Raw genomic sequence first — 45,856 nt, 5'->3', positions numbered from 1 at the left:
AGTCGAGCGACCCGATCAAGGTCATCACGGTGCGTGCGACGGGTTTCGATCCGGTGGCAGCCGAAGGCGGCAGCGCATCGGTCGAGAAGATCGAAGCGGCGGCAGACGCAGGCAAGTCGCAGTTCGTGAGCCGCGAAGTGACGAAGCTGGACCGTCCGGAGCTGACGTCGGCGAGCATCATCGTGTCGGGTGGCCGCGGCCTGGGCAGCGGCGAGAACTACACGAAGGTTCTCGAGCCGCTGGCCGACAAGCTGTCGGCGGCACTCGGCGCATCGCGCGCGGCAGTCGACGCCGGCTACGTGCCGAACGACTACCAGGTCGGCCAGACCGGCAAGATCGTCGCACCGCAGCTGTACATCGCGGTCGGCATCTCGGGTGCGATCCAGCATCTGGCCGGCATGAAGGATTCGAAGGTGATCGTCGCGATCAACAAGGAGCCGGAAGCACCGATCTTCAGCGTGGCCGACTACGGCCTCGTCGGCGATCTGTTCGCGCTCGTGCCGGAGCTCGTCGGCGAACTCGGCAGTAATGCGGCCTGACCCTGTGCATTCCGTGGAGAACCACAATGACTGACCTTTTTGAGAACCCAATGGGACTGATGGGATTCGAGTTTGTCGAATTCGCGTCCCCTCTTCCTGGCACCCTCGAACCCGTTTTCGAGAAACTCGGTTTCACGCTGGTTGCGCACCATCGTTCGAAAGACGTGTTGCTGTACCGACAAGGCGATATCAATTTCATCGTCAACCGGCAGCCACAAAGCCAGGCTGCGTACTTCGCTGCTGAGCACGGTCCGAGCGCCTGCGGGATGGCGTTCCGCGTCCGCGATGCCCACCGTGCCTACGATCGCGCCCTTGCAATGGGCGCCCAGCCCGTCGACATTCCGACTGGGCCGATGGAACTGCGGCTCCCCGCGATTCGCGGCATCGGCGGCGCACCGATCTACCTGATCGACCGGTTCGAAGATGGCCAGTCCATCTACGACATCGACTTTTCGTTCATCGAAGGCGTTGACCGACATCCGGTCGGGCACGGTTTGACGCGCATCGATCATCTGACGCACAACGTCTACCGCGGCCGAATGGCGCACTGGGCCGGATTCTACGAGAAGCTCTTCAACTTCCGCGAGATTCGCTACTTCGATATACAGGGCGAGTACACGGGCCTCGCTTCGCGGGCGATGACAGCGCCTGACGGCAAAATTCGCATCCCGCTCAACGAGGAATCGTCGCGCGGCAGCGGACAGATCGAGGAATTCTTGATGCAGTTCAACGGCGAAGGAATACAGCATATCGCCCTCGCTACGGATAACCTCGTGGACACGATCGACCGGTTGCAGTTCGCCGGTGTGCCGTTGATGACCGCGCCCAACGATTTCTACTACGACGCGCTGGAAGCGCGATTGCCGGGGCATGGCCAGCCGGTCGACCAACTGAAAACGCGCGGCATCCTGCTGGACGGCAGCACGGCAGATGAAAAGCCACGCCTGTTGCTGCAGATCTTCTCTCAAACGCTGCTCGGGCCCGTGTTTTTCGAGTTCATTCAGCGACAAGGCGACGACGGTTTCGGCGAAGGCAACTTCAAGGCTTTGTTCCAGTCACTCGAACGCGATCAAATCGCGCGGGGCACGCTGCAAACCGGACATTGACGACATCGAGCGCGGGCGGCGCCGAGCGTTTGTCTCGGGCTGCCCGGCCGGCGATACGCGACCGCCACGGAGTAATCAAAAGAATCGGGCGCTTGAGGCAGCGCAGCCGTCAGCCCGTCATCCTGGAGACGCATCAATGAAGCTCATCAAAGCGCTGCTCGTCGCCGCGCTATGGATTGCCGCGCAGTGTGCACACGCACGAAGCAGTTCCGACATGGCCGCCCACGTCGAGGTCCACCAGATTTCCTCACTCACCCTCACCGACAGTCAGATGCTGACCGGCAACAAGAATGGAAAGGCCGTGACGGTAGCCGGCATCCTGCGCCTCGCGAAGCACACGGGAAGACAGCCGGTAGTGGTGCTGATTCATGGTTCGAGCGGAATGGGTGCGAACATCGAAATGTGGGAGCGCACGTTCAACGAGAACGGTATCGGGACATTCGCAATCGATGGATTCACCGGCCGCGGGATCAGGTCCACCAGCCAGGATCAGTCGCAGCTTGGTCGGCTGAACCTCGTTCTCGACGCATATCGGGCGCTGGACCTGCTCTCGCACGATTCCCGCGTCGATCCGGACAAGATCATGCTGATGGGCTTTTCGAGAGGTGGACAGGCAACGCTCTACGCCGCCATGACGCGACTCAATCGCCTGTGGAATACGTCTGGTGTTCGCTTTCGTGCCTATATGCCCTTCTATCCCGACTGCATGACCCGTTATCGCGACGACACCGACGTCAACGGGCCAATCCGCGAATTCCATGGGGCAGACGACGATTACGACCCTGCGCCGGCCTGTGCCGCATACTTCGAGCGGCTGCAACAGGCCGGCAAAGACGCCACCATGACGGTTTTTCCGCACGCATCGCATGCGTTCGACATGCCGTACGCGATGCCCACTGTCGTCGTAAAGGGCGCGCAAACGGTACGGGCGTGCCGTATCGTCGAAAACGAAAGCGGCGAACTGATGAACGAGGCCACCGGTTCACCCTTTTCCTTTCACGACGATTGCGTTCAGACCGACCCCCACGTTGGAGGCAATGCGCAGGCGCGCGACGCGGCAATCGTCGACGTGATGGCGTATCTCAAGACAGTGCTGGGTAGCGGCGGCGACGCGCCGGGCAACTAGCCCGTCGTCGCGGCAATCAGGCTCGCCGCAGCGTCAATGGCGGCCACCTCGCATGCTTTGGGGGCGTCAGGCTTCTTACGTTCCGCCAGTTTGACAACTGGTCTGTCGGGCAAACGAATTTGTCATTCTGGCAAGCACGGAATTCACAACGCGCGGAAGACTGCCGGCCACTGAAGAATGTCAGTGCTGAGTGCGCAGTCGGTCAACCAGCAAGCGGAACGCTGCAGAATTGTTCTTTCTGGTTGGGTAATAGAGATGGTAGCCGGAAAAGGGTGAACACCAATCCTCGAGAAGACGGACGAGACGACCATCGCGAATCATCGGGGCAGCATGGTCTTCGACGAGGCAGGCAACACCCTGCCCGTCCACCGCAGCCGCCAGGATCATGTCCGGGTCATCGAAAGTCAAAGGTCCTTCAACGCGCACTTTCATTTCCTGTCGGCCTTTTTTGAATTGCCAGGCATAAAGCGCCCCTGAGCCGGGCAGGCGAAAATTGATGCAGGCGTGCTGGGCCAACTGATGGGGATGGGTAGGTATGCCGCGTTGGGCAACGTAGCCGGGCGTGGCCACGATCGCCAGGCGGAGGTCAGGTCCGATTTTTACCGCAACCATGTTTGGCGCCACCAGTTCCCCAAGCCTGATACCGGCATCGAATCGATCGTCCGCGAGGTCTCGGAAAGCCGCGTCAATGTTCACCTCGACTTGTATGTCCGGGTAGTCTCTGACGAATTTCTGCAGCACAGGCCATAACACGCTAACCGCGGCATGCCGCGGAGTAGTGATGCGGAGAGTGCCCCGGGGGCTTTCCCGTAGAGAGCCGACAGTACCAAGTGTCAGGTCAATGGCTTCGAAAGCCGGCTTCAGTCCCTGCAAGAAGGTTTCGCCTGCCGGAGTCAACGCGACGCTCCGTGTCGTGCGCGTCAGAAGACGAACACCGAGCCGCGTTTCAAGCCGCCGCAAAGTGTGGCTTAGAGCGGACTGCGACGTCAGCAGGCGCGCTGCGGCGCGCGTGAAACTCCTTTCCTCTGCAACAGCGACGAAGGCATTCAGGTCGATTAGGTCATCTCGGTTCATGTGTTTCCCGCCCCGGTTTCATGATTTGCCAATATAACTGTTTTACTTATTTATATCTGCAATTCAATGGTGTAAACCCGCAAAATGAGGGTGTTCAAGACATAACAGATGACGAGCGATATTCCCCGCACATCGTCTGGTCTCCAAACCACCACGGACGTAACAGCCATGACAAATCATTCGCGTCGAACTTTCCTCGCAGGAACCGCAGCAGCCGCAGTCGCGACGCTGGCGCCGGGGAAATACGCAACGGCTCGCGAGGCTTCATCGCCGGCCATGACCGCACCCATACCCGGAGTATTCCAGCGGACTGTCGGGAAGATCGAGATGCTCTCCGTCTCCGATGGCGCCAACAGCTTTCCGCGTCGAGAAAACTTCGTCTCGAATGTTCCGCCAGCGGACGTCGTCCGCGCACTGCAGGCGGCTCGTTTGCCGACAGACACCATTACGCTAACGTTCACCCCCGTCGTCCTCAAGACTAATGGGCGCGTGATCGTAATTGATACCGGGCTCGGGGAAGCGGCCTTCAGACAGAGCAACGGCGTCGGCGGACAGTTCCATACCAACCTTGAAGCGGCCGGCTACGATGCGGCCGCAGTCGACAGGGTATTGATCTCGCATTTCCATGCCGATCACATTGGTGGACTGGTGACAGCAGATGGCCGCGCGGCATTTCCGAATTCCGAAATCTGGGTACCTGCTGCCGAATACGCGTTTTGGCTGAACGACGCAAACATGGCTCGAGCGGAATCGGAAGCCACAATGGCGAATTTCCAGCGTGCACGCCGCATATTCGGAATTCTCGGCGACTCAGTCAGAACATTCGAGCCGGACACAGAGGTTGCACCGGGCGTCACGTCCATGGCCACACACGGTCACACGCCGGGACATACGTCCTTCGTCGTCGAATCTGGCGCCGATAAGGTGGTCATTCAAGGCGACGTGACCACACATCCAGCGCTATTCATCGGCCATCCGCACTGGCACGGAGCCACGGACATGGATCCTGAGATGGCACAGCAAGCACGAATCAAACTGTATGACCGGGCCGTAGCGGAAGGGATGCTCATTCAAGGATTCCACTTTCCATTTCCGGCTTTGGGCCACTTGGCGCGAGAACAGGACGGCTATCGATTGATTCCTATTGGCTAAGGTGCGCGCACGCGCGCGACGCAGCGGTCGCCGACGTAATGGCTTACTTGAGGACAGGGATGCGCAACGTCAGCGAGGCTCCAGTCGAATAGCGCCGCCATCGTTGCAGACACGACAGCCGCGGCGTCAATCGCCGCTGGCCTCGAGTGCGTGGGGACTGGGTAGACGCCTGACGTTCCGCCCATCTGACCAGCGCCTGTAGTCGGCTGGCGTCATGCCGGTGAGTTGGCTGAAGGCACGCCGAAACGACGTTTCCTCACTGTAGCCGCATTGCAGTGCTACCTGCTTAATGCTTGCTCCAGGCCGCTCGAGCAACACGCAAGCCATTTCGATCCGCACGCGGGTAATGAACCCTTTGGGTGACTCGTCGGTCAAGCGCTTCAGCCGCCGGTGCAGTGTCCGTTCACTGAGACTCAGCGCGCTCGCCAGCGCTTCAGCGGTCAATCCAGGGCTGGCATGGCGAACGATCTGCTCTGCTTGCAGAAGCAGCGGGTCGGTGGCGTTGACGAACCCACGTGGCGCATAAACCAGTTGCGGCAGCGGCAAGCTGTCGGCCACGGAGATATCTGCGGCGAGACGGGCCACATCGGGCCCTGCCTCGCGCCTGATCACGTGCAAGGCCAGATCCACCCAGGACAGCGGACCGCCTGTCGTCACGATCCGATCCTGCTCTTCCACTGCCGTGCCCCACACCGCGCGTGCCTTGGGAAACCGCTGCCTGAACGCATGGTGGAGCCACCACGTGGTCGTACAGCGCCTGCCGTTCAGCAAGCCGGCCTCTCCGAGCACGAAGGTACCTGCACACGCAGCGCCCACCAGCGCACCGGCCTGATGACGCTCTTGCAGCCACGTTGCCGCGTGGCCGATCGATGCGGATACAGGGGGTAGCCGGTCCGGCCCCAGTGCCATACCGGTGACAAGCGCCACGTCGCATTGCGTTAATTCCCGAAACGAGGCATCGATCGGAATCAGCCGGCCCTGCGGATCGCGCAGGCCCTTCCCATCCGCGCTTGCGATGACGGTCTCGAAGGTTGGGAGGGCTCGGCCGGGCAGGTCATATGACGCTTCGGCAGGCGGTGCGCGTAACGCCTGCTCCGTCATCCAGAACAGATCGGCAAGGCCGCTAATGGCGGAGAGCAGGCTGCCTTCGACTGCAACGATTCCTATGCGCACGGCGCGCTCCGTGTCTCAGGGGGGTGGCGAATTTTGCATGAATGTTGGCGAGTTTGCCACCTGCAACGGTTCACTGAAGCCGGATAAATTTGGCACGTCCCCTCAACGATTCGCTTTCACATGAAATTCCCATTCCTTCACGACTGTCCGGTCTCGCTCTTTCAGAGACGCGCGCGCCGTCGGTCCGCATGGTTCAGCCGACTGGTTGCTGCCGTAGCCTTCACGGCGACGCTGACGACGGCTCATGCGGCAGCGACTGCGGCGCCGGCTGTGCGCAACATTGTCCTCGTGCATGGCGCCTTTGCGGACGGATCAAGTTGGAGCCACGTGATCGTCAGGCTACAGCGCATGGGTTACCGCGTCACTGCTGTGCAAAACCCTCTCACTTCGCTCGCAGACGACGTTGCCGCCACCGAAAGCGTCCTGCATCGGCAAACCGGCGACGTACTGCTGGTGGGCCACTCCTGGGCCGGCGCGGTCGTCACGCAGGCCGGCAACGCTGCCAATGTGAAAGGCCTGGTCTATCTGTCCGCGCTGGTACCGGACGACGGCGAGTCCGTCGCCGACCTTCTGCAACGCCTCCACGCGCCGATGACCGGCCTCGCACCGGACGCCCACGGGCTGATCTGGCTCGACGATGCGCGAGCGTTTCAGCACGTCATGGCGGCGGACATTCCGCTCGAACAGGCTCGCGTCCTGGCATCGGTTCAACAGCCTGTCGCGGCGGCCTGCTTCACCGGGAAGATCCAGCACGCGGCCTGGCACGACAAGCCTGTCTGGTATCTGCGAACCACCAACGACAATGCGCTGAAGCCCGCCGTGCAGCAAGCCATTGCGCAGCACATCGGGGCAACGGTCAGGTCGATTCGCTCCAGCCACATGTCGATGCTATCTCACCCGGACGAGGTCGCGAGGCTGATCGATCTGGCCGCCCGGAAGGCATCGCAATGAATTCCAGCGCGTTTCGACGCGCTTCACTCCTCCCCTGACAGGCAGGCTTCAATGAATATCCTTCATCTCGATTCGAGCATGCTCGGCAACAGTTCCATCACGCGAGAGCTGTCCGCGGCCGTGGCAGCTGTTCTCCGGGCGCAGCATCCATCGGCGCATGTGACGTATCGTGATCTCGTCCGTGACGAAATCCGGCATCTCAGCGGCCCAATCGCAGCAGGATTTCGCCAGATCGACGTCGGTGCTCTCGACGACGCCACCGCGCACGAACATGAGCTGTCCGAAGCACTCGTCAAGGAGTTTCTAGCGAGCGACGTCATTGTCGTCGGTGCGCCGATGTACAACTTTTCGGTACCGAGTCAGTTGAAAGCATGGCTTGATCGTGTGGCCCAGGCCGGGCGCACGTTCCGGTATACCGAAAACGGCCCGGTCGGCCTGGCGGGCGGCAAGCAGGTGATCGTAGCCTCGGCGCGCGGTGGGTTTTACGTGGAAGCGCCGCTCGCACACATGGATTTCCAGGAAAGCTACCTGCAGGCGTTCTTCGGTTTCCTGGGCATCACCGACGTCCGGTTCGTACGAGCAGAGGGGGCGTCGAAAGGTCAAGCTGCCCGGGACGAGGGCATCGCACTCGCCATGGCGTCCCTGACCGAGGTACTCGTCAACGTGCGCACGTCCGGTGAGCAAACCATCCAGTAACAGGGGTCGCTTATGCTGTTCGCCATCAAGCTCGGCTACGTCCGTCCCATCGAAGAAATCCAGGCGCATCTCGATGCTCACAAGGCATGGCTCGTCAGATACGCACAGGCGGGAAATATCCTTGCCGCGGGCCCGCTGCATGAAGAAAACGGCGGATTCGTGCTCGCGTATGCGGGCCAACCACGGGATATCGAGAAAATGATTGCCGAAGACCCATTCCATATTCACGGGCTGGCCACGTTCGATGCTCACTGCTGCGAACCTGCCATATGTGCGGCGGGTTTTCCTGCAAACTGGGCAGCAGGCGCCTGGTCGATATGATTGGCTCCGTTTTCGGCGCGTGTTCGCGCAGGCATCCAGATCAGCGCCGTAGGATCATATCCTGACGCTGACCAACGCATCGCCACAGCGCCATCTGCCAGATCATGCGCACGAGCCATGCCGACCTCGCCGCATCTAGGCTGTCAGGGCATCTCGATCCACCTAAGCGCTGATCAAACTAACCAGTCTGTGGAGCCTGCCAGGACCAAAACAGTATCGATGACTCAGATTCATGAACCGGCGTACCCGAGACTCCCTGACGGGCTGGAAGGGGCAGAACTGGAACAGTCTACACGCCCAGCGCGGCAGAGATTCGGCTCGTCTTCAGCTAGCGCGCCCGGGCCGCACCCGGCGGCGGCCGGCCATCGCCTGCTATAATTTCCGGCTACGTTTACCTTCCTGCGGCGCGCTCGATGCAGCGCGCCCCGCCCTGACCCATGCTCGTTCTCGGCATCGAAAGCTCCTGCGACGAAACCGGCCTCGCGCTCTACGACACGCAGCGCGGCCTGCTCGCGCACGCGCTCCATTCGCAGATCGCGATGCACCGCGAATACGGCGGCGTCGTGCCCGAGCTCGCGTCGCGCGACCACATCCGCCGCGCGCTGCCGCTACTCGAGGAAGTCATGGCGCAAAGCGGCACGCGCCGCGACGACATCGACGCGATCGCATTCACGCAAGGCCCCGGCCTCGCCGGCGCGCTGCTGGTCGGCGCGAGCATCGCGAACGCGCTCGCGCTCGCATGGAACAAGCCGACCGTCGGCATCCATCACCTCGAAGGCCACCTGCTGTCGCCGCTGCTCGTCGACGAACCGCCGCCGTTCCCGTTCATTGCGCTGCTGGTGTCGGGCGGCCACACGCAACTGATGCGCGTGACCGACGTCGGCGTGTACGAGACGCTCGGCGAGACGCTCGACGACGCGGCCGGCGAAGCGTTCGACAAGACGGCGAAGCTGATCGGCCTCGGCTATCCGGGCGGCCCGGAAGTGTCGAAGCTCGCGGAAACGGGTACGCCGGGCGCGGTCGTGCTGCCGCGCCCGATGCTGCATTCGGGCGATCTCGACTTCAGCTTCAGCGGCCTGAAGACGGCCGTGCTCACGCAGATGAAGAAGTTCGAAGCGGCGAAGCTGGAGGGCGTTGCGCTCGAGCGCGCGAAGGCCGATCTCGCGCGCGGCTTCGTCGACGCAGCCGTCGACGTGCTCGTCGCGAAATCGCTCGCCGCGCTCAAGAAGACGAAGCTCAAGCGCCTCGTGGTCGCGGGCGGCGTCGGTGCGAACCGCCAGTTGCGCGCGGCGCTGTCGGCCGCCGCGGCCAAGCGCGGCTTCGACGTGCACTACCCCGATCTCGCGCTCTGCACCGACAACGGCGCAATGATCGCGCTCGCCGGCGCACTGCGGCTCGGCCGCTGGCCCGAGCAGGCGAATGCGGACTACGCGTTCACGGTGAAGCCACGCTGGGATCTCGCGTCGCTCGCACGCTGAGTCGCGCGGCGCTGCGCAACGTCGCTCGCACACCCGCACGCGCCGGACGGAAAACGAGAAGGCCGCTCGATTCGAGCGGCCTTCTTCATTGCAGCGGCAAGTCGACGCAGCGCCGCAGCGCCCCGACGTTACGCAGCGTGTCGCTTGTCGCGCTCGATCAGCGCATACGCGCTGTGATTGTGGATCGATTCGAAGTTCTCGGCTTCGAGCACGTAGGCGATCACGCGCTCGTCCGCGTCGAGACGCTGCGCGACGTCGCGCACCAGATCCTCGACGAACTTCGGGTTTTCGTATGCGCGCTCCGTCACGAACTTCTCGTCCGGACGCTTCAGCAAGCCCCACAGCTCGCACGACGCCTCTTCTTCCGCGATGCGGATCAGCGCCTCGACCGGCAGGTCGGCTGCGAGTTCGGCATCGATCGTCACGTGCGAGCGCTGGTTGTGCGCGCCGTACTGCGAAATCTTCTTCGAACACGGGCACAGGCTCGTCACCGGCACGAGCACCTTCAGGAACAGGCGCGTTTCGCCGTTGCGGCATTCGCCCGCGAGCGTCACTTCGTAGTCGAGCAGGCTCTGCACGCCCGACACCGGCGCCGTCTTGTTCACGAAGTACGGGAACGTGACCTCGATGCGGCCGGCCTCGGCTTCCAGCTTCTCGAGCATCGACGCGAGCATCGCGCGGAAGCGCTCGACCGTCAGCGGCGCACGGTTCTCTTCGAGCAGCGCGACGAAGCGCGACATGTGCGTGCCCTTCTGATCGGCAGGCAGGCGCACGTCGAGATTCCAGACGCCGACGCTCGGCTGCACGTCGCCGCTCTCGGTGCACACCGTCAACGGATGCCGGACCGCCTTCACGCCCACGCGCTGAATCGGAATCTGGCGGGTATCCACCGTGCTCTGCACGTCGGGCATCACGAAGGCGGGATTCATCTGGTTCATCTTGTTCAATCCTTGTAAGCCGCGCGTTCGACGACGCGCACGCCGCGTCACGCGGCAGCCGGAAAAGCAACATGGGCCCGCAGGCCCATGTTTTCCGCATCAATGTAGACCGGTTGCGCCAGTCGCACCGACGCCGCCCGCAGGCGGCGCCAGCTTATGCGACGCGCTTCGCCTGATCGGCGACATCGGCCGCCGGGCTCAGGAAGCGTTCGCGAATCGATTTCGCGATGCCCGCGCCGTCGAGGCCGCATTGCGACAGCAGCTTCGCGGGATCACCGTGATCGATGAACTGGTCAGGGAGGCCCAATTGTATTACGGGTCGGATAACCCCACTCTCCATCAGGGCTTCGACGCAGGCCGAGCCCGCACCGCCCATCACGCAGCCTTCCTCGACCGTGACGAGGTAGTCGTGCGTCTCGGCGAGTTCACGCACGAGCGCCGCATCGACCGGCTTCACGAAACGCATGTTCGCGACCGTGGCGTCGAGCTCCTCGCCCGCCGCGAGCGACGGCGCGACCATCGTGCCGAACGCGAGGATCGCGACGCGCTTGCCTTCCGGCTGCGACGTACGGCGACGCACTTCACCCTTGCCGAGCGGGATCTCGGTGAATTCCTTGACCGTCGGCACGCCGGTGCCCGCGCCGCGCGGATAGCGCACCGCGGTCGGGTTCGGCTGCTGCAGCGCCGTGTGCAGCATCTGGCGACACTCGTCCTCGTCGGACGCGGCCATGATCGTCATGTTCGGGATGCAGCGCATGAACGCGAGATCGTATGCGCCCGCGTGCGTCGCGCCGTCGGCGCCGACGAGGCCCGCGCGGTCGATCGCGAACACGACCGGCAGGTTCTGCAGCGCGACGTCGTGGATCAGCTGGTCGTACGCACGTTGCAGGAACGTCGAGTAGATCGCGACGACGGGCTTCAGCCCTTCGGTCGCGAGACCGCCCGCGAACGTCACCGCGTGCTGCTCGGCGATGCCGACGTCGTAGTAGCGATCCTTGAAACGCTTCTCGAACTCGACCATGCCCGAGCCTTCGCGCATCGCGGGCGTGATGCCGACGACGCGCGTATCGCGCTCGGCTTCATCGCACAGCCATTCGCCGAATACTTGCGTATAAGTCTTTTTCGCGGGCGTGGCCGACGGCTTGATGCCTTCCGCCGGGTTGAACTTGCCGGGGCCGTGATAGAGCACGGGATCCGCTTCGGCGAGCTTGTAGCCCTGGCCTTTCTTCGTCACCACGTGCAGGAATTGCGGGCCGCGCAGTTCGCGGATGTTCTGCAGCGTCGGGATCAGCGAATCGAGATCGTGACCGTCGATCGGGCCGATGTAGTTGAAGCCGAACTCCTCGAACAGCGTGGCCGGCACGACCATGCCCTTCGCGTGCTCCTCGAGCTTGCGCGCGAGTTCGAGCACCGGCGGCGCCACGCTCAGCACGCGCTCGACGCCCGCACGCGCGGCCGCGTAGAAGCGGCCCGACATCAGGCGCGCGAGATGGCGGTTCAGCGCGCCGACCGGCGGCGAAATCGACATGTCGTTGTCGTTGAGGATCACGAGCAGCTTCGCATCCTCCGACACGCCCGCGTTGTTCATCGCCTCGAACGCCATGCCGGCCGTCATTGCGCCGTCGCCGATCACCGCGATCGAGAAGCGGTCGTCGCCGTTCAGCTGGCTGCCGATCGCCATCCCGAGCGCCGCCGAGATCGACGTGCTCGAGTGCGCGGTGCCGAACGTGTCGTATTCCGACTCGCTGCGACGCGGGAAGCCCGAGATGCCGTCGTACTGGCGCAGCGAATGCATCTGGTCGCGGCGGCCCGTCAGGATCTTGTGCGGGTAGGTCTGGTGACCCACGTCCCAGACGATCCGGTCGTTCGGCGTGTTGAACACGTAGTGCAACGCGATCGTCAGCTCGACCGTCCCGAGGTTGGACGACAGATGGCCGCCCGTCTTCGACACGCTGTCGAGCACGAACGCGCGCAGTTCATCCGCGAGCGGTTGGAGTTGGCGACGATCGAGGCGGCGCAGATCCGCCGGGTCGTCGATGGTTTTCAGCAAGTCGTACATCGTCGTTCCATTGTAGGAAATCAAACGCGCCCGCATTCTATTGCACGCACCGTAGCGTGTGCGCAGCGGCGGGCTTCGCGTCAGCTGACCCGGTTCACCACCAGGTCGGCAAGTTCGGCGAGACGCTGTGCGCGTGCGCCGAACGGTTTCAGCGCATCATGCGCTTCGGCGCGCAGCTGGGTTGCGAGCTCACGCGACGCGTCGAGGCCGAGGATCGATACGTAGGTCGGCTTGTCGTTCGCCGCATCCTTGCCGGCCGTCTTGCCGAGCGTCGCCGAATCGGTCGTGACGTCGAGAATGTCGTCGACGACCTGGAAGGCCAGACCCACGGCCCCCGCGTAGACGTCGAGCGCGGCCATCGCCTCCGCCGACGGCGTGTCGCCCGCCAGCGCGCCCATCCGCACGGCCGCGCGCAACAGCGCGCCCGTCTTCATCCGGTGCATCGTCTCGAGCTGCTCGCGCGTCAGCTTGAGGCCGACGCTCGCCAGGTCGATCGCCTGCCCGCCGGCCATGCCGATCGAGCCGCTCGCCAGCGCCAGCTCGCGCACGAGCGCGGCCTGCTGCACCGGCGACAGCGCGGCGGCGTCGGTCAGCGCGACGAAAGCCTGCGACTGCAGCGCATCGCCGACCAGCAGCGCCGTCGGCTCGTCGTACTGCACGTGCACGGTCGGCTTGCCGCGTCGCAGCGCGTCGTCGTCCATGCACGGCATGTCGTCGTGCACGAGCGAGTAAACGTGGATCATCTCCAGCGCCGCCGCTGCCGCGTTGCGCGCCGCTTCGGTCGCGCCGGTCAGTTCGCCTGCTGCATGGCACAGCAGCGGGCGAACGCGTTTGCCGCCGCCGAGGACCGCGTAGCGCATCGCTTCGTGGAGTTGCGTGGGCACCACGTTGTCAGCCGGCAAATAGTGGCCGAGTGCGTCCTCGACACGGTCGAGCACGGACCGCATCCATTGTTCGAATGTCATAGATCGTCGTCTTCGCCGTCCGTGGCGGCCGTTCCGGACGAAAGCGGCTTCAGCGTCGCGCCGTCGAGCACGCGAACCTGCTGTTCCACTTTCTCGAGCTGCTGTTGGCAAAACGCAACGAGAGTCGCACCGCGGCGATACGCAGCGAGCGAATCCTCGAGGCTCAACGTGCCGCCTTCCATCCGGGCAACCAGCGTCTCGAGTTCCGCGAGCGCCGTTTCATAGTTGTCCGGCAACGGTTCGGTGCCATTGCCGGGCGGGGTGGCGCCTTGGGATGCGGTTTTCGCCATGGACGAGGGTGTCAAATTTCAAAACAAGTCGGACATTCTACGGCAAAAGAGAATTTTCCGACCTGCCGACTTGGCACCCGGGCACGCATTCGGGCCCCTTCTTCGACACACATTGTGCGCCACCCGATCGCCGCCGGACAAAAAATTGACACAAATCAGGCACTTAATCCTAGCCTTGCGAGGCGAACCGGGTATAATTCCGCGTTTCCCTAAATCGATTTTTCGATGGTTGGGTTGTTCACTGCTTTCACGCTAACACCGGGAGTGGGAATGTCCAATCTGAGCGATGCGCTTCAGTTGAAGTCGGCTCACAGCCAGCTTCCAGTCACTGCATACTTCGATGAGGCGCTGCTCGAGCGCGAGATCGAAACCCTCTTCAAGAAAGGACCTCGTTACGTCGGGCACGAGTTGATGGTGCCCGAGGCGGGGGATTATTTTGCGCTGCCGTCCGAGAAGGAAGGCCGCGTGCTGGTCCGCAACCCGGCGAACCAGATCGAACTGCTGTCGAACGTGTGCCGCCACCGGCAGGCGATCATGCTGAACGGGCGCGGCCACACGCAGAACATCGTGTGTCCGCTGCACCGCTGGACGTACGATCTGGAAGGCCAGTTGCTCGGCGCGCCGCACTTCCCCGACAAGCCGTGCCTGAACCTCGGCAAGAGCCCGCTGCAGAACTGGCAGGGGCTGCTGTTCGAGGCCGAAGGCCGCAACGTGGCGCGCGATCTCGCGAACCTCGGCACGAAGCATCACTTCGACTTCTCCGAGTATCACTTCGATCACGTCGAAGTGCACGAGTGCGATTACAACTGGAAGACGTTCATCGAGGTCTACCTCGAGGATTACCACGTCGTCCCGTTCCACCCGGGCCTCGGCAGCTTCGTGTCGTGCGACGATCTCAAATGGGAGTTCGGCGACTGGTACAGCGTGCAGACGGTCGGCGTGCACAACGCGCTCGCGAAACCGGGCAGCGCGACCTACAAGACTTGGCACGAGCAGGTGCTCAAGTTCCGCAACGGCGTGCCGCCGGAGTTCGGCGCGATCTGGATGGTCTACTACCCGGGCCTGATGATCGAGTGGTATCCGCACGTGCTCGTCGTGTCGTGGCTGATTCCGCGCGGCCCGCAGAAGACGACCAACATCGTCGAGTTCTACTACCCCGAGGAAATCGCGCTGTTCGAGCGCGAGTTCGTCGAGGCCGAGCGCGCCGCCTATATGGAAACGGCCATCGAGGACGACGAAATCGCGATGCGGATGGACGCAGGCCGCCGTGCACTGATGGCGCGCGGCGAATCGCAGGTCGGCCCGTACCAGAGCCCGATGGAAGACGGCATGCAGCACTTCCACGAGTTCCTGCGCCGCCATCTCGGCGATCTCTGACCTGCGCGCGGTGCTTGCGCGCCGCACGGCATTCGGCATATGAAAAGACGGGTTCCGGCCCGTCTTTTTTTGTTTAGACTTGGAGTATCAGGCCGTTTGCACTCCAGGGAGCCGTCATGCCACATACCCACTACACCACGCTCATCTCAGCAACCAATCTCGCCGAGCGCCTGGCCGCGGCGCCGGGCAGCGTTGCCGTGTTCGACTGCCGCTTCGATCTCGCCGATCCGGGCGCAGGCGAAGCCGCCTACGCAGCCGGCCATATCGCGGGCGCACAGTATCTCCATCTCGACCGCGACCTGTCCGGCCGCAAGACCGGCACGAACGGCCGCCATCCGCTGCCGACCCGCGACGCGCTCGCCACGCTGCTCGCCAGCCGCGGTGTCAAGCAGGGCCAGCAGGTCGTCGCCTATGACGCACACGGCGGCGCCTATGCGGCGCGCCTGTGGTGGCTGCTGCGCTGGCTCGGGCACGATTCCGTCGCGGTGCTCGACGGCGGCCTGCAGGCATGGGAAGCAGCCGGCCAGCCGCTGACCGCCGACGTGCCGCACCCGGCCGCCGGCGACTTCCGCGCGGCAGCCCCGCTCGAATCGACGGTCGACGCGGCGGCCGTGCTCGCGAACGTGACGTCGGCCCAGCGCGTCGTGATCGATGCGCGCGCGCCGGATCGCTATCGCGGCGAAAACGAAACGATCGATCGTGTCGGCGGCCATATTCCCGGCGCACGCAACCGGTTCTTCAAGGACAACCTGGCTGCCGACGGCCGCTTCAAGACCGGCCACGAACTGCGCGAGACGTTCACCGCGCTGCTGGCCGGCACCGAACCGAACAACGCGATCCTGCAATGCGGATCCGGCGTGACCGCGTGCCACAACGCACTCGCGCTCGAGATCGCCGGGCTTCACGGTGCGTCGCTGTATCCGGGCTCGTGGAGCGAATGGAGCGCCGATCCGTCGCGGCCGATCGCGACCGGCCCGAACCCGTAAGCACCGGCGCGACACGTCGACGAGGCGACGGCATCTGCCGCCTCGTCGCTTACATCACGCCGTACTTGTGGAACCACTCGATCGCGCGCTTCCAGCCGTCCTCGGCATCGCCCTTCACGTAACTCGGCCGGTAATCGGCGAAGAACGCATGACCGGCATCCGGATAGACGACGATCTCCGATTGGCGCGCGAGCTTCGAATCGCTCGCCTGGATCGCCTTGCGCATGTTCGCGAGCGCCGCCTGCGTGATGTTCGTATCCTTCTCGCCGTACAGCCCGAGCACCGGCACCTTCAGCAACGACGCATGATCGACCGGATTGAACGGTGTCATCTCGTCGGTCTTGCCTTCGACGAACCCGTACCACGCGACGGCCGCCAGCACGTGCGGATTGTGCTCCGCATACAGCCACGCCTGGCGGCCGCCCCAGCAGAACCCCGTCACGCCGAGACGCGACAGGTCGCCGCCGTTCTTGCCGGCCCACGCGACGGTCGCATCGAGATCCTCGGTGACCTGACGGTCCGGCACCTTGTTGACGATGTTGTCGACGAGCGCCTGGATGGTCGGATACTTCGACGCGTCGCCCTGGCGCGCGAACAGGTCGGGCGCGATCGCGAGATAGCCGAGCTTCGCGAAGCGACGGCAGACGTCGGCGATATGCGCATGCACGCCGAAGACCTCGTGGATCACGATGACGACCGGCAGGTTCGTCTTGCCGACCGGCTGCGCGCGATACGCGGGGATGCTCGCGTCGCCCGAGCGGATCTCGATGGTGTCGACGTCCAGCCCGGCGCTGTCGGTCGTGATCGTCTGCGCCGACACGGGCAGCACGGCCGCCGCGAAGGTGCCGCCCAGCGCGGCCTGCATGAATTTGCGGCGCGAGAACGGAACACGGGGAACCAGGCTGTCGACTTCGGGTTTCAACATGAATGCACTCCTCGATTGGGCGCCGCCGTCACGGTCATGGCTTGGACCTGACGGGGCATCGCGCCGGCGGACGGCGCGGATGTCGCGGCGGTTGACACTCCGCCGCAAGCGGAAACCCGCACAAGATGCCCAATAATCCGTTGTCACGTCAACTGTCAGATGTGTAAGACTCGATTACGAAGGCGCAATCCGGCGGCGTCCGTAACGGTATCGACAACCGCGATCCGGCCCGGCAAGTTCATCCGCGGCGCACATGCGGCAAACGCCTTCATGCGCTCGAATGCTTGCGGGTCGGCACGAAACGACGCGCAATAGAGATGCGCAATAAACAGGCCCGGCACGCGAACGCACGACCACCCTGCACTTGAAACGACAACGGGCAGGAAATGCGCGCGATGCGCATTTCCTGCCCGCCCGGCGCACGAACGTGCGGCCGCGTCAGTGCAGCTTGACGCGCGGCAGCGTCGTGCGGCGCAGCCAATGCGCGACCGTATCGAGCATCATGCGCGGATAGCCGTGCAGCGCCGCGATGTGCAGCCGGTACAGCGACATGTACATGAAGCGCGCGAACAACCCTTCGATCAGCATGTTGCCGCCGATCAGCCCGCCCATCAGGTTGCCGACCGCGCTGAAATGACCGAGCGACACGAGCGATCCGAAATCGCGATACGTGAATTCCGGCAGCGAACGCCCGTCGAGCCGGCAACCGATCGCCTTCAGCAGGAAGCTCGCCTGCTGGTGCGCCGCCTGCGCGCGCGGCGGCACGTTGCGCTCGTTGCCGGGCCATACGCAGGCCGCGCAATCGCCGAGCGCGAATACGTTGTCGTCGGTGAAGGTCTGCAGCGTGCGGCGCACGTCGAGCTGGCCGAGCTTGTTGACCTGCAGGCCGTCGAGATTCGACAGCACGGACGGCGCCTTGATGCCGGCCGCCCAGACCGTGAGATCCGCACGCACCGTCTTGCCGCTCGCGGTGTGCACGAAACCCGGCGCGACTTCGGTCACGCGCTCGGCGAGCATCAAGCGCACGCCGAGCTTTTCGAGCAGCTCGGCCGTTGCCGTCGATACGCGCTCCTGCAGCGCGGGCAGAATCCGCGGCCCCGATTCGATCAGCACGATGCCGACGTCGTGCTGCGGGTCGAGCTTGTGCAGCCCGTAGACGGACAGCACCTGCGCGGTATTGCGCAGCTCGGCGGACAACTCGACGCCCGTCGCGCCGCCACCGACGATCACGACCTGGATGCGCGGTTCGGCCGCCGCCCCGGGCGCGGGCTGCGCCGGCGCCTGATGCTCGGCGCGCATGCACGCGGCGATCAGGCGCTTGCGGAAGCGCTCGGCCTCGCCGACCGTATCGAGCGCGATCGCGTTTTCGGCCGCGCCCTGCACGCCGAAGAAGTGCGTCGTGCTGCCGATCGCGATCACGAGCGTGTCGTATTCCAGGTTGCGCGCCGGCAGCAGCTCCGCGCCGTCGCTGTCGTTGACGGGCGACAGCGTGATGCGCTTCGCCGTGCGGTCGAGCGCGGTCAGTTCGCCCTGCTGAAACTCGAAGCCATGCCAGCGCGCCTGCGCCGCGTATTCGAGCTCCTGCGTGAACGGGTCCATGCTGCCGGCCGCGACCTCGTGCAGCAACGGCTTCCAGATGTGGGTCGGATTGCGGTCGACGAGCGTGACGAGCGCACGTGCGGGACGATTGCCGCGCGCGCCGTAACGGTCGCCGAGCCGCGTCGCCAGTTCCAGGCCGCCTGCGCCGCCGCCTACGATGATGATCCGATGCATCTGATTCCCCCTTTGCGATTCGAAACTGCTGCCGCCGCACGAGGCAGACGCGATGCGTTCGCGCCGCCCGTTGGATTAACCGGTTCGGACATCATCGATGTGCAGTTCGAAACACTTCGATGCGTCCGATGCCGGAACACGGGGCGCGCTGCCCCCGCGACAATGACCTGACTGACTTGCATTGTCCGGGAGCTTGCGCGTTGACCACAAGCAAACCATCTCGATATTCAGCATCCCTGCAACAATATGCCGCGGGAAACGGGAATCGCACGGGGGTGCGTCAGTGTGCCTCTTCCCAGTTCGCGCCGGCGCCCACTTCGGCGACCAGCGGCACCTTCAGCTTCGCCACGCCGCACATCATTTCCGGCAGCTTCTCGCGCACGAGCGACAGTTCTGCGTCGGGCACCTCGAGCACCAGTTCGTCGTGCACCTGCATGATCATCCGTGACGCGAGCCGGTCGCGCGTGAGCCAGTCGTCCACCGCGATCATCGACAGCTTGATCAGGTCGGCCGCCGTGCCCTGCATCGGTGCGTTGATGGCGGCGCGCTCGGCGGCCTGACGGCGCGGGCCGTTGCCGCCGTTGATCTCCGGCAGCCACAGGCGGCGGCCGAAAACGGTTTCGACGTAGCCCTTCTCCTTCGCCACCGTGCGCGTGTTTTCCATGTACTGCGCGACGCCCGGGTAGCGCGCGAAATAGCGGTCGATGTAGAGCTTCGCCGCATCGCGCGTGATGCCGAGGTTCGACGCGAGGCCGAACGCGCTCATCCCGTAGATGAGCCCGAAGTTGATCACCTTCGCGATCCGGCGCTGGTCGGAATTGACCTCCAGCGGCGTCACGCCGAACACTTCGGCGGCGGTTGCGCGGTGGATGTCCTCGCCCTGCGAGAACGCGCGCAGCAGCGACGCGTCGCCGGAAATGTGCGCCATGATCCGCAGCTCGATCTGCGAATAGTCGGCCGACACGATGCGGTGCCCCGGCGATGCGATGAACGCCTCGCGGATCCGCCGGCCTTCGGCCGTGCGCACCGGAATGTTCTGAAGATTGGGATCGTTCGACGCGAGACGGCCCGTGACCGCGACCGCCTGCGCATAGTTCGTGTGCACGCGGCCCGTTGCGGGATTCACCATGCGCGGCAGCTTGTCGGTGTAGGTCGACTTCAGCTTCGACAGCCCGCGATGCTCGAGCAGCAGCTTCGGCAGCGGGTAATCCTCGGCGAGCTTCTGCAGCACTTCCTCGTCGGTCGACGGTGCGCCGCTCGGCGTCTTCTTCACGACCGGCAACTGCAGCTTCTCGAAGAAGATCTGCCCGATCTGCTTCGGCGAGCCGAGATTGAACTCGCCGCCCGCCAGTTCGTACGCCTGGCCCTCGAGCTCGATGAGCCGCGTCGCGATCTCGCTGCTTTGCGCCTGCAGGCGTGCGTCGTCGATCAGCACGCCGGTGCGCTCCATCTTGCGCAGCACGAGCGACACCGGCATCTCGATCTCGCGATACACGCGCTCGAGGCCCGCCTCGCGCGCGACCTGCGGATACAGCGCCTGATGCAGCTGCAGCGTGATGTCCGCATCCTCGGCCGCATACGCCGCGGCCTGCTCGAGCGCCACTTCGTCGAAGCCGATCTGCTTCGCGCCCTTGCCGGCCACGTCTTCATACTTGATCGTCTTGACGCCCAGATGACGCAGCGCGAGGCTGTCCATGTCGTGCGTGCGGTGCGATTCGAGCACGTACGATTCGAGCAGCGTGTCGTGCTCGATGCCGTTCAGCGCGATGTCGTAGTTCGCGAGCACCTGCGCGTCGTACTTCAGGTGCTGGCCGACCTTCTTGCGGTCGGCCGATTCGAGCCACGGCTTCAGGCGCGCGAGCACGTCGTCGATCGGCAGCTGCTCGGGCAGGTCGGGACCGCGATGCGCGACCGGAAGATATGCGGCCTTGCCCGGCTCGACCGAGAACGACAGGCCGACGAGCCGCGCGGTCATCGGGTCGAGCGACGTGGTTTCGGTGTCGAACGCGGTCAGCGCGGCCGCGTCGATCTTCGCGAACCATGCGTCGAACTGCTCCCAGGTCTGGATCGTGTCGTACTCGCGGACGATGTCTGCGGCCACCACCGGGGCGGGGTCACCTTCCGGCGCATCGGCGCCGCCGCCTTCGGCGGGCGCGCTGTCGACTTCGCGCAGCCACGTCTTGAAGCCGTAGCGCGCGAAGATGTCGCGCAGCAGGTCGCGTGCTTCGCCGTCGCTCTTCAGCGACGCTTCGATCGATTCGAGATGCGGCGCGAGATCGCAGGCCGTGTCGACGGTCACGAGCTTGCGGCCGAGCGGCAGGAAGTCGAGCGCGCGGCGCAGGTTGTCGCCGACCACCCCCTTGATCTCGCCTGCGTGTTCGATCACGCCGTCGAGGCTGTCGTATTGCGACAGCCACTTCACGGCCGTCTTCGGCCCGCACTTCTCGACGCCGGGCACGTTGTCGACGGTGTCGCCGATCAGCGCGAGGTAGTCGATGATCCGCTCGGGCGGCACGCCGAACTTCGCGACCACGCCGTCGCGATCGAGCGTCTCGTTGGTCATCGTGTTGACGAGCGTGACGTGATCGGTGACAAGTTGCGCGAGGTCCTTGTCGCCGGTCGACACGATCACGTTCATCCCGTGCCGTTCGGCTTCGCGCGCGAGCGTGCCGATCACGTCGTCGGCCTCGACGCCCTCGACCATCAGCAGCGGCCAGCCGAGCGCGCGCACGGCGCCGTGAATCGGTTCGACCTGCAATGCAAGATCGGGCGGCATCGACGGACGGTTTGCCTTATAGTCGGCATAAAGGTCGTCGCGGAACGTCTTGCCCTTTGCATCGAACACGCAAGCGCTATACTCTGCACTGACTTCCTTGCGCATACGACGCAGCATGTTGATGATTCCGTAGAGCGCTCCGGTCGGCTCCCCGCCAGGGCCACGCAAATCAGGCATCGCATGGTAAGCCCGATACAGATAGCTCGAACCGTCAACCAATAGCAGGGTCTTACCTTCCAGATTTCGTTCTTCAGGCATTATGAACAAGAGAAAAGTGATTCCGAGTCTGCGTTCGCTCGCAGATCAAGAACGCGCGACGGCCAAGAAGGCGCGCGCATCGTGGCAGATGTTCACGATTATGGCAGAGTTTATCGAGGCGACCGAGTACCTGTCGGAGATCCGCCCGGCCGTCAGCATCTACGGTTCTGCCCGTCTGAAGCCCGATACGCCGCACTACAAGTTGGCCGTGCAGATCGCGCGCAAGCTGTCCGACGCCGGCTTCGCGGTGATCTCCGGCGGCGGCCCCGGCATCATGGAAGCCGCGAACAAGGGCGCGCACGCCGGCAAGGCGCCGTCGGTCGGCCTGAACATCGAGCTGCCGCACGAACAGGCCGGCAACCACTACCAGGACATCTCGCTGCGCTTCCGCCACTTCTTCACGCGCAAGGTCACGTTCGTGAAGAACTCCGACGCGGTGATCGTGATGCCGGGCGGCTTCGGCACGCTCGACGAACTGTCCGAAGTGCTCACGCTGATCCAGACGAAGAAGTCGCGCCTCGTGCCGATCATTCTCGTCGGCAGCACGTTCTGGCAGGGGCTGCTGCAATGGTTCCGCGACCAGTTGATCCCGAACGGCCTCATCAATCCGGAAGACATGGACCTGATGCAGGTGATCGACGATCCCGACCAGGTGCTCGACGCCGTGCTCGCGTTCTACGAGGACAGCGGCGAGGAAGAAGGCGCGGACGGCGACGATCATCCGCCGCGGCCCGAAGAAGACCGCATGTTCTATCTGTAATTCGATCGGCTCGATGGCCGGCCGTCGCGGCCGGCATCCCGCTTCCCGCGCGGCAGGCATGGCGATTCCGCCACCTGCCGCGCGTCATTTTGTAACGCCGCGTTAATCCCGCAACGCGGCGACGCACCGTCGAATGTCAAATTCGGGCGGCCGGCGCCGCACAACGCCTTCGACGCGTGCCACGCCCGGGACCGACCATTGTCAAATCACGCTGCCGTCCATCGGTCCAGCCGGCCGGCCTGACGTCAATCTGCCGTAACAAATGCCGCTCGCCTTTTCCGTGCGGCGCCCGCACACTGCCTCTTGTCGGCGTGGCGTCCCCCCGGTGGATCGATCCCCCCTCGCGTCCATCGCGTCGCGCCGGCCTTTTGACAACGACATCACGGAAAACAACATGAAACGTTCGCTGATCGCCCTCGCCTTCGCCGGCCTCGGTGTTTCGCTGTCCGGCCTCGCCCACGCCGTCAACGTCGACGTCAACATCGGCACGCCCGCGCCGGTCGTCGTCGCGCCCGCGCCTGTCGTGGTCGCACCGGCTCCCGCGGTCATCGTCGGCTGGCACGGCGATCGTTACTGGGACGGCCGCCGCTACTGGGAACGCCGCGAGTGGGAAGATCACGAGCGCCATCATGGTCACGGCGGCTACCACTGCCCGCCGGGACACGCGAAGAAGGGTGAGTGCTGAGCATCCGAGTGCGGGTTCGATCGGGCTCGCGCACTGCAGGACAAAGAACAAGGCCGCACGTGAACGAAAGTTCGCGTGCGGCCTTTGTCGTTACGCCCGCGGCTTGCGCGGCGTTCACATCACTGAAACGCCACTTCCGCGAAGCTCCTCAGCTTCCGGCTATGCAGCTTGTCGAGCCCGTTCGTGCGCAGGATCTCCATCGCCTTCACGCCGATCTGCAGATGCTGGTCGACCTGCCCGCGATAGAACGTGTCGGCCATGCCCGGCAGCTTCAGCTCGCCGTGCAGCGGCTTGTCGGACACGCACAGCAGCGTGCCGTACGGCACGCGGAACCGGAACCCGTTCGCGGCGATCGTCGCGCTTTCCATGTCGAGCGCGATCGCGCGGCTCTGCGACAGCCGCTGCACGGGTTCACGGTGATCGCGCAGCTCCCAGTTGCGGTTGTCGACGCTCGCGACCGTGCCCGTGCGCATCACGCGCTTCAGTTCGGCGCCTTCGAGACGGGTGACCTCGGCCACGCCGCGCTCGAGCGCGAGCTGCACTTCGGCGAGCGCCGGGATCGGCACCCACAGCGGCAGGTCCGCATCCAGCACGTGATCCTCGCGCACGTAACCGTGCGCGAGCACGTAGTCGCCGAGGCGCTGCGTGTTGCGCAGGCCCGCGCAGTGGCCGAGCATCACCCACGCGTGCGGACGCAGCACCGCGATGTGATCGGTGATCGTCTTCGCGTTCGACGGGCCGACACCGATGTTGACCATCGTGATCCCGCTGCCGTCCGCGCGCTTCAGGTGATACGCGGGCATCTGCGGCAGCCGCGGCGGCGCGGCGCCCTCGGCCGGCTCGCTGCCGAGGTTCGCGTTGTACGTGATGACGTCGCCCGGCTCGACGAACGCGCTGTACTGGCTGCGGTACGCGCGCACCTCGGGATCGTCGCTCTCCGTCATCATCGTGCGGCCGAGCTTCACGAATTCGTCGATGTAGAACTGGTAGTTCGTGTAGAGCACGTAGTTCTGGAAATGCGTGGGCGACGTCGCCGTGTAGTGACGCAGCCGGTGCAGCGAGAAGTCGACGCGCGCGGCGGTGAACAGCGCGAGCGGATGCGGCTCGCCGGGCGCCGGCTCGAACGTGCCGTTGACGATGCGGTCGTCGAGGTACGACAGGTCGGGCGTGTCGAAGATGTCGCGCATCGCGAGCAGGCGGTCGCGGTCGAGCTCGCCTTCGAGGTGGATGCCTTCGGGAAACGCGAAGTGAACCGGAATCGGCTGCGACGACACGCCGATCTCGATCTTCACATGGTGATTCTTCGACAGCAGGCGCAGTTGCTCGCGATAGTAGTTCGCGAACAGGTCGGGGCGCGTGACGGTCGTCTCGAACACGCCGGGACCCGCGACGAAACCGTACGAACGGCGCGAATCGACGTGCGTGTTGACGTCGGTACGAATCCGCACGAACGGATAGCACGCACGCACGTGCTCGGTGATCGGTTCGTGGCGGCGATAACGCGCGAAGGCATCGCGCAGGAAGCCCGTGTTGGTGTCGTAGATGGCCGACAGCCGCGCGACGGCGGCGACGGAATCGTCGAATGCTTCGACGGGCGGACTCTCGGGCGTCAGCACCCGATGCCGGCGGCTCAAATCGTTCTTCATTTTCATCACCTCGTCTGATCGAACGACATTACCACGGAACCCGGTCATGCTCATGGCCACTCGCTTGCACGCCGCTTGCACGCGAGGGCCGGGCCGCGCGCAGTATTTGCTAAAATCGGAAGGTTCACTGGAGACTCATCATGAAGCCGCTCATTCTCGTCGCCGCTGCCGCCGTGTTCGCGGGCACGTTTGCCGCTGCCGGCGCCGCTTACGCCGCCGGCGGCACGCCCGACGCCGACGCGCAGGCCCGGGCCGAGGCCAACGAGGCCGCCGGCCTGCCCGATCTCCGCAAGATCAACCGGCCGGGCGCCGAAGTCACGTCGAAGGTCGACTTCGCCGACATCCGCCGCACGCCGAGCTTCCACGCAAAGAGCAAGAGCGGCACCGAGGTCACCGAGTATCGCGATCGCGGCAAGCCGGTCGAAATCGACGTGAAGTCGAACTTCGGCACGCGCTACCAGATGAGCTCGACGCTCGACACGTCGCCGAAGCCGCACGACGCGGGCGTCCCGATCACGCGCCTGCCGTCGGTCAACCTGCGCTACTGATTTCCTGCCGCGCCGCGTCGGTCCCGACGCGGCGCGCCGGCATTCCCTTCACCTCCTGTCGCGCCGCACGCCGCGCGCGTGCCGACAACTGACCAGACGCATCTCGCATGGCCGTTTTCACCGCTGTTTCCGACTCCGATCTCGCGCAATGGATGCGCCACTACGAACTGGGCGACGTGCTGGCGTTCCGCGGCATTCCGTCCGGCATCGAAAACAGCAACTTCTTCCTGACGACGACGCGCGGCGAGTACGTCCTGACGATCTTCGAAAAGCTGACGGCGGAACAGCTGCCGTTCTACCTCGACCTGATGCGCCATCTGGCGAGCCACGGCGTGCCGGTGCCGGATCCGGTCCCGCGCGACGACGGCGCACTCTTCGGCGAGCTGCACGGCAAGCCGGCGGCGATCGTCACGAAGCTCGACGGCGCCGCCGAACTCGCGCCGGGGGTCGAACACTGCATCGAGGTCGGGCAGATGCTCGCGCGCCTGCACCTCGCGGGGCGCGACTATGCGCGTCACCAGCCGAACCTGCGCAGCCTGCCGTGGTGGCAGGAGAACGTGCCGGCGATCGTCCCGTTCGTTTCCGACGCGCAGCGCATGCTGCTCGAGGACGAACTCGCGCACCAGGCCGCGTTCTTCGCGTCGGATGACTACGCGGCGCTGCCGGGCGGCCCGTGCCACTGCGACCTGTTCCGCGACAACGTGCTGTTCGCGCACGCGGCGCCCGGCACCGGTCATGAGGTACGGCTCGGCGGCTTCTTCGATTTCTATTTCGCGGGCTGCGACAAATGGCTGTTCGACGTCGCGGTCACCGTCAACGACTGGTGCGTCGACCTCGCGACGGGCGTGCTCGACGTCGCGCGCGCCGATGCGCTGGTGCGCGCCTACCAGACGGTCCGGCCGTTCACGGCCGAGGAGCGCCGCCACTGGAGCGACATGCTGCGCGCGGGCGCGTACCGCTTCTGGGTGTCGCGCCTGTACGACTTCTACCTGCCGCGCGCGGCCGAAATGCTCAAACCGCACGATCCCGGTCATTTCGAACGCATCCTGCGTGAGCGTATCGTCCACACGCCCGCGCTTCCCGAGACCCATACCGCATGCAACTGATCGAAGTGCCCGCGAAAGCGGGCTATGTCTGGTTCCGACAAGGCATCTGGCTGTTCCGCCGGAACCCGCTCGCGTTCATCACGCTGTTTTTCACGTACCTGCTGGCGATCACGCTGGTGTCGATGGTGCCGGTGATCGGCGCGGCGCTGCCGCTGCTGTTCATCCCCGGCATCGCGGTCGGCTTCATGGCGGCATGCCGCGACACGGTGGCCGGCAAGCCGGTGATGCCGACGATCCTCATCGACGGCTTCCGCTCGTACGGCACCGCGACGACGCAGCGGCTGCTCGTGCTCGGCGTGGTCTATGTCGCGCTGATGGTGCTGGTGTTCGCCGCGTCGTCCCTCGTGGACGGCGGCGGGCTGCTCCAGATGATGCTCGGCGCCACGAACGACGCGAGTCCGACGCCGGAAACGCTCGCCGCGCAAGGCACGCTCGGCGCGCTGCTGCTGGCGACGCTGCTCTACGCGCCGGTCGCGATGCTGTTCTGGTTCGCGCCGGTGCTCACCGCGTGGCACGACATTCCGCCCGCCAAGGCGCTGTTCTTCAGCATCGTCAGCTGCTGGCGCAATCGCGGCGCATTCGTCGTGTACGGGCTGCTGTGGTTCGGCGTCGCGCTCGGCACGTCGTTCGGCCTGTCGCTGCTGCTGCAGGCGCTCGGCGCCGGCGCCTATGTGCTGACGATCATGATGCCGGTGACGATCCTCATCGTCACGATGATGTACTGCTCGTTCTACGCGACCTATCGCGGCTGCTTCGGCGTGCAGGAACCGGGCGCCGCGACGCCCACCACCGGCCGCTGACGCCGTTCGGCCGGCGCCCGCCGCCGGCCGTCCATCCCTCCTCCCGGCCGGCCCGGCGCGGATCCCCGGCGCCACGCCCCACCCCTGTTCAACCGAATCTTTTGCGCGCAAAATAATTTGCGTACAAATCGTTAGCGCGTCCGCCGCGCCGCCCGAATCATGGACCGCCTGCCCCCGCTGCCCCAGACGCTCGACGAGCAACTGTGCTTCGCGCTCTACTCGACATCGCATGCGATGACGAAGGCGTACAAGCCGCTGCTCGACAAGCTGTCGCTGACCTATCCCCAATATCTGGCGATGCTCGTGCTGTGGGAGCGCGACGACATCGCCGTAAAGGACATCGCCGCCCGGCTCGACCTCGATCCGGCCACCGTCACGCCGCTGCTGAAGCGGCTCGAGGCGCTCGGCTACGTCGAACGCGTGCGCAGCGTCACCGACGAGCGCATCGTCAACGTGCGCTTGACGACGGAAGGCCGCGCGCTGAAGGACAAGGCGCGCTCGGTGCCCGCCGATCTCTTTTGCGCGATGCAGCAAACGCCCGAGTTCCTGGTCAGGCTGCGCGCGGATCTCCAGCAGTTGCGCCACGCGCTGTCGGCCGCCAACGAAGGCTGACGAACCCGCGGTCGCAAACGGCTCGGCACTGCCGGGCCTTTTCTTCAAAATTTCATTTGCACACAAATCATTTGTGTTCTATATTTTCCTCGTGGCCGGCGACACCCGTCCGACCGGACCGCTTCCTCCCATTCTTCCGACAGGAGCTGCACCATGAACATTCTGTACAAGACCAGCGCCACGAGCACGGGCGGCCGCGACGGCCGCGCGGTATCCGCCGACAACAGGCTGGAAGTGAAGCTGGCCGCGCCGCGCGAACTCGGCGGCACGGGCGCGGAGGGCACGAACCCGGAACAGTTGTTTGCCGCAGGTTACTCGGCCTGTTTCCTCAGCGCGATGAAATTCGTCGCGGGCCAGAACAAGCAGACGCTGCCGGCCGACACGCAAGTGACCGCGGAAGTGGGCATCGGCCCGAACGACGCAGGCGGCTTCGGGCTCGACATCGAACTGCGCGTGTCGCTGCCGGGGCTCGACAAGGCCGATGCGCAGGCGCTGGTCGACAAGGCGCACCACGTGTGCCCGTACTCGAACGCGACCCGCAACAACGTGCCGGTGCGCCTGACGGTCGTCTGACGCGACGCACGACGGCAAATGCAAAAAGGGCGTGTGCGGCTGCTTGCCGCACACGCCCTTTTGCGTGATTCGCCGGACCGGCTGACATGCCGGCCCGCGCTGCGCTGCTTAACGCGAGCCGAACGAGAACGGACGGTTCATCGCCGCTTCGCGATCGATCTTGCGCATGCGGAATTCGAGATCGTAGATGTCGGTTGCTTCGGAAAGGTACGCGTCGGCGCGCTCTTTCGCGGCCTTTTCAGCGTTCTTGGTCAGCATCAGGAAGAGGTGGCTCAGCAGGTACATGGTCGATCTCGCAATCCAAAGGTTCTTTGACTAGGGTTTTCCCGAATTATAGGGAAAACCCTAGCCTTTGGCCAGCGTCGATCGGAAGGTGCGTCGTCAGGTCGCCACAGTGCGGCGATTCTCTTCGAAAAAGGTCCAGATCATTGCGCTCGCATCGGGGCCTACCGCCGCGTGGAACGGCACCGCCTCGTCGCCGCCCGACCATGCATGATCGAGCCCTTTCACGTGACAGAGCCGCACGATCGACTCACCGTCGCGACGCACGTCGGTGATCTGCGCGCCGGCCTCGCGCGTCTCCACCCGCTCGCCGCCGCGCAGTGCGCCGCGGCTGTCCGCGAGCCCGTTCAGGCGCATGAACTGCACCGTCAGCTGGTCCGCATTCTTCGGTGCGACGACATGGTCGCCGTCGCCCTGCACGATCAGCACCGGCATGCCCGGATAGGCCCCGGTGTCGACCAGCGTGTCGACCACCGCAGCCGGGTTCTGCCGCAGGCCGCGCCGCATCACGTCCATCGCGCTGATCCCGGAATTCGCCTCGCCGAGCGCGGGGCCCGAATGCAGCGCGACCGCCGCGAAGCGGTCCGGGTGATGCAGCGCGAGCAGCGCCGCCAGGCCCGCGCCGGCAGACAGCCCGGCGACGTAGACGCGCGATGCATCGAAGCCGTGCTCGTCGACGAGCGCATCGACGAGCGACGCGACCGCATCCGCCTCGCCGCGGCCCGCGCGGTCGGTGTCTTCATACCAGTGCCAGCAGCCGTGCGCATGCGCACGCAGCGACTGCTCCGGATACAACACCGCGAAACCGTACTTGTCGGCCAGCAGGTTCATCCGGGTGCCCTGCGCGAACTCGTCGACCGATTGCTGGCAGCCGTGCAGCATCACGACCAGCGGTATCGCGCCGCGCCGGCGGCCAGGCGGGACGTACAGGCCATAGGCGAGCTGCTGGACCAGGCGGCCCAGCGCGGGCGCCATCGGATGCTCGCCGCGCGTCCACTCGCCGGCCGCCCAGGCGGCCGCGCGCGGACGCACGCGCGACTCACGTGGCGGGGACAGGTCGGTTGCGGCGGGCGATGCGGCGGCCTCGAGCGTATCGCGCGCGATCCGCTGGGCCTCGCGCGCCGCGCGTTTGGCGGCCGGAGACAGCATTCGTTTCATGCCGCCTAGCCATACCTTCGTCAGACTTTTGGTCATCAATCGGGCTCGCAGTCAGGAAAAATAGGGATACGACACGGGGTGCATCATTCGACTTTGTGCAATGCACCATAACATTGTTTCTGGGATTTTTCCTGCGCGCGGAGAGTTCCCCTCGGCGCAAAAAACGGGCCTCGAACACACGCGGCGCTATACTGGGGTTTGGCCGCTTGTATCCGTTGTAGTCGTTCTTCCCGGCTCGCGCGTTGATTTAAGCATTCGTTCCGCCCCTGCTCGTTCCCCTCCCGATGTTCGACCTGCCCTCTCACCTGTGGATCACGATCACCGCGTTCGGTGGCGCCGGCCTGACCTTGCCGCTCGCGATCACGATCGCCGTATGGCTCGCGCTCGGCTACTCGTGGCGGCGCGCGGCCGCGTGGCTCGGCGTGCTCGCGGCCGCGATCGGGGTCGTCGCGCTCACGAAGATCGCCTTCCTCGGCTGGGGAATCGGCATCCGCGCGTGGGATTTCACGGGATTCAGCGGCCACGCGATGCTGTCGACGTCGGTCTATCCCGTCGCGATCTTCCTCGCGCTGATCCGCACGCGCACGCCGGTGCGGATCGCCGGCATCGCGCTCGGGCTCGCGGCCGGCATCGCGGTCGGCGTGTCGCGCGTCGCGCTCGACGCGCATTCGCCGTCCGAATCGATCACCGGCTGCATCGTCGGCGCGATCGCCGCGCTGGCGTTCATCGCCGGCTCGTGGCACGCGGTACCGCACCGCTGGTCGGTGGCGGCGGTCGTCGCGAGCCTCGCGCTCGTCACCGTCGCGCTGCACGGCATCACGGTGCCGTCGCACCGCTGGGTCACCAAGGTCGCGCTGGAGCTGTCGGGGCACGAGCGGCCGTTCGTCCGCGCCCGCTGGAAAGCGAATCCGAACTACCGGCCGGCATCGCAGCCGTCGTCGCTGCAGCGCACCGATTCGTCGCAGCCGCTGCTGCACGCGTGACGGGCCGCACGCACGTCATCCGGTCGCCGTTCAAGTCTGAAGATCCTCATGCGCGCCATCGCATGAACGGTATGTCGAGCGTTATAACCCACCCTATATTACGATTACGGTTTCCAACCATTCAAACGCCCCGACCATGCGCTCGACCGTTCGCCCGCTTCGCCGCACCCTGCTCCGCCTGCTGCCGCTCGCCGCGCTTGCCGCGGGCATCGCGTTCAGCGCGCCGGCTTGCGCTGCCGACGAACTGGTCGTGTCGGCGGCCGCGAGCCTGACGAACGCGTTCAAGGCCGTCGGCGATGCGTTCCAGAAGCAACATCCGGACACCAAGGTGCTGTTCAACTTCGGCGCGTCGGACGTGTTGATGCAGCAGATCGCCAAGGGTGCACCGGCCGACGTGTTCGCCTCGGCGGACCAGAAGGCGATGGATCGCGCGGTCAGCGAAAAGGTCATCGTGCCGGGCACGCGCCGCGATTTCGCGGCGAACTCGCTCGTGCTGATCGTGCCGGCGGACAGCCGTGCGGCCGCGCCGACGTCGCTGAACGACCTGGCAGCGCCCGGCGTGAAGCGCATCGCGTACGGCGACCCGGCGTCGGTGCCGGTCGGCCGCTACACCGAAGGCGCGCTGCGCGCGGCAGGCGTGTGGGACGCCGTCAGCGCGAAGGGCGTACTGGCCGCCAACGTGCGCCAGAGCCTCGATTACGTCGCGCGCGGCGAAGTCGACGCGGGCTTCGTGTTCGGCACCGACGCGGCGATCATGCCGGGCCGCGTGAAGGTCGCGCTGACCGTGCCGACGCAGACGGCCATCACCTATCCGATCGCGGTGGTCAAGGACAGCCGCCATGCCGCGCAGGCGCAGTCGTTCATCGACTTCGTCGCGTCGCCGCAGGGCCAGGCCGTGCTGGCGACCTTCGGTTTCAAGCCCGCGGGCAAGTGAGCGCAGCATGATGCAGGACGCCTGGGTACCGCTGCTGTTGTCGCTGAAGGTCGCCGGCTGGGCGACCGCGCTCGACATCGTGCTCGGCGTCGCCGCCGCCTTCGTGCTCGCGCGCTGGCGCTCGCCGCTGCGCGACGTGGTCGATTCGCTGCTGACGCTGCCGCTCGTGTTGCCGCCGACGGTGCTCGGCTATTACCTGCTCGTGCTGCTCGGCCGGCACGGCGTGTTCGGCGCGTGGCTCGACACGCTCGGCATCGAACTCGTCTTCACGTGGCAGGGCGCGGTCATCGCGTCGATGGTCGTCGCGTTTCCGCTGATCCTGAAATCGGCGCGCACCGCGTTCGAAAGCGTCGATCCGCATCTCGAGCGCGCGGCACGCACGCTCGGGCTCGGCGAAGCCGCGGTGTTCTTCCGCGTGACGCTGCCGCTCGCCACGCGCGGCATCCTGGCCGGCGCGCTGCTTGCCTTCGCGCGCGCGCTCGGCGAATTCGGCGCGACGCTGATGATCGCGGGCAACCTGCCCGGTCGCACGCAGACGCTGTCGGTCGCGATCTATGCGGCGGTGCAGGCCGGCGACGACAGCACGGCCAACTTCCTCGTGCTGGTGACGTCGATCACCTGCGTGCTCGTGCTGCTCGCGACCGGCTGGCTCGTGCCGTCGCGTGCCGGACGGAGCCAGCCGACATGACGCGCCGGCCGCATCCGCACCGCTGCGCGGCACCGGTCGCGGCAACACGCCGTCCCGTCGGGCGGCCGGTTTCGCGCACGCACGGCGCGGCACGACGGAGGCCCGCATGAGCGTCGCCGTCGATATCCGCAAGACCTACGCGAACGCCGAGCGCCGCTTCACGCTCGATGTGTCGTTTACGGCCGGCACGCAGCGCGTCGTGCTGTTCGGGCCGTCCGGCGCCGGCAAGAGCATGACGCTGCAGGCGATCGCCGGCTTGCTGTCACCCGACGAAGGCACGATCACGCTGAACGGCGAAACGCTGTTCGATTCCGCGCGCGGCATCGACGTGCCGACCCGTGCACGCCGCGTCGCGTATCTGTTCCAGGACTATGCGCTGTTTCCGCACCTGAACGTGCGCCAGAACATCGCGTTCGGGCTCACGCCGGGCCTGCGCAACCCGCGTGCGAAGGCGGTGCCGCCCGAAGTCGCGTACTGGCTGCAGGCGTTCGAGCTCGACACGCTCGCCGGGCAATTCCCGTCGCAGTTGTCGGGCGGGCAGAAACAGCGCGTCGCGCTTGCCCGCGCGCTGGTCGCGCAGCCGCACATCCTGCTGCTCGACGAGCCGTTCGCGGCGCTCGACGGCGCGCTGCGCCAGCGCATGCGCCACGAGCTCGCCGAACTGCAGGCGCGGCTCGATATCCCGATGGTGCTCATCTCGCACGATCCCGACGACGTCGCCGCGTTCGGCGACCAGGTCGTGCAATTGAGCGAAGGACGCGTGCAGGCCGCAACGCCGCACGCCGAGTGGCCGACGCGCGTCACGTGATCGCGCGAAGGCGGTGGCCCACGCGGCCACGTTTGAGCCTGAGAGAAGCCGCACGGGCGGCAGAAGCTGGAACGAGCTGAAAACGGGATCGAAGCCGGCGCCTCGTGCATATCGGGCGGCGCCGGTTTCGCCGCGTCCGCCCACGGTCATCGACAGGGACGGCGCGCGCCGCCGTCGTGCGATCAGCCCGTCACCGCGAGAATCACGCTCGATGCCTTGAACAGCGCGATCGCCCGCCGGCCGGCGTCGAGTTGCAACGCGCCGACACTGTCGTTCGTGACCACGGCCGCGAGCGTCCCGCCACCGTCGAGCGCCAGCGTCACCTCGCTGTTCACCGCGCCCGCCGTGACCGTTTCGACCGTCCCGTGCAACTGGTTGCGTGCGGACACCTTCAAGGTCGCGTCGGCTCCGCCGTCGTCGTCGACCGCCAGCACGACCCACGACGCCTTCACGAGCGCGCACGCATCCGCGCCCGGCTGCAGGCCGAGCGCGTCGGCGCTTTCGTGCGTCAGCACCGCGACGATCGCCTGCCCGCCCGGCAGCACGAGCGTCACCTCGTCGTTCACCGTGCCGCGCACGATCGACTCGACCTTGCCGAACCACTGGTTGCGCGCGCTCGTCTTCATCCCGATCCGGCCGATCAGCGCCCAGTCGACGTCGAAGCCGGACACCGCCGCGCTCGCGGCGTCGATGAAGCGGCGATGCTCGCGCTCGATCGTGCGGAACGCGGCGATCAGCGACGTCGCGCGCGGCGTCAGCGTCGTGCCGCCGCCGCCCTTGCCGCCCGTCGAGCGCGTCACGAGCGGCTCGCCGGCCAGGTTGTTCATCGTATCGATCGCCTCCCACGCGGCCTTGTAGCTGAGCCCGACGGCCTTTGCCGCGCGCGTGATCGACCCGGTGTCGCCGATCGCCGCGAGCAGCGCGATGCGGGTGGCGCCGCCGAGCGTCTGCTCGCCCGCGCGCAGCCACAGTTCGCCGCCCAGTTCGAGCGGCCCGGCGGAAGAGGAAGGAGGCGATGCGTCGCTCATCGGTCTGTCGGAAGAAAACGGGTGGCCATTATAGTGAGCGCGCGCCGCTCAACGCGGCTTGCCGTCGAGCTTCGGCGGGCGCAGGCTCGCGAGCAGCGCCTCGGCGTCGCGCGCGGCGCGTTGCTCGAGCGCCGCACCGTAGCCGCGCACGAAACCGAGCTGGTACGCGGGCGCCGCCAGTTGCTCGAGATGATGCAGCGCGACGATCGTGTCGTTCGCCTCGCCGAGCACGCTCTGCACGCGCGCGAGCGTCTTGACCGTTTCGTTGCGCGTGCGGCGCGAGGCCAGCGACGCGAAGAACTCGAGCGCGTAGCGCAGCCGCTTCGCGTCGATCCGCACCTGGTGCCGCGCGGCCGTGTCGAGCGACGTGAGCGACGGCGATGCATACAGGTGACCGAACAGCCGCCGCACGCGCTTGGTCGCGTGGCGCCGCAGCGACGGCGTGTCGTCGTCGCCGGCGGCCGGCGGCAGCGCGAGCGCGCTCAGCCATTCGAGCCAGCCGAGCGTCAGGCGCGCATAGCGCGCCGAATGCAACGCCTGGCGCAATTCGACGCGCGCCGCCGTCGCCTGGACGCGCGCGGCGTCGAGCGTGCCGTCCCAGTCGGCGCTGCCGCCGTCGGCCGCGATCAGCGCGGGCAGGCTTTCGGTCGAGAACACGTCCCAGTCGCGCACCGTGCCGAGCAGCGACGCGACCCAGCGCAAGTCGGCGCCGAACGTGTTCTTCCATTGCTCGTCCGCGAAGCGTGGAAAGAAGCGCATCAGCGTGCGCAGCCGGCGCAGCGCGACGCGCATCTGGTGCACGAACTCGGGATCGTCGCGATCGAGCACACCGCCCTCGTTGCCGAGCCATTGCGTGGCAATGTCGCCGGACAGCGCGAACAGCGCGGCCCGCTGCGTGCGGATGCCGGTCAGGTCGACGAGTTGCGCCTTGACCGGCCCGGCGACGGCGGGCTCGCCCGCGCACGCGCGATCGATCACGCTGGTGAGCTGCACGAACGCGGGCCATGCGCCGCTGAGCTCGCGCGCGGCGGCGAACAGCGCGCGCAGCGCGGCCGTGCGCGCGGCGACGGTTTCCCAGTCGGGCGCCGCGAGGCGCAGCTCGACCTGGCGGCGCGGTGGTTCGGTGCCACGGTGCAGAATGATGTCGTCGAGCGTCATCTCGACCACCACGCCGCTGTCGTCCGCCCAGCGCCCGCGCCGCCGCTCGCTGACGAGCCGCAACGGCGCCGGCCCGGACGATGCGGTGAGCGCCGCTTCGGCAACGGCGTCGGGCGTCACGCGGTCGCCCTCGCCGGTCGCCTGCGGGGCATCCGCATCCGCATCGGCGATCGGCGCCGATGCGGGCGTGGCCACCGCGATGCCCGCGTGTTCGGCATCGAACAGTTCGCGCTCCACGACGCCGGGCGCGAATGCCTTCGTGCGCGACGCGACGACCCGCCGCCCGTGCGCGTTCGACTCGATCCACGTCCACCAGCACTCGCCGGGGCTCGGCTCGGCTTCCTCGACCTGGCATGGCTCGATCGTCACGCGTTCCTGGCCGCGCCGCATCCGCACCTGCGGACAGATCCGCCACGCACGGACGAGTTCGGCGCCGAAGTCGCGCTGCTCACCACGGGCCCGGCTTCCCGCCCTGACCGGCCAACCTTCCAGCGACAGGCACAACACGATTTCCAGCACACGCGACATGGAGGCTCCTGCACATGAAGAATCGCCGGCACGTCCTCCGTGCCGGCGTCGTCCGTGAAGCAGCTTCCATAGTACACGCGGCCAACATGCGCTGGCGACGATCTGGCCCTGTCGCCCGTGTCACGCATCAAACGACGTATCAGACGGCGTATTGCGCGATGCCGTTGCCGAACGACCAGTCCTCCTTCAGCACTTCGACGAGACTGATGAAGACGTCCTGCGGCCGCACGCCGGGCTGCCGCGCGAGATTCTCGGCGATGGTCCGGTACAGCGCCTGTTTCTGCTCGAGCGTACGCGTGTTGTTCGCCGTGATCTGGACCATCACCAGATCGTCGCTGCGTTCGATGTCGAGGTAGTGGCGGCCGAAGAAGAAGTTCTCGGCCGAATGCTCGGTCACGACCATGAAGATGTCGTCTTCGGGCACGTTGAACGTGTGCATCAGCGCACGGTGCACGCCGTCGACGAGCGCCGCACGGTAGGCGGCCGGTTTGCCTTCGCGCACTGCGATACGGGTGAATGGCATGGTCCTGCTCCTTTCGGTGACGTTGAGAATCGGAAACGCAACGTCAGGTTAGGCGCGCAGAACTATAATGAACAGTCATCATCCGATATTTCATTCATTTACATTTGCAATGAAAGTCCTCGACCTCGATGCAGTGCGCGCATTCGTGCTGGTCGCCGATCTCGCGAGTTTCACGCGCGCCGCCGACGCGCTCGGCACCACGCAATCGGCCGTCAGCCTGAAGCTGAAGCGGCTCGAAGCGCACCTCGGCAAGCCGCTGCTCGCACGCACGCCGCGCGTCGTCAAGCTGGCGGCGGACGGCGAGAACTTCCTGCCGGCCGCCCGCGCGCTGCTCGACGCGCACGACCAGGCGCTCGGCGCGATTTCGGCCGGCACGCACCGCCTGTCGCTCGGTGTCAGCGAGCACGTCGCGGTGCCCGACCTGCCGGCCGTACTGACGAGCCTGCACCGGCAGGATCCCGGGCTGTCGCTGGAGATGCACCTGGGCATGTCGGCGAGCCTGCTCGCGCAATACGACGAACGGCGGCTCGACGCGGCGATCGTGCGACACGAACCGGGCGAGGATCCGCCGCGCGACGACGGCACGCTGCTGTTCACCGAACCGCTCGCATGGCTCGCCGCGCCCGACTGGGCGCCGCGCGCGGGCGAGCCGCTGCCGCTCGCGGTGCTGGCCGGGCCGTGCGGCGTGCGGGCCGCCGCGCTGCGTGCGCTCGAGCATGCGGGGCGGCCGTGGCGCGAGCGCTTTACGGGCGGCGGTGTCGCGGCGGTCACGGCCGCCGCCGCGGCCGGGCTCGCGGTCTGCCCGCTGGCCCGGCGGGTCGCGCCGCGCACGCTGGTCGACGTTGGCACGAAATTCGGCCTGCCGCCGCTGCCGCATTCGCAGGTCGTGCTGTATTCACGCGTGCGCGACGCCCGCGCGGCGGCCGCACTTCGCAGGTTTTCCGACAGCCTTGCAATCTCGGCGTAAACTACGCGGTTCCGCTGCCCGCAATCCCCTGACGAATTCCGATGAAACCCGACGCCCGCAAGCACCTCCGTGCCAACCTGCTGATGCTCGCCGCCGCCGCGATCTGGGGCTCGGCGTTCGTCGCGCAACGACTGAGCCTCGACGTGATCGGGCCGTTCCTGTTCACGGGGCTGCGCTTCCTGCTCGGCGCGCTGGTGCTGCTCCCGCTGCTGATGGTCAACGCGGGCTCGCGCGCGCAGTTCGCGGCGATTCGCCGCGAGCCGGCCCTGCTCTCGCCGGGCCTCGCGCTCGGCGTGCTGCTCGCCGTATCGATCTCGCTGCAGCAGGTCGGCCTGCAGTACACGCGGGTCGCGAACGCGGGCTTCATCAGCTCGCTGTACGTCGTGATCGTGCCGCTGATGGGCGTGTTCGTCCGCCACCGGATCGGCGCCGGCACGTGGTTCGGCGCGCTGCTCGCGGCGATCGGCCTGTACTTCCTCAGCATCGACGAGCATTTCTCGGTGCTCTACGGCGACTGGTTCCAGCTCGCGGGCGCCGTGGTCATCGCCGCGCACGTGATGACCGTCGGCCATTTCGCGAAGCGGCACGATCCGCTCGTGCTCGCGTTCCTGCAATTCGTCGCGTGCGGCGTGCTGTGCCTCGCGGCCGGCCTCGCGATCGAACCGGTCAACCTCGCGATGCTGAAGCGCGCGCTGCCGACGCTGCTGTACGGCGGGCTGCTGTCGGTCGGCGTCGGCTATACGCTGCAGGTCGTCGCGCAGCGCGATGCGGCGCCGGCGCACGCGGCCGTGATCTTCAGCATGGAGGGAGTGTTCGCGGCCATCGCCGGCTGGGCCGCGCTCGGCGAGACGCTGACGCTGCGCGCGCTGGTCGGCTGCGCGCTGATGCTCGCCGGCCTGCTCGCCTGCCAGTTGCTGCCGAACGGCGACGCACGGAAAAAGGACGAGGACGCGCTGCCGGCGTGACACGCACGATCCCTATAATGGCGGTTCGCGTGCTTTTCATGCCAACCGCTTCCGACAGGCCAGCCCCGTGACGTCCAATCCCGTCGATCCCGCCGCCGACCTGCTGCGCGAACGCGCAGCGCACTATGCCGCCGAGGCCGCGCTGTTCCAGCGCGACCAGGCGCTGTCCATCGCTTCGCACGACCTGCGCAGCCCGCTGAACGCGATGCACAGCTGGGCGTACGTGCTCGAGCGCCAACTCGCCAGCGCCGACCCGAACCTGCAACGCGCGCTCGCGGGCATCCGCGCGGGGATCGACCAGCAGGTCGCGCTGATCGACGACGTGCTCGACGCACCGCGCGCGGCCACGCGCACCCTGGCGATCGCCGCACAGCCGTTCGCGCTGCGCCCGCTGCTCGACGACACGCTCGCACTGGTGCGCTGCGCACTCGCCGACGCACGACAGGTGAGCGTCGACGCGACGCTGCCCGACGGCGAGCCGTCGCTGACCGCCGACCGCGAGCGCATCGCGCAGGCGCTCTGGACGATGCTGACGACGGCCGTCGAAGCCAGCGCCGCCGGCAGCCGCGTGACGTTCACGTGCGCGCGTGACGGCGCGCAGTACGTCGCGCACGTCGCCTGCGACGTGAACGCCGCCGCCCTCGCCGATCCGGCGCTGCCGCATGCATTCGAACCGTTCGCGCGCCGCGAGATGCTGCACCCGCGCGACGCGAAGCGCGTCGCAGCGGCGCTCGCGCTGTGCCAGCGTGTCGCGCTCGCGCACGGCGGCTCCTTCACCCACGCCCCGTTCGCCGACGGCGCCGCCGTCACCCTGTCGCTCACCGTCCCCTGCGAGGCGCCGGTGTAAGCCATCGGCCGCCCGACACATTACATTTCCCTTTCCGGCCCTATACTGTTGGGCCTGTCATGACTGGAGCGATTCTTTGTTACAGATCTTCGCGCTCATCGGCGCGTTGTTCCTGGTGGCCCTCAACGGGTTTTTCGTCGCAGCCGAATTCGGCCTCGTCAAACTGCGCGCGACGCGCGTCAAGACACTTGCCCGCAAGCACGGCCTGCGCGGGCGCATCCTCGCGATCGTGCACGGCCGGCTCGACGCGTATCTGTCCGCCTGCCAGCTCGGCATCACGCTCGCGTCGCTCGGCCTCGGCTGGGTCGGCGAGCCGGCGTTCGCGGAACTGATCGGGCCGCTGCTCGACCTGATCGGCGTGCAGTCCGAGCGCATCGTGCACCTGATTTCGCTCGTGTTCGCGTTCTCGCTGATCTCGTTCCTGCACATCGTGGTCGGCGAGCTCGCACCGAAATCGATGGCGATCCGCCAGTCGGAGAAGGTCGGCCTGTGGGTCGCGCTGCCGCTCTACGCGTTCTACTGGGCGATGTATCCGGCGATCTGGGTGCTCAACACCAGCGCGAACGCGGTGCTGAAGCTCGCGGGCCTGTCGGCCGACCACGGCGGCGATGCGCACTACTCGACCGACGAGCTGAAGCTGATCCTGCGCAGCCGCCGCAGCGCGGGCAACGCGGCCCAGCCGGCGCGCGGCACGTACACCAACGACGAGTGGAACACGCTCGCGCACTCGCTCGATTTCTCGTCGATGACGGTGTCGGACCTGATGCGGCCGGCGCATGAAATGATCGGCCTGCGCCGCGACCTGCCGCTGCCCGACAACATGGAAATCGTCGCGCGACACCGCTTCAGCCGCTATCCGCTGTTCGAGGATGCGTCGCGCGAGCAGGTGAGCGGGCTGATCCACCTGAAGGACCTGCTGCTCGCGCGTCACGCCGGGGCGGCGCTCGAAGACCTGTCCGACTACGTGCGCCCGGTGCAGTACGTGAAGCCCGACACGCCGGCGCTGGAACTGTTCCGCCGCTTCCGCAAGGGCGCGCCGCACTTCGCGCTGGTCGGCAACAAGGGCGAGAAGCCGATCGGCTTCCTGACGCTCGACAACCTGCTCGGTGCGCTGGTCGGCCAGATCCACGACGAGTTCCGCCAGGGCGACGCGGACTGGAGCCGCCTCGACGACGGCACGCTGATGGGCAAGGGCAGCCTGCCCGTCGTGTCGCTCGAGCAGGCGCTCGGCATCGACATCGACGAAGGGCGTGCGGAATCGGTCGGCGGCCTGGTGATCCAGGCGCTCAGCGATCTGCCGACCGAAGGGCAGCGCGTGTCGTTCGATCGCTTCGACGTCGTCGTGAAGAAGATGAACGGTCCGCGCATCGTGCTGGTGCGCGTCTATCCGAAGATCGCGAAGGAGGCCGACGAATGACGGCCGCCGCGGGCCGCGCGCGATGACGCCGACGCTGCCGCGCTGCTGCGTGATCACGCCGGAGCCGGCGTCCGCGTCGACCGCCGATTGCCACGCATTCCTCGACACGCTGTCGGCCGTGCTCGCGCGCGGCGAGACGCTCGTGCAGCTGCGCGTGAAGTCGTTCGACGCGGCCGCGTTCGCGCGGCTGGCCGCCGATGCGCTCGCGCGCTGCGACGCGGCCGGCGCGCAACTGATGCTCAACGGGCCGATCGACGCGGCCGGCGTGATGCGGCTCGACGGCGCGGGCTGGCATCTCGACGGCGCCGCGCTGCGCGCCGTCGCGCAACGACCGCTGCCGGCCGCTCGCCGCATGTCGGCCGCCTGCCATGCGGCCGACGATCTCGTGCTGGCCGCGCGTGCGGGCGTGGATTTCGTTACGTTGTCGCCCGTGTTGCCGACGCTCAGCCATCCCGGCGCGCCGACGCTCGGCTGGACGCAATTCGCTGCGTTGGCCGCGCAGGCCGCGATGCCGGTCTATGCGCTCGGCGGCATGACGCGCGCGCATCTCGACGACGCGCGCCGCCACGGCGCGTACGGCGTCGCGGGCATTCGCGGTTTCTGGTAAGGGCGGCCGGGCGCGCCAGCGCCCGACCCTCCGGGCATCACGCGTGCGGAACAGGACGCATCGCGCGCCATGCGCGGTCGTCGATCCGACGCACGTCGTGCGTCAGCGCGTACTGGTTGACGTCGCCCGTCAGCCACGCGACGAGCGAATACGGCGGCAACTCCCCTTCGTCGACCCGGTCGCGTGCGCGTGCCGGCGTCTCGAACACGACCTGCCCGCCCGGCGCATCGAAAGGCACCGCGTCGGGCGACAGGTTCAACGCGATGGTCAGCGTCTCGTCGTCGGCGAGCCGCCATGACGCGAGCAGCGCGTCGGCATCGCCGTCACCGCTCGCCTTCAGCGCATGCGCGTCCTGCGGCCGGCAATCGGACAGCCGCGGCGCGATCAGCTTCGCGCGCACCGCGAGCGCCGACTGCACGAAATGCGCACGATCGACATCGCGCGCGGTTTCGTCGAAGATCAGCGGGATCTGCGGCGTGAGCAGCGACAACGCAAGCGCCGCGAGGCCCGCCGCCTGCTCGCTGTCGCGCTGTTCGCTGTCGCGCCACGCGCCGTCGGACAGCACCAGCGACGTGAGCGACAGCCCTTCGGCGCACGGGCCGTCGCCCGCCGTGGCCGGCTGGAACGCCGCGCCTGCCGCGGTCAGCGCGCGCGCGAGCGTGTGGATCGACTGGTGGGGCGAAATCCCTTCGTGCGCCGACGTGTCGCGCCCCGTCAGCCGGTGCAATGCGCGTTCTCCGCAACCGTTCCACTGCGCATCGAAATGCGTATCGGCCAGGTGCACCGGATGACGCTCGCTGCCGAGCACGAGGTGGATCATCCGGTCGGCCGGCACGGCCGCGCGCACGCGGTCGGCGATCTCGCGCAGCCACGACGTGCCGATCCGGTCGGCCTCGCGCAGCCGCAGGCCGTCGCAACGGTATTCGTCGATCCAGTACAGCGCGTTGTCGCAGAAGAAGTCGCAGACTTCCGGATGGTCGAGCGCAAGCGGCGCCGCCTGCAGCGGATCGTCGCGCGTATGGAAGAACGGCACGGCGTAATGGCGCAGCGCGTCGGTGCCGCTGCCGAAGCGCGCGTAATCGAGTTCCAGCAGCACCGCGAGACCGTAGCCGTGCGCGGCGTCGATCAATGCCTTCAGCGCGTCGGGGCCGCCCTCGGACGCGAGCGGCGCGAACGGCAGGCTGTCGTGCGGCGACGCGAGCAACTCCAGCGCGGTCACGCCGAGGCGCGCGAGCTGCGGCAACCGGCGGCGCACGCCGTCGAAGCCGCCCACCGCGTGCGGACGAATCGCGTACAGCGCGATGTCTTCCCACGGGCGGCCGCGCCAGAACGTGTTGCGCCATGTGAACGCGCGCGGATCGACGACCTCGCTCGGGCCGTTGAGCCCGTCCGGTTGCGAACGCGACGCGGGATCGGGAATCGACACGACATCGTCGAGCCGGTAACGGTAACGCGCGCCCGCACCGCATTCGACGAACACTTCGAACCAGTGTGGACCGGCCGCCATCATCGGGACGAGCGTCGGGCCGGAGCCGGTATCGAGTTCGAGCTGAACATGCGTGCTGCCCGGCGCCCACACGCGGAAATGCGTGCGCGGCGACGTGCCGAGCGCACCGCAGGGCTGCGCGCCGGACGGCAGGCAGTGTATGAAGTGCTGCGCATACGGATCGTGCGGACAATCTGACATGATGCGCTCCTCGTGCGTGCCGAGCGGCATGGCCGCGCGATTCGCGCGGCGCATCGGGCCCGGCATGCGACGGCCAGGCAGGGGGGAAGAAAAGTATGCGCCGCTTTCACGATCGCGACGCATCGAATCCTCACATTTTTAAATGCGAATCGACCCCGGCATCGATTGCGTCGCGATGCGCGCAGAATCGGGTAGTTCGCATACCGGAATGGCTGCTCGCCTTGTTGCGCCGCAGCCCCGCGCTTACGCTCGGTGCGATGCGCGTGAGCACCCCGCCCGCGCCCGAATTCGAGGAATCTCCATGTCGCTCCCCGCCAGCGCCGCGAAGTTCGATCCGGCACGCGCGCACGAATACGCCGAACAATCCCGCATCGCGCTCGCCGGCTACGACGCGTGCCACGAACTCGCCGCGTGCATGCTCGCGTCGGCGATCGGTGTACGCGATGCGCGGCTCCTCGTCGTGGGCGCAGGCGGCACGGGGCAGGAAATCTGCGTGCCCGCGGCGCTCGAACCGGGCTGGCAGTTCACGGCCGTCGATCCGTCCGCGCCGATGCTCGCGCTCGCGCGTGCCAACGTCGAAGCGGCGGGGTTCGCCGCCCGCACGCAATTCGTCGAGGCCGGCGTCGACGCACTGCCCGATGCGCCGGCGTTCGACGGCGCGACGCTGATCGGCGTGCTGCATCACGTCCCCGGCGATGCGGCGAAGGCCGCGCTGCTGGATGCGATCGCGCGCCGCCTGAAGCCCGGTGCACCGCTCGTGATCGCGGCCAACTATCGCCGCTATGCGGAGCACCCTCGCCTGCTCGACGCTTGGCAGCAGCGCTGGCGGATGAAGGGCGCGACGCCCGACGCCGTGCGTGCGCAGCTGGCGAAAATCCTGCAGGGCGCCGATCCGCCCGCTGCCGAGGAAACCGTCTTCGCGTTGCTGCACGATGCGGGCTTCGATGCGCCGCTGCGCTTTTTCTCGAGCCTGTTCTGGGGCGCGTGGATCGCGGTGCGGCGCGGCGCGTGACGGCGTAAGTTGGCGCGTGACGACGCGTGACGGCGTAAGTCGGCGTGAGGCGGCGTGAGGCGGCGAGCCGCAGCGTCAGCGCGGCCACCATCCGGACGAGCTTTCCGCTCGAAGCCGCGATGGCGCGTGGCGACGGCGGCACGCATCCGCAGATCGCTCGCTGTCTCGATAGCGAGCCACGCGCGGGCCGCCGACCACCGAGCTCGAGCGCGGCGATCGGTAAGAACGGCTCAAGTCATCCGCGTCAGCTCAGCAACCCTGCCGCGACGTTGATCGACAGCCCGAGCACGGCCATGTTGAAGTAGAACGACAGGATCGACTGCGCGAGCACCGCGCGGCGCGCGGAGCGATTCGCGAGCGACACGTCGGCCGTCTGCGACGCGACCGCGAGCGTAAAGGCGAAATACAGGAAATCCCAGTAGTCGGGCTCGGGGTTGCGGTCGGGAAACCGCAGCGCGCGATCGCTGCTCGGCGAGCCGTAATAGAGCCGCGCATAGTGCAGCGTGAAGATCGTCGGGATCAGGAACCATGCGCCGAACAGCGTCGCGCCCGTGACCGCATAGTGGCCGAGCCCGGCACGAAAGCCGACGTTCTTCGCGGTGGCGAGCTCGATCGCGATCGCGGCGACGCTCGCGACCGTCGCGATGCAGATGACCGTCAGCACGGTCGTCGCGTTCTCGTCCTCGCGGATCGCGATCTCGCGCACCTGGTGGTGATGTGCGGTGACCATGCGCCCCCACATCAGCACGAGATACAGCCAGACCGTGCAATCCCAGCCGATCAGCGCACGCGCGGTCGGTCTCAACTGCAACGGCAGCAGCAACGCGCACAGCACGCCCGCGGCGAAGGCGGCGACCATGCGCGGCCGGTTGCGTAATACCTGCGGATAAAGCGTCATCGTGTGATTCCGAAAGCGGATGGAAAGGGTTCGGCCCGCGTGCGAACTGCCCGCCGGGCAGCGCCGGCGGGTACCGCCCCGATTATCGCCATTCCTGCATGACGTTGCGACTGGCGTGAGCGCCTAAGATATCGGGATGACTCCCGTCCTCTGCCACCATCCCGCGAACGCGGCCGGCCGCGACTTCGTCGTCGGCGATCTGCACGGCTGCGTGGATGTGCTGCGCGCGCTGCTGCACGACATCAGCTTCGATCCGGCTCGCGACCGGCTGTTCTCGGTCGGCGATCTCGTCGACCGCGGCCCCGCGTCCGAAACCGCGCTCGAGCTGCTCGACCGCCCGTGGTGCCACGTGGTGCGCGGCAATCACGAAGAAGTGCTGAGCCTCGTCGCGCGCGGCAAGCTGTCGCACGATGCGTGGCGCGGGATCGGCGGCGACTGGGGCGCCGACCTCCCGCCGGAACGGCTGCACGCGCACGCGGCGCGCGTCGACGCGCTGCCGCTCGTACGCGTGATCGGCGACGGCCCCGCGCGCTTCAACGTGCTGCATGCGGAATTCCTCGGTCCGGACGCCGAACTCGACGCGGGCAGCTATTCGCCCGACGTGCGCGAGCGGCTGATCTGGGGGCGCGACCTGGTCCAGGGGCTCGTCGACCCGGCCCGGCAGGCCGGCCTG

The 45,856-nt window shown here is 66.7% G+C and carries 45 protein-coding genes (1 of these 45 cut by a window edge); 28 read left to right on the top strand and 17 right to left on the bottom strand.

Annotated features, from left to right (window positions below):
* The 3 genes from DIE12_RS27600 to DIE12_RS27590 form a co-directional block, all read left to right on the top strand.
* On the top strand, window positions 1-539 hold a 539-nt coding region (locus DIE12_RS27600), incomplete at its 5' end, for an electron transfer flavoprotein subunit alpha/FixB family protein (RefSeq protein ID WP_148092721.1).
* 26 nt (window positions 540-565) lie between these two features.
* Complete coding sequence (gene hppD, locus DIE12_RS27595; RefSeq protein WP_124522676.1) at window positions 566-1,645, top strand: 4-hydroxyphenylpyruvate dioxygenase; 1,080 nt, start codon at window positions 566-568, stop codon at window positions 1,643-1,645.
* A gap of 136 nt (window positions 1,646-1,781) precedes the next feature.
* Window positions 1,782-2,771: a dienelactone hydrolase family protein gene (locus DIE12_RS27590; RefSeq protein ID WP_124522675.1), complete on the top strand. Its 990-nt coding sequence runs from the start codon at window positions 1,782-1,784 to the stop codon at window positions 2,769-2,771.
* A 180-nt stretch (window positions 2,772-2,951) separates the two neighbouring features.
* On the opposite strand, the gene DIE12_RS27585 is transcribed toward DIE12_RS27590, so the two are convergent.
* Window positions 2,952-3,845: a LysR family transcriptional regulator gene (locus DIE12_RS27585; protein ID WP_124522674.1), complete on the bottom strand. Its 894-nt coding sequence runs from the start codon at window positions 3,843-3,845 to the stop codon at window positions 2,952-2,954.
* A gap of 108 nt (window positions 3,846-3,953) precedes the next feature.
* Between DIE12_RS27585 and DIE12_RS27580 the strand changes: the two genes are divergently transcribed.
* The gene (locus tag DIE12_RS27580; RefSeq protein ID WP_260429043.1) at window positions 3,954-4,997 is read left to right on the top strand and encodes an MBL fold metallo-hydrolase; all 1,044 of its coding nucleotides are present in this window, start codon (window positions 3,954-3,956) and stop codon (window positions 4,995-4,997) included.
* Window positions 4,998-5,123: 126 nt separating this feature from the next.
* Here the strand turns inward: DIE12_RS27580 and DIE12_RS27575 are convergent, their stop codons facing one another.
* Window positions 5,124-6,170: a GlxA family transcriptional regulator gene (locus DIE12_RS27575; RefSeq protein WP_124522673.1), complete on the bottom strand. Its 1,047-nt coding sequence runs from the start codon at window positions 6,168-6,170 to the stop codon at window positions 5,124-5,126.
* Between the two features lie 120 nt (window positions 6,171-6,290).
* Between DIE12_RS27575 and DIE12_RS27570 the strand changes: the two genes are divergently transcribed.
* The 4 genes from DIE12_RS27570 to tsaD all read left to right on the top strand — a co-directional run bounded on the left by DIE12_RS27570 (window position 6,291) and on the right by tsaD (window position 9,616).
* On the top strand, window positions 6,291-7,121 hold the full coding sequence (locus DIE12_RS27570) for an alpha/beta fold hydrolase (RefSeq protein WP_124522671.1): 831 nt from the start codon (window positions 6,291-6,293) through the stop codon (window positions 7,119-7,121).
* A gap of 51 nt (window positions 7,122-7,172) precedes the next feature.
* On the top strand, window positions 7,173-7,817 hold the full coding sequence (locus DIE12_RS27565) for an FMN-dependent NADH-azoreductase (protein ID WP_124522669.1): 645 nt from the start codon (window positions 7,173-7,175) through the stop codon (window positions 7,815-7,817).
* Window positions 7,818-7,829: 12 nt separating this feature from the next.
* Window positions 7,830-8,138 (top strand): YciI family protein, encoded by a 309-nt coding sequence (locus DIE12_RS27560; protein WP_124522667.1) that lies wholly within the window; start codon window positions 7,830-7,832, stop codon window positions 8,136-8,138.
* A gap of 437 nt (window positions 8,139-8,575) precedes the next feature.
* Window positions 8,576-9,616: a tRNA (adenosine(37)-N6)-threonylcarbamoyltransferase complex transferase subunit TsaD gene (tsaD, locus tag DIE12_RS27555; RefSeq protein WP_044845274.1), complete on the top strand. Its 1,041-nt coding sequence runs from the start codon at window positions 8,576-8,578 to the stop codon at window positions 9,614-9,616.
* 128 nt (window positions 9,617-9,744) lie between these two features.
* Here tsaD and folE2 read toward each other — a convergent pair whose 3' ends face one another.
* From folE2 to DIE12_RS27535, 4 genes are all read right to left on the bottom strand, one after another.
* Entirely contained in the window at window positions 9,745-10,554 is an 810-nt protein-coding gene (gene folE2 / locus DIE12_RS27550) for a GTP cyclohydrolase FolE2 (RefSeq protein ID WP_124486428.1), read from the bottom strand.
* A 154-nt stretch (window positions 10,555-10,708) separates the two neighbouring features.
* Complete coding sequence (gene dxs / locus DIE12_RS27545) at window positions 10,709-12,613, bottom strand: 1-deoxy-D-xylulose-5-phosphate synthase (RefSeq protein WP_044845272.1); 1,905 nt, start codon at window positions 12,611-12,613, stop codon at window positions 10,709-10,711.
* An 80-nt stretch (window positions 12,614-12,693) separates the two neighbouring features.
* Complete coding sequence (locus DIE12_RS27540; protein ID WP_124522665.1) at window positions 12,694-13,578, bottom strand: polyprenyl synthetase family protein; 885 nt, start codon at window positions 13,576-13,578, stop codon at window positions 12,694-12,696.
* On the bottom strand, window positions 13,575-13,868 hold the full coding sequence (locus DIE12_RS27535) for an exodeoxyribonuclease VII small subunit (protein ID WP_044845270.1): 294 nt from the start codon (window positions 13,866-13,868) through the stop codon (window positions 13,575-13,577). The genes DIE12_RS27540 and DIE12_RS27535 overlap by 4 nt, the downstream gene beginning before the upstream one ends.
* A gap of 270 nt (window positions 13,869-14,138) precedes the next feature.
* Here DIE12_RS27535 and DIE12_RS27530 point away from each other — a divergent pair, with 270 nt between their 5' ends.
* Window positions 14,139-15,245 (top strand): aromatic ring-hydroxylating dioxygenase subunit alpha, encoded by a 1,107-nt coding sequence (locus DIE12_RS27530; protein ID WP_044845269.1) that lies wholly within the window; start codon window positions 14,139-14,141, stop codon window positions 15,243-15,245.
* Between the two features lie 116 nt (window positions 15,246-15,361).
* Window positions 15,362-16,231, top strand: a complete 870-nt coding sequence (locus DIE12_RS27525; protein WP_124486430.1) for a sulfurtransferase — start codon at window positions 15,362-15,364, stop codon at window positions 16,229-16,231.
* Window positions 16,232-16,280: 49 nt separating this feature from the next.
* Here the strand turns inward: DIE12_RS27525 and DIE12_RS27520 are convergent, their stop codons facing one another.
* From DIE12_RS27520 to polA, 3 genes are all read right to left on the bottom strand, one after another.
* Window positions 16,281-17,156, bottom strand: a complete 876-nt coding sequence (locus DIE12_RS27520; protein WP_124486431.1) for a dienelactone hydrolase family protein — start codon at window positions 17,154-17,156, stop codon at window positions 16,281-16,283.
* A gap of 438 nt (window positions 17,157-17,594) precedes the next feature.
* Complete coding sequence (locus DIE12_RS27515; RefSeq protein ID WP_124522664.1) at window positions 17,595-18,929, bottom strand: NAD(P)/FAD-dependent oxidoreductase; 1,335 nt, start codon at window positions 18,927-18,929, stop codon at window positions 17,595-17,597.
* A 280-nt stretch (window positions 18,930-19,209) separates the two neighbouring features.
* Entirely contained in the window at window positions 19,210-21,963 is a 2,754-nt protein-coding gene (polA, locus tag DIE12_RS27510; protein WP_124522662.1) for a DNA polymerase I, read from the bottom strand.
* 1 nt (window position 21,964) lies between these two features.
* On the opposite strand from polA, the gene DIE12_RS27505 reads away from it, so the two are divergent.
* Complete coding sequence (locus DIE12_RS27505; protein ID WP_044845264.1) at window positions 21,965-22,723, top strand: TIGR00730 family Rossman fold protein; 759 nt, start codon at window positions 21,965-21,967, stop codon at window positions 22,721-22,723.
* A gap of 394 nt (window positions 22,724-23,117) precedes the next feature.
* Window positions 23,118-23,408, top strand: coding sequence for a hypothetical protein (locus tag DIE12_RS27500; protein WP_044845263.1), 291 nt, complete (start codon window positions 23,118-23,120; stop codon window positions 23,406-23,408).
* A gap of 119 nt (window positions 23,409-23,527) precedes the next feature.
* Here DIE12_RS27500 and DIE12_RS27495 read toward each other — a convergent pair whose 3' ends face one another.
* Complete coding sequence (locus tag DIE12_RS27495) at window positions 23,528-25,054, bottom strand: AMP nucleosidase (protein ID WP_044845316.1); 1,527 nt, start codon at window positions 25,052-25,054, stop codon at window positions 23,528-23,530.
* Between the two features lie 140 nt (window positions 25,055-25,194).
* Between DIE12_RS27495 and DIE12_RS27490 the strand changes: the two genes are divergently transcribed.
* The 5 genes from DIE12_RS27490 (at window position 25,195) to DIE12_RS27470 (ending at window position 28,693) form a co-directional block, all read left to right on the top strand.
* The gene (locus tag DIE12_RS27490) at window positions 25,195-25,602 is read left to right on the top strand and encodes a hypothetical protein (protein ID WP_044845262.1); all 408 of its coding nucleotides are present in this window, start codon (window positions 25,195-25,197) and stop codon (window positions 25,600-25,602) included.
* 107 nt (window positions 25,603-25,709) lie between these two features.
* Window positions 25,710-26,708, top strand: coding sequence for a homoserine kinase (locus DIE12_RS27485; protein WP_124522660.1), 999 nt, complete (start codon window positions 25,710-25,712; stop codon window positions 26,706-26,708).
* Window positions 26,699-27,508 carry a BPSS1780 family membrane protein gene (locus DIE12_RS27480; RefSeq protein WP_124522658.1) on the top strand — a complete coding sequence of 270 codons (810 nt, stop codon included), beginning with the start codon at window positions 26,699-26,701 and terminating at the stop codon, window positions 27,506-27,508. Before DIE12_RS27485 ends, DIE12_RS27480 begins: the two co-directional genes overlap by 10 nt.
* Window positions 27,509-27,667: 159 nt before the next feature.
* On the top strand, window positions 27,668-28,120 hold the full coding sequence (locus DIE12_RS27475) for a MarR family winged helix-turn-helix transcriptional regulator (RefSeq protein WP_044845259.1): 453 nt from the start codon (window positions 27,668-27,670) through the stop codon (window positions 28,118-28,120).
* A gap of 153 nt (window positions 28,121-28,273) precedes the next feature.
* Complete coding sequence (locus DIE12_RS27470) at window positions 28,274-28,693, top strand: organic hydroperoxide resistance protein (protein WP_040139352.1); 420 nt, start codon at window positions 28,274-28,276, stop codon at window positions 28,691-28,693.
* Window positions 28,694-28,801: 108 nt separating this feature from the next.
* On the opposite strand, the gene DIE12_RS27465 is transcribed toward DIE12_RS27470, so the two are convergent.
* The gene (locus DIE12_RS27465) at window positions 28,802-28,978 is read right to left on the bottom strand and encodes a DUF3563 family protein (protein WP_006753395.1); all 177 of its coding nucleotides are present in this window, start codon (window positions 28,976-28,978) and stop codon (window positions 28,802-28,804) included.
* 96 nt (window positions 28,979-29,074) lie between these two features.
* The gene (locus DIE12_RS27460; RefSeq protein WP_124486435.1) at window positions 29,075-30,169 is read right to left on the bottom strand and encodes a PHB depolymerase family esterase; all 1,095 of its coding nucleotides are present in this window, start codon (window positions 30,167-30,169) and stop codon (window positions 29,075-29,077) included.
* 248 nt (window positions 30,170-30,417) lie between these two features.
* Between DIE12_RS27460 and DIE12_RS27455 the strand changes: the two genes are divergently transcribed.
* The 4 genes from DIE12_RS27455 (at window position 30,418) to DIE12_RS27440 (ending at window position 33,546) form a co-directional block, all read left to right on the top strand.
* The gene (locus DIE12_RS27455; RefSeq protein WP_124522656.1) at window positions 30,418-31,116 is read left to right on the top strand and encodes a phosphatase PAP2 family protein; all 699 of its coding nucleotides are present in this window, start codon (window positions 30,418-30,420) and stop codon (window positions 31,114-31,116) included.
* Window positions 31,117-31,252: 136 nt separating this feature from the next.
* Window positions 31,253-32,050: a molybdate ABC transporter substrate-binding protein gene (gene modA, locus DIE12_RS27450; RefSeq protein ID WP_124486437.1), complete on the top strand. Its 798-nt coding sequence runs from the start codon at window positions 31,253-31,255 to the stop codon at window positions 32,048-32,050.
* Window positions 32,051-32,060: 10 nt separating this feature from the next.
* Window positions 32,061-32,738: a molybdate ABC transporter permease subunit gene (gene modB, locus DIE12_RS27445; protein ID WP_124486496.1), complete on the top strand. Its 678-nt coding sequence runs from the start codon at window positions 32,061-32,063 to the stop codon at window positions 32,736-32,738.
* A 106-nt stretch (window positions 32,739-32,844) separates the two neighbouring features.
* Complete coding sequence (locus DIE12_RS27440; RefSeq protein WP_124486438.1) at window positions 32,845-33,546, top strand: sulfate/molybdate ABC transporter ATP-binding protein; 702 nt, start codon at window positions 32,845-32,847, stop codon at window positions 33,544-33,546.
* 182 nt (window positions 33,547-33,728) lie between these two features.
* On the opposite strand, the gene DIE12_RS27435 is transcribed toward DIE12_RS27440, so the two are convergent.
* From DIE12_RS27435 to DIE12_RS27425, 3 genes are all read right to left on the bottom strand, one after another.
* Window positions 33,729-34,574: a TOBE domain-containing protein gene (locus DIE12_RS27435; protein WP_124522654.1), complete on the bottom strand. Its 846-nt coding sequence runs from the start codon at window positions 34,572-34,574 to the stop codon at window positions 33,729-33,731.
* A 48-nt stretch (window positions 34,575-34,622) separates the two neighbouring features.
* Window positions 34,623-36,260, bottom strand: coding sequence for a CHAD domain-containing protein (locus tag DIE12_RS27430; RefSeq protein ID WP_124522652.1), 1,638 nt, complete (start codon window positions 36,258-36,260; stop codon window positions 34,623-34,625).
* Between the two features lie 139 nt (window positions 36,261-36,399).
* A complete protein-coding gene (locus DIE12_RS27425; protein WP_124486441.1) occupies window positions 36,400-36,783 on the bottom strand; it encodes a tautomerase family protein in 384 nt (127 codons plus the stop codon).
* A gap of 109 nt (window positions 36,784-36,892) precedes the next feature.
* Between DIE12_RS27425 and DIE12_RS27420 the strand changes: the two genes are divergently transcribed.
* The 5 genes from DIE12_RS27420 (at window position 36,893) to DIE12_RS27400 (ending at window position 41,586) form a co-directional block, all read left to right on the top strand.
* Complete coding sequence (locus DIE12_RS27420) at window positions 36,893-37,750, top strand: LysR family transcriptional regulator (protein WP_124486442.1); 858 nt, start codon at window positions 36,893-36,895, stop codon at window positions 37,748-37,750.
* A gap of 41 nt (window positions 37,751-37,791) precedes the next feature.
* On the top strand, window positions 37,792-38,715 hold the full coding sequence (locus DIE12_RS27415; protein WP_124522650.1) for a DMT family transporter: 924 nt from the start codon (window positions 37,792-37,794) through the stop codon (window positions 38,713-38,715).
* 67 nt (window positions 38,716-38,782) lie between these two features.
* Entirely contained in the window at window positions 38,783-39,562 is a 780-nt protein-coding gene (locus tag DIE12_RS27410) for a sensor histidine kinase KdpD (RefSeq protein ID WP_124522648.1), read from the top strand.
* Window positions 39,563-39,638: 76 nt separating this feature from the next.
* Window positions 39,639-40,979: a hemolysin family protein gene (locus DIE12_RS27405; RefSeq protein WP_124486445.1), complete on the top strand. Its 1,341-nt coding sequence runs from the start codon at window positions 39,639-39,641 to the stop codon at window positions 40,977-40,979.
* Between the two features lie 22 nt (window positions 40,980-41,001).
* Window positions 41,002-41,586: a thiamine phosphate synthase gene (locus tag DIE12_RS27400; RefSeq protein ID WP_124486446.1), complete on the top strand. Its 585-nt coding sequence runs from the start codon at window positions 41,002-41,004 to the stop codon at window positions 41,584-41,586.
* Window positions 41,587-41,623: 37 nt separating this feature from the next.
* Here DIE12_RS27400 and DIE12_RS27395 read toward each other — a convergent pair whose 3' ends face one another.
* Window positions 41,624-43,273 (bottom strand): DUF3459 domain-containing protein, encoded by a 1,650-nt coding sequence (locus DIE12_RS27395; RefSeq protein ID WP_124486447.1) that lies wholly within the window; start codon window positions 43,271-43,273, stop codon window positions 41,624-41,626.
* A 301-nt stretch (window positions 43,274-43,574) separates the two neighbouring features.
* Between DIE12_RS27395 and DIE12_RS27390 the strand changes: the two genes are divergently transcribed.
* Complete coding sequence (locus DIE12_RS27390; RefSeq protein WP_124486448.1) at window positions 43,575-44,285, top strand: class I SAM-dependent methyltransferase; 711 nt, start codon at window positions 43,575-43,577, stop codon at window positions 44,283-44,285.
* Window positions 44,286-44,529: 244 nt separating this feature from the next.
* Here the strand turns inward: DIE12_RS27390 and DIE12_RS27380 are convergent, their stop codons facing one another.
* A complete protein-coding gene (locus tag DIE12_RS27380; RefSeq protein ID WP_124486449.1) occupies window positions 44,530-45,183 on the bottom strand; it encodes a DUF1345 domain-containing protein in 654 nt (217 codons plus the stop codon).
* 136 nt (window positions 45,184-45,319) lie between these two features.
* On the opposite strand from DIE12_RS27380, the gene DIE12_RS27375 reads away from it, so the two are divergent.
* On the top strand, window positions 45,320-45,856 hold the 5' portion of the coding sequence (locus tag DIE12_RS27375; RefSeq protein ID WP_124522646.1) for a metallophosphoesterase. It continues 189 nt past the right edge of the window; 537 of the gene's 726 nt are visible here — the first part of the coding sequence; its start codon is at window positions 45,320-45,322; its stop codon lies off the right edge, out of view.

The sequence above is a fragment of the Burkholderia sp. Bp9015 genome (genome assembly GCF_003853505.1).
Classification (GTDB): domain Bacteria; phylum Pseudomonadota; class Gammaproteobacteria; order Burkholderiales; family Burkholderiaceae; genus Burkholderia.
This window is presented reverse-complemented; position numbering and strand designations above follow the sequence as displayed.

Coding starts and splice junctions, on each gene's coding strand:
- hppD (WP_124522676.1), top strand. CDS start 566: ATGACTGACCTTTTTGAGAACCCAATGGGACTGATGGGATTCGAGTTT.
- DIE12_RS27590 (WP_124522675.1), top strand. CDS start 1,782: ATGAAGCTCATCAAAGCGCTGCTCGTCGCCGCGCTATGGATTGCCGCG.
- DIE12_RS27585 (WP_124522674.1), bottom strand. CDS start 3,845: ATGAACCGAGATGACCTAATCGACCTGAATGCCTTCGTCGCTGTTGCA.
- DIE12_RS27580 (WP_260429043.1), top strand. CDS start 3,954: ATGACGAGCGATATTCCCCGCACATCGTCTGGTCTCCAAACCACCACG.
- DIE12_RS27570 (WP_124522671.1), top strand. CDS start 6,291: ATGAAATTCCCATTCCTTCACGACTGTCCGGTCTCGCTCTTTCAGAGA.
- DIE12_RS27565 (WP_124522669.1), top strand. CDS start 7,173: ATGAATATCCTTCATCTCGATTCGAGCATGCTCGGCAACAGTTCCATC.
- DIE12_RS27560 (WP_124522667.1), top strand. CDS start 7,830: ATGCTGTTCGCCATCAAGCTCGGCTACGTCCGTCCCATCGAAGAAATC.
- tsaD (WP_044845274.1), top strand. CDS start 8,576: ATGCTCGTTCTCGGCATCGAAAGCTCCTGCGACGAAACCGGCCTCGCG.
- folE2 (WP_124486428.1), bottom strand. CDS start 10,554: ATGAACCAGATGAATCCCGCCTTCGTGATGCCCGACGTGCAGAGCACG.
- dxs (WP_044845272.1), bottom strand. CDS start 12,613: ATGTACGACTTGCTGAAAACCATCGACGACCCGGCGGATCTGCGCCGC.
- DIE12_RS27540 (WP_124522665.1), bottom strand. CDS start 13,578: ATGACATTCGAACAATGGATGCGGTCCGTGCTCGACCGTGTCGAGGAC.
- DIE12_RS27535 (WP_044845270.1), bottom strand. CDS start 13,868: ATGGCGAAAACCGCATCCCAAGGCGCCACCCCGCCCGGCAATGGCACC.
- DIE12_RS27530 (WP_044845269.1), top strand. CDS start 14,139: ATGTCCAATCTGAGCGATGCGCTTCAGTTGAAGTCGGCTCACAGCCAG.
- DIE12_RS27525 (WP_124486430.1), top strand. CDS start 15,362: ATGCCACATACCCACTACACCACGCTCATCTCAGCAACCAATCTCGCC.
- DIE12_RS27520 (WP_124486431.1), bottom strand. CDS start 17,156: ATGTTGAAACCCGAAGTCGACAGCCTGGTTCCCCGTGTTCCGTTCTCG.
- DIE12_RS27515 (WP_124522664.1), bottom strand. CDS start 18,929: ATGCATCGGATCATCATCGTAGGCGGCGGCGCAGGCGGCCTGGAACTG.
- polA (WP_124522662.1), bottom strand. CDS start 21,963: ATGCCTGAAGAACGAAATCTGGAAGGTAAGACCCTGCTATTGGTTGAC.
- DIE12_RS27505 (WP_044845264.1), top strand. CDS start 21,965: ATGAACAAGAGAAAAGTGATTCCGAGTCTGCGTTCGCTCGCAGATCAA.
- DIE12_RS27500 (WP_044845263.1), top strand. CDS start 23,118: ATGAAACGTTCGCTGATCGCCCTCGCCTTCGCCGGCCTCGGTGTTTCG.
- DIE12_RS27495 (WP_044845316.1), bottom strand. CDS start 25,054: ATGAAGAACGATTTGAGCCGCCGGCATCGGGTGCTGACGCCCGAGAGT.
- DIE12_RS27490 (WP_044845262.1), top strand. CDS start 25,195: ATGAAGCCGCTCATTCTCGTCGCCGCTGCCGCCGTGTTCGCGGGCACG.
- DIE12_RS27485 (WP_124522660.1), top strand. CDS start 25,710: ATGGCCGTTTTCACCGCTGTTTCCGACTCCGATCTCGCGCAATGGATG.
- DIE12_RS27480 (WP_124522658.1), top strand. CDS start 26,699: ATGCAACTGATCGAAGTGCCCGCGAAAGCGGGCTATGTCTGGTTCCGA.
- DIE12_RS27475 (WP_044845259.1), top strand. CDS start 27,668: ATGGACCGCCTGCCCCCGCTGCCCCAGACGCTCGACGAGCAACTGTGC.
- DIE12_RS27470 (WP_040139352.1), top strand. CDS start 28,274: ATGAACATTCTGTACAAGACCAGCGCCACGAGCACGGGCGGCCGCGAC.
- DIE12_RS27465 (WP_006753395.1), bottom strand. CDS start 28,978: ATGTACCTGCTGAGCCACCTCTTCCTGATGCTGACCAAGAACGCTGAA.
- DIE12_RS27460 (WP_124486435.1), bottom strand. CDS start 30,169: ATGACCAAAAGTCTGACGAAGGTATGGCTAGGCGGCATGAAACGAATG.
- DIE12_RS27455 (WP_124522656.1), top strand. CDS start 30,418: ATGTTCGACCTGCCCTCTCACCTGTGGATCACGATCACCGCGTTCGGT.
- modA (WP_124486437.1), top strand. CDS start 31,253: ATGCGCTCGACCGTTCGCCCGCTTCGCCGCACCCTGCTCCGCCTGCTG.
- modB (WP_124486496.1), top strand. CDS start 32,061: ATGCAGGACGCCTGGGTACCGCTGCTGTTGTCGCTGAAGGTCGCCGGC.
- DIE12_RS27440 (WP_124486438.1), top strand. CDS start 32,845: ATGAGCGTCGCCGTCGATATCCGCAAGACCTACGCGAACGCCGAGCGC.
- DIE12_RS27435 (WP_124522654.1), bottom strand. CDS start 34,574: ATGAGCGACGCATCGCCTCCTTCCTCTTCCGCCGGGCCGCTCGAACTG.
- DIE12_RS27430 (WP_124522652.1), bottom strand. CDS start 36,260: ATGTCGCGTGTGCTGGAAATCGTGTTGTGCCTGTCGCTGGAAGGTTGG.
- DIE12_RS27425 (WP_124486441.1), bottom strand. CDS start 36,783: ATGCCATTCACCCGTATCGCAGTGCGCGAAGGCAAACCGGCCGCCTAC.
- DIE12_RS27420 (WP_124486442.1), top strand. CDS start 36,893: ATGAAAGTCCTCGACCTCGATGCAGTGCGCGCATTCGTGCTGGTCGCC.
- DIE12_RS27415 (WP_124522650.1), top strand. CDS start 37,792: ATGAAACCCGACGCCCGCAAGCACCTCCGTGCCAACCTGCTGATGCTC.
- DIE12_RS27400 (WP_124486446.1), top strand. CDS start 41,002: ATGACGCCGACGCTGCCGCGCTGCTGCGTGATCACGCCGGAGCCGGCG.
- DIE12_RS27395 (WP_124486447.1), bottom strand. CDS start 43,273: ATGTCAGATTGTCCGCACGATCCGTATGCGCAGCACTTCATACACTGC.
- DIE12_RS27390 (WP_124486448.1), top strand. CDS start 43,575: ATGTCGCTCCCCGCCAGCGCCGCGAAGTTCGATCCGGCACGCGCGCAC.
- DIE12_RS27380 (WP_124486449.1), bottom strand. CDS start 45,183: ATGACGCTTTATCCGCAGGTATTACGCAACCGGCCGCGCATGGTCGCC.